Origin of the sequence: Sulfitobacter sp. G21635-S1, assembly GCF_027213915.1 — a bacterium.
Taxonomy (GTDB): Bacteria; Pseudomonadota; Alphaproteobacteria; order Rhodobacterales; family Rhodobacteraceae; genus Sulfitobacter.
On sequence record NZ_JAPWGV010000036.1, the window covers coordinates 1 to 46,170 of the forward strand.

Genomic DNA, 46,170 nt, shown 5'->3' on the forward strand with positions numbered 1-46,170 from the left:
CCGCGCCCACACAGAGCGAAGGGAAGCGAGCCGACTTGTGGGAAGGTCAGGCATCGAAAGCCGCCCAGGGCGGCTGCGGGGGCTGTCTGCCCCCGGCGCGCTTCGCGCGCTCCCCCGAGGATATTTCAAGAAGGTGATTGGCTGCAGGCGCGCACCTGGTCGGCCACGGACACCCGCAAAAGGCCGAGGCGAAGCCGAGGGAAGATCGTCACCCGAAGGGCCGAGACTCGCCCTCGTGACCGACATGCGGCCGCGGCGCGGGCTGGCTCAGCGAGACAGACCGCGCCGCACTCGGGCCGCACGAGGGCAGGGGGGCGAGGCTCGGGGAGCGCGCCGGTCTCGCCGGCGCGCGACTAGAGCCCGGTCCCGCGCAAAACGCGGGATTTGCCCAGCAATCACTCGATCCAGAGTTGATTTGGTCTGAATTGGAGGTAAAGAAGCACCACCGTACAGACCAAGAAAGCAAAAACATGAACCCGATTGACCAACACGTCGGCAAACGCATCCGTCAAAAGCGTTGGCTGAAAGGCATGTCGCAGCAGGATCTTGCCCTTCGCTGCAATGTGAAGTTCCAGCAAGTTCAGAAATATGAGACAGGCGCCAACCGAGTTAGCGCATCGAGGCTTTGGGAAATCGCTCAAGCCCTTGAAGTTGAAGTAGCCTATTTTTTTGAAGGCTTGGAAGTAGACGCCCGCGCGGAAACTGAAGCAGACATAAGCACTAGCCCGATGCTCGCCAAAGAAGCCGTTGACCTGGTGCGGACCTATTACGGCATCCCTGAAAAGAGCCGAATGCAGCTGCTCTCCCTGGCGAAAACCCTTGCCGCGTAGTGTGAGTTCTGGAGTTGCGCGAGCATTCCACCGAAGCACGACGACTAAAATCCAAATCAGCTCTCGATTGAGGCGCTTATTCGACGCTGTTACCCTCGAAGCAAGGTAGAATGGCGCCCCTCACCCGCACCCCATGGGCGCCAAACGCTTCAATGCACATAAGAGCAGCCGGGGTGCGGTGGCAAATTCCAGGAGACTTGGATGCAGGCACATCACCTCTCAGCTGCCTTGGCCGCTTTGCTCTCCTTTGCAGGCGCACCTGGCCTTTCATCGGCGGCCGAAACCCTTAGCTGTGATGTGGAACCGTTTGCGGGCAGCCGCCATATCCCAGCCAAAATAGCGCTTCACCTGCAACTGGATCAGAATCTTGCTACGGTCAGACGCGGCGGGGTCATGGAAACCTACGAGCAAGCTGTTCTGGCTGACGTAAAACAGAGAAGTGCAGATTCCTATGTTTTGGAGTGGGTTATCCAACAACCGGGCGGCCCTGAAAGCCAGGAGGCGACTGACGTTCAGTACCGCGCGGTGCTGAACACCCGGAACATGAAAATCTCTGTTTCGGCAACAGAACTCAGCGGTAACCAGCCTCAGCGGCGCGGCGCCGGTATCTGCACCAACGACGGCGGATAGCATCAGTATTCCCGCACAGGAACCGGTCGGCTATCGGTCAATTCTCTAAAACGCTGGAAGCAGGCAGTTGACGCCAAGCGGCCGCATGCGTAACTAATATCTAGTTATAAATGAAAGCTGATATGTCTGAATTTCCTGAAGAATGGCGTGAACTTGCACAACAGTACGAGGCGCTTGGAACGATTGAAAAAGCCGCAGAAGCCCTAGATCTTAGCTACTCGACGGCCAGGTGGCGGCTTGTCCGGATGGGCATAGAGATAAACCAAAAAGGACCGTCGAGCTGGCGTATGATCCTGACCGGCACCGAATGCCGGGAGGCTCGGATTGCAAAATCCATGTCCCAAGAAGATCTGGCAACTGCATCTGGCGTCACCGTGTCGACGATCTCCAACTTTGAAACTGGCCGCCGAACACCGCGGCCAAAAACACAAGAAAAGCTCGCATCCGCCTTAGGATTGAACGGCGGCAAGAGTGAGGATTTAGAGGAAAACGCAGGTAAATGACTGATTTGAAACTGCCTCTCGACCACAAATTTCCAGACTTGCCAAATGGCATGACACTGGCAGATGTTGCCTTAAAAGCTGCCGAGGCCTGCGCGAATGAAGCGAAACTTCACCAGATCGCGGCTGACACCGGCGAATTGCCTCCAGAACTGGGGCCGTCAGACGCATACCCTTGGAGCATTGAGGGGCAACGCAACTTGGCGCAGATGCATTTCGCTGAAGCCGTGGCATTGCAGGACTGGGCCATGTTGGTTCAGGCTCCAGCGGACAGCGGCTCAGCTGACGGGCTCGAATATTCCATGAACGGAAACGGAATACCGGCCGTCCTGAACAACATTTTGATTGAAGGCATGATTGCCATACGAGGCCTTTTGGAAGGACGGATGGGCGAGCCCAATCCCCGTGCCGCCCATGAATTATCTGAGGCAATGCACAACTTAAAGCCCAACCCGGTGACGCTCAAACTATCGGTACACGCACTCGAAGCATTTAAGAAAGACCATCCGGAAATTGCCAGGTCGTGGCTTCAGACAACATTCGCATGGGTGGATTCCCAAAAGTTGCCGAATGATGAGACCTGAGTTCGAGCGGTTTTCGAAGATCATTGCAGAGCATGGCGGCCTCCCGATCGACAACGATCAACTGGCGGCATCAGCGGTCAAAGATCTAGTGCTGGACATGGGTTTTGATCCCTATTGGGCATCAAAGATACTCCTTTCTGCGCTCGACATGGTGGGCCAAGAATTCGACCTCGATGCACAGACTCTTATCCAATCCAATGAAGGTACAAATTAATGAACGCGATCACTGAACAGGTCCTAACCGAGCGCATCCAGGAGCAAGAACAGACCATTGCTCACTTGAAGCAGAAGCTAAGGGATTACGAGGAATGCAGCGCGGACAGCGTAGTTCGGCGTCTCCGCCTCCATGGAACTATCCTCATTCATGTGGCTGGCGACTTGCCAAAGTACCAGGCCGCAGTTCGAGGCGAAGGTTTAGCCGGCGTCGGTGAAGATCTGATCAGCCAGACATGGGACCTGGAAAATGCACCCTTCCCAGATGATGTAAAAGCGGCAGTCAGAGAAGCTTGCAACAACGGTATGAGCCGGTGGTGACGGGAGTAGGAAGGTGAAGCTCTATGGCCAGGAAGTTCCAGCCCCCACGTATGAGCCGCTTGGAAAGCGGCTCAAAGAGGTGCGAAAACATCATAAACTTACTCAGCCGCAGGTCTCAGAACTTTTTTCTATTTCACGCTCTAGCTACCAAAATTATGAACGCGACGAACGCGACATGCCGATCTCTCTCGTGAAGAGTTTCATCCGACATTTTCGGCTAGATTCAGAGTGGTTTTTATTTGGTGACGCTGGACGCGATTTGACACCGGAAGAAGCTTTCCCTTTGAACAACCAAGCAAAGGAAAACGATGATACGTAGAATTTACTCAACAGCTACTTGTTACTTCGTGTTTGCCAGCCTCTGGTTTGCTGGCTTCACTGCGGCAGGATTGCTTGATGTTCCGCCTCTTCTTAAGCCATTGTTTGCCTCTCTCTGGCTTCTTCCGGCCGGGGGATTAATCAAGCTGGCCCAAGAGGCTAGCACTAGGACATGACCAATGCGAACCGCTGCGAGAACTGCATTGGTGCAGACCGGCCCGAACCTGGTTTCGATTTGGCTGATACTGGTGTCTGCGGGGCCTGCGGACGCATTGACGATGTTTGGGACGTGGCATACCTCGAAGAACTGCGCGTAGCTGGCAGGCCGATCTACGGAGCAGATGGCCTCACCCGCATTGAGCGCCCAATACGGTCGGACCACCTCATCAATCAGTGATCTCCGTAGTTACAAAGCAACAAGCTAGAGGCAGCTTCGGGCAAGTCGGCCTCAATGCCACCTTAAGAAAAATAGCTATAGACACATACGTACCTACTAGGTACATACGTACCCAGTAGGTACGTATGTACCCAATCAAAGGATGGCAAAATGGGGCTTTTCAATAAAGCTGGCGACATTGGAACTGCGGCACGCATGTTGCACGTAAGAAACTCGCTCGGATACGCACAATCTGTAATGGCTGCAAAATGCGATGTGTCGGATTCCACTTACAAGAACTACGAAAGAGCAAGGCGCGAACCTACTGTTTCATTCGCTCTTAAGTTTTGTGAAAATTTTGACGTGGACATTGCCTGGTTATTGCAAGGCAAAGGTGAACCAAAATCCGAGTATCGAGATGAGCGCTACCAAAAAAGCGCGTCTGAAGATTGATTCAGCTTGTTCCGATAATATGAGGCTGAAGTGCTAACTTCGGCCTCGTCGGCTGTCTGGAGCGGCCCATAAGGAGCCCGCACCTGGTTCGGGATGTTTGCAATCCGAGCGCCGGATAAGTGCAATCCGTTACAGATAAGTGCAAGCCGCTACAATTACTCCCTCAAGAACTCGATCCAAACGTGAACATCTTTCATCGGGATTTCTTCTCCATCGGTTAGAGACCTGTACCAACGTGCAACTATGGCACCGCGACGTTCACTATCAATCGTGATGCCCTGCCCCACTAGATACCGATCCAAAGAGATCTCAAACTCTTGCAAAGCCTTGATGTCATGCTCAATCCTTGCGGACTTGCTGCCTAAAAGGATCCAGGTGATGTCTGAATTGAACTTCTCTTGGAGAGTAACCAGAGCCTCGATTGGTAGACTACGATCACCTTTTTCATAGCTGTGATAGGCACGAAGCGAAACTCCAATCAATTGGGCCATGTCTGCCTGCGTCATGCCGATCTCGTTGCGGGTGACCTGCAGCCGAGCCCCAATCCCCGCATTAGGCGCCTTGTCTTTATTGTTCATTCACTCTGCCTTTTGCTTGCCCTAGCTGTTGTTGTTTCAGTGGTGCCCGCAACGGTGATCAAACGCAAAGAAGCCGCCGCCTCGTCAGCAGTTTCAAAAGGTCCATATGGCGCGCTGTCCTGTTGAGGCGTGTCACCCATGAGCCGCCAGTAAAATCCGCCAGTTTTCGAATCTTCCACCACCTGAAAGCGTTCCATTCCAGCTGTGTAATCAGAAACGACTTTAAACCTCTTAGCGGTCAATGCTGATCTACCGCCGGGAAAGGCGTTGTAAATCGTGCTGGGACTGATCCCGTGTTCTTTAGCAATGGCAGTGATACTTAGCTTTGTGCCGACTAGCTTTTGCTCGATCACATTGCGCATATCGGCGTCCATTGCCTTCGGTCGGCCACCACGACGGCCAGCAGCCTTCGCGGCCGCTAGGCCCGCTTTCGTTCGATGTGAAATCAGGTCGCGTTCGAACTGCGCGAACATCGCGCAAACCGAATAGAACATGCGGCCAAGAGGGGTTCGTGTGTCAATGTCCTCGCGCAAGGAACGCAGTGCGACACCCTTTTCATCCAGTTCTTGCGCGATGTTTAATAGATCACGCTGATTTCGGCCAAGGCGATCAAAGGCAGGAACTACCAGCTGATCCCCCGCAGTCAGCGTATCGAGGGCTGATTGCAACCCCTCCCGACGGGCATTCTTACCGCTCAACTGATCCGTGTAGATCTCATCACATCCAAGCGCCCGAAGCTGAGCGATCTGCTGCGCCAGGGACTGGTCAGCCTTCGACACACGAGCGTAGCCGACAATCTTGCCGCCAGCGGCGCATTCCTGCATTGCAAATCCTCCAAAAAACGGCTAAAGAAACAATAGTTGGACACTTCAGTTTTTGGAAGGGTTTTTGGACACACCAGTGGCAAAATTTCTGGCCTTCAGCTTGTCCCGTAGCCTAGTGTCCAAAATGATCGTTTTATGGAGAACCGGATAGTGAGCTTTTTTGAAGTTGAAACCACCGAGCACCTGGTTCGGGTCAACGCGGCGAACATCAGCCATTATTTTGCAGGCTCGAACGGCAAGGCTGTTATAGTGATGATGAACGGAAAGGAACTGCAGACGACACAGACCGTTCAAAGTGTTTCGGAACGGATCTCCAACCTAGCTAAGAAGGCAGAGATTGCATAATGGCACTTAGCTCACGATACGACGGCATCAGCTCGAAGCGGCTGCGTCATGGGTTCGCCATGCAGGAAGTTGAAAACTCACCGGCAACAGATGAGGAAATTGAGCTGTTCCGGCGCATGGAGAAAAAAGGCTGGTCTGGTGACCGCCAGGCCCGTTTCGTGGTCGGCAGCGTAAAGCGTCAGTATCGCCCGAAACTCAACCAGGCGACCAAGGCATAACGCTGCATGGCAGATGAGCGATATTGCTACCCGCCGGATTTTAGCGTTCTCAAAAACCGGCTGGGCATTCGCGATAGTGACGAGCTGGACAGGGCTGAGCGCATTATTGTGCTTGGCCGAACTCGGCAAGGCTCACCTACTGGCAATCTCGATGCCCAGCACATCAAGTCAATTCATAAGCACCTGTTCCAAGACGTGTACGATTGGGCAGGTCAGTACAGATCAGTCGAGATTGGTAAGGGCGGTCGCTGGTTTCACAACCACCGGTACATAGAGCAGGGCATGGCTGACGTTGAAAAAACGCTTCGGAGCGGCCGCTTCGGCCAAGGCATGACAGCTGACCAATATAGTGACTTCGCCTCTGAGGTCATTGCAAACCTCAACTATGTGCATCCATTTCGTGAGGGCAATGGCCGGACACAAACAGAGTTTTTGCGCCAGCTCAGCGAGAGGGCAGGGCACGAGCTGAACAGTGAAAAGATTCAACGTGACGTTTGGATAACGGCCTGCCATGTCTCGCATTCGGGTACGAATGATTTGCTGAAGGCCGCAATCACCTTTGCCATAGATCCGGACCGAACCCAGACCGGCGACAAGGCTCAAACTGCAATTCGCGAGTACCTAGAGACGGTCAAAACCGCAGTATCCGGCCTAAGGAACCCCCAGGAAAAACAAGCTGGCCTGGATCAGCTCACTAAGTTAGCCAAAACCTATGAAGTGATGATGGATCGAGACACTAAAGCCCAGTTCCTACCGGCCCCCCAACGGAACAAGGGCGACAATGGGCGGTCTCGCTAAAGGCCCAGCTCTAATGCGAAAGGATAGACAAATGGCTCACCAACAATGTTCGGAGTGTTTATGCACGGTTTGGATGGATGACAACCGGGAGACAGATTATCCTGATGCGACTGGCCTATGCAGTTCGTGCGCTAAAAAACTTGAGGAAGACGAGTACGACGATGACTAGGTGTAGCGGCTTGAGATCATCTGGGATTGGGCGCGAGATCATCGGCGTTTTAAGCTCAGATTATTTGAGACTCAAAATCGCCTCTGGCTCACAATAATTGCGACTGGGCGCAGATTATCTGAGACGGGCTCACGTCACTGAGACTGGGCATATCACACCGGGTTGGTGGTTCGAGACCAGCCGTTCGCGTCGTCAGGGCCGAACTGGCAGGATGCGGACAAGCCTGCCGTTGACGTTCTTGGAACGAACGACTGCAAACTGATGTATTGCAGATCTTTGCAAACAAGAATGCGAGTTAGAAAGATGCGGATGAAACCTCTGGCAATAAAGTGAATGTCACCGATCTCTTCAGGTCGAGCCTTTGATGCTTTGGGCGAAGCCCTGACTGTGGCCGGACGGTGATCTGACACACGGGGCCGGAGCGGTGAAACTGGGAGGGATCGCATTCTACGTGGAGACCGACGCGCAGTGGCATCAGAACCCGTGTCCAGATTGCGGCTGACCAATCAAACGGAAAGATGCCAGGCGCGCAAGAGCCGAGCGGAGGCGCGCCTGGCTCCTGCACAAGCGATCGCGATTTCGCCCGCGATCACCTCTACTGAACGAGCAAACCGGGCAGATAAAAGCGACAGCTATACGCATATCTGTATCTAAGAAAAGGCTATTCACCAAATCGTCAGGATGAGTCGTCCGGGCTATTCCTTGCCTCTGATATCTATCCCTGAAGCTAACATCACAGCGTAACAGCCTGAAAAAGCGAGCAACAATATACTTGCCAGAACGGCATGCCTTGTGAAACAATATTACCAGGAGCTCAAATGCGAGTTCCAGATATGGGCAAAAGGGCCCCTTGGTTTTCCAGTGCATCTGGAGACCAAGGGGCCCTTTTGCGTTTCCGGGCGTCACGTCCGGAAGACTAGGGAGGAAAAAAGAATGAAAAGAAGAGAGTTTCTGAACCGGGCTGGCGCATTCAGTGTGGCCGGCGTATCCGGCGGCTTGTCGGCCCCAGCTTTGTTGCTGGGGGCAAGGCCCGCGCATGCACTTGGCGATGACATCCCAGTTGGCCTATTGTTTTCGCTGACAGGAGCAGTCGCAGTTGTCGAACACACGCTGCACGATGCCGCACTGCTGGCAATTGAAGAGATCAATTCACAGGGTGGTATCCACGGGCGTATGCTGCGACCGATTATCGAGGATCCTGCCTCTGATCCCGCGACGTATGCTGACCGTGCGCGGCGGCTTATGATCCGAGACAAATGTGTCAGTGTGTTTGGCTCCTACACTTCGGCCAGCCGCCAGGCGGTGCTGCCGGTGGTTGAGCAACGTAACAATCTTTACTGGTATCCGACTCTATACGAAGGCCGGGAATGCTCCCGCAACATCATGTATGGCGGAGCCGTACCGAACCAGCAGCAGGACAATGTAATTTCCTGGGCCATCGAGAATTTCGGGCCGCGTTTCTACCTGATCGGCAACAACTACGTCTATCCGAAAGAAGAGAACAATTACTGCAAGAAGCTGTTGGCAGAACTTGGCGGCGAAGTGGTCCACGAAGAATATGTGCCGCTGGGGCATTCCGACTTCAGCTCTGCGATCAACCGGATTCGTTCTGAAAAGCCGGATGTGATCTTCGCTACGGTTGTGGGCGATTCAGATGTGGCCTTTGCACGCCAATACCACGCGGCCGAACTGAACCCGGATCAGATGCCGGTGATCAGCCTTACTCGTTCGGAAGTCGAAGTGAAGGCCATTGGCGGCGAAGCCGCTGCCGGACATTTTTCGTCTGCTCCGTACTTCATGCAACACGACACTCCGGAAAACGAACGGTTTGTAGAGGCATACAAAAGCCGCTACGGCGGCGATCAGGTAACTCACTTTGTTAGCGAGGCCGCCTATTTCCAAGTCCACCAGTTCAAGGCGGCGCTAGAAGCGGTCGACCCGCAAAATGTCACCACGGAAACTATCCGTGCTGCAGCTGTTGGGAAAAAGCTGTTGGCCCCGCAGGGAGAAGTCCTGATCGACGAAAATCTGCATACCCACCTGTGGCCGAAAGTGGCGCAATGGCAGGCCGATGGACAGGCCAATGTGCTCTTGAATACCGCGGATCGAGTAGCCCCAAAACCCTATGCGGCCTACGAGGGCCAGTCTTGCACCGGCGAAGGCTTGATCAAGGCTTAACTCAGCGCTCCTGGCGCCTGCGCCAGGAGACACTCGGACCGAAGAAATACTATCGGTCTGCCCAAATGGGGGAAAGAAGATGGACGTACTATTTAATCAGCTCTTCTCCGGATTGAGCATGGCCTCAATCCTGCTGATCATCGCACTTGGCCTAGCGATCATCTATGGATCTATGGGGGTCATTAATCTGGCGCATGGCGAATTTGTTATGCTGGGTGCCTACGCCGCTTGGGCGCTTCAAAACTTCTTGGGCTTCAGCATTCTGCTTGCTTTGCCATTCGTGTTCCTCGCTGTCGGTCTTGTGGGCTGGGTCATCGAACGGAGCATTGTGCAGCGGCTGTATGACCGCCCGCTGGATACCATTCTTGCCACTTGGGGCATTGGTATCATGCTGCAGCAGATCGTACGGATCACGCTTGGCTCAGAATCCCGCTTTGTCAAGGGTCCGGAGATGTTGCGTGGTAATATCGAAATCGGCCAGGTGGTGATGTCGAATTACCGCATTTTTGTCATTCTGTTCTCGCTTGCGGTGCTGATGGCAACGTGGGCGCTGCTTACCAAGACAGAGTTCGGAACAAAGCTGCGCGCCGTTATCCAGAACCGAAATATCTCTGAATGCTATGGGATCCAGGCTGAGAAGGTTTATTCGCTGACCTTTGCCTATGGCGCAGGTTTGGCAGGGATCGCCGGCGCGCTCATTACCCCGCTGTTCAGCACCATTCCCACAATGGGTACGGGGTTGGTCGTGGATGCCTTCCTTGTAGTGATCATCGGCGGGCTTGGCAGCCTGTTGGGCGCCGCTACGGCAGCCGTCCTGATAGGCGAAGCCACGGCGCTGTTCTCAATGATCATCAATGACACTTTGGGCCGCATTGCGGTGCTGGCTTGCATCATTCTGCTGATCCGGCTGCGTCCACGCGGCCTTTTCCCAGAAAACACCCGCAGCTGAGGAGCACGTTATGACTAAGAAACTGCAATATGATCTTGCTGCAACTGCATTGTTCGCCTGCGTCGTGTTCCTGGCTATCCCCGTTTTTCTGAACTTCGACGGCTACGAACTAAACACTTTCGCCCGCTATCTTAGCTTGGGTATCGTTTCCCTCGCGCTTGCCTTGTCCTGGGGCACAGCCGGCTTGCTGAACCTCGGCCAGGCGGCAACTTTCGGCATCGGTTCGTACGTGATGGCGATGCACTTGAAGCTGAAAGCCAGTTCAGGGCTGCCAGACTTCATGGGCTGGAACAATGTAGATGCGTTGCCTTGGTTTTGGGCTCCGTTCCATTCTCTTTCCTTCACGCTTCTGGCCGGGTTCCTAATCCCTGCCGCAGTAGGTGGATTAGTCGCTGTGTTTATGTTCCGAGCACGTATCTCGGGCGTGTTCGTTGCGGTCATCACCCTAGCTTTCTTGGTTGCCTTTCAACTGCTGGTGATTGAACAACAAGGTTATACTGGCGGCCAAAACGGGCTGACAGGCCTGGCTCCGCTGACACTATTGGGCTGGACCGTCGATACCTACAGCCTTGCATTCTACTATTTGATTGCTGGTTGTCTGATCACTGCGGTTGTTATCGGCCTCTATCTGGTACACAGCAAGTTCGGACTGGTCCTGCGCGCCATCCGGGAGGACGCCCAGCGTACGCGGTTCTTCGGCTACAATGTGGCCTCATTCGAGACCATGGTGTTCTGCATTTCAGCTGCGCTCGCTGGGTGGGCGGGGATGCTTTACACGCTGGTGTTGGAATTCGCCTCTCCCACCTACATGAGCGTCTCTTTCAGCTTGGCCATTGTGATCTGGTGCGCTGTTGGCGGACGTGACTCCATCGTTGCTGCAGCAATCGGCGCAATTGTCGTCAATGTCCTCGAGGGCCGTCTGTCTGATGTCTTTGTAGAAGGCTGGCATTTGATCCTAGGCGCGGCCTTTGTCCTCGTCGTGATTTTCATGCCCCGCGGTCTGCATGGATTGGTCACTGCAACATACCGGTGGCTCGCCAAACGTAGCAGTTTAGCCCCAGACAGCGCTGTGCTTCCCGACTTGAACAGTTCTGCAGATGTAAAAGGAGGGCACTAGAATGGCACTTTTGGAAATTACAGACCTGCACGTCGATTTTGGTGGGCTGCGAGCCGTGGATGGGTTCGACCTGGAAATCAGCTGCGGAGAAATCCTCTGCCTTCTGGGGCCAAATGGCGCCGGCAAATCCACCACATTGGACCTGATTTGCGGAAAAACACAGCCGACCGGAGGGTCAGTCAAATTCCAAGGTCGAGAAATCTCGACACTCTTGGAATTCGAACGCGCCAGACTAGGCATTGGCCGCAAATTCCAGGTGCCATCAGTTTTTAAAGAACTGACGGTAGACGAAAACCTGAAAATCGCCCGCTCAAAGCGCCACGGCCTGCTGCAAACATTGTGCAGCTTTGGCCAGGGGCACTGCCCGGAAATCGTACGAATCCTGGACCTGGTGGGGCTTGAGGCCAAACACAATGAAAAGGCCGGGAACCTCTCCCATGGCGAAACACAATGGCTGGAAATCGCCATGCTGATGGCTCAGGACAGTAAGCTTATCCTGATGGATGAGCCGACTGCTGGAATGACCATCCAGGAAACCGACAAAACCGCGGAGATATTTGAAACGCTACGGCGGGCACACGCACTGATCGTGGTCGAACATGACATGTCCTTTGTCCGCCAAGTTGCGGACCGGATCACTGTAATGGCCCAAGGCAGGAAACTTGCCGAGGGATCAATCACTGAGATCGAGAACAATGAAGATGTCAAAACCGCTTACCTAGGACACTGAGCCATGGATATTCTGCACGCTGCAAACCTGTACTCCTACTACGGAAAGAGCCCAGTAATTCAGGACTTGTCCTTCAAAATGAAAAAAGGTGAGTTTCTGTCCATCCTAGGCCGGAACGGAGTCGGAAAAACCACCCTTTTAAAGACCATCATGGGGCTGACTGACCGGGCCACTGGAGGCTTGCTGTTCGACGGCAGCGAGATTGTGGAGGCCAAGCCCTATGAACGGGCTAAACTTGGCATCGGCTATATCCCGCAGGGACGCGAGGTTATCCCACGCTTTACTGTGCGCGAAAACATCGTGATGGGAACGTATGCACGGGCTGATGGGAAGAGAAATATTCCTGAGTATCTGTTCGACATGTTCCCTATCCTGCGGGAATTCCTGAATCGTCGTGGCGGCGATCTTTCAGGAGGTCAGCAGCAACAGCTTGCAATCGCCCGCGCTTTGGCGATGGACCCAAAGATCCTGATCCTCGACGAGCCTACGGAAGGCATTCAGCCAAATATTGTGAAGCAAATTGAGGAAGCAATCGTCCACCTCAATCGGGAACGTGGGCTCAGCATCATCTTGGTTGAACAAAATATCCCCTTTGCCCGGGCGGCATCGGACCGGTTCATCGTGATGGACAAGGGCCGGATCGCAATGACCGGAGAGAAGAAAGACCTGACCGATGCGGTAGTCGAGGAACATCTGACCTTCTAGCGGAATGAAGAAATCCAGAGAGTTACACCAACAGGAGAAGAGGACCTAGTTATGAGACATGGTGATATTTCCAGCAGCGACAACACCGTCGGCGTAGCCGTCGTCAACTACAAAATGCCGCGCCTGCACACCAAAGCGCAGGTTTTGGAGAATGCGGAGAAAATCGCGGACATGATCGTCGGCATGAAACAAGGCCTGCCGGGCATGGACCTTGTGATTTTCCCTGAGTACAGCACCCAGGGCATTATGTACGACCCAGGCGAAATGATGGAAACGGCAGCCATCATTCCTGGTGAGGAAACTGAGATATTTGCCCGGGCCTGCCGCAAGGCGAATACGTGGGGCGTATTTTCTCTTACCGGTGAACGGCATGAAGAGCATCCCCGCAAGAATCCCTACAACACGCTCATCCTAATGAACAACAAGGGGGAAATTGTACAGAAGTACCGCAAGATTCTGCCTTGGTGTCCGATTGAGGGCTGGTGTCCTGGCGGCGAAACATTTGTTGCCGAAGGCCCAAAGGGGCTGAAGATCAGCCTGATAATCTGTGACGACGGCAACTACCCGGAGATTTGGCGTGACTGTGCGATGAAAGGCGCTGAGTTGATTGTTCGCTGCCAAGGCTACATGTACCCAGCCAAGGAGCAGCAGGTGATCATGGCTAAAGCCATGGCTTGGGCAAATAACTCCTATGTAGCGGTTGCCAATGCGGCTGGCTTCGATGGCGTCTACAGCTACTTCGGTCATTCCGCCATCATCGGCTTTGATGGGCGAACGCTCGGCCAATGTGGTGAGGAAGAGATGGGCATCCAGTATGCGCAGCTTTCGATCCCAGAAATCCGCGATGCACGGGCGAACGACCAGTCACAAAACCATCTCTTCAAACTACTGCACCGAGGGTACACTGGTGTGCATGCGGCGGGGGATGGAGACAAAGGTGTGGCTGACTGCCCCTTTGAGTTCTACCGCAACTGGGTAAATGACGCCGAAAAGACCCGCGAGGACGTCGAAAAACTCACTCGCTCGACGATCGGTGTCGCGCAATGCCCGGTCGGCAACCTTCCGACATCGGCTAAGGAAATGGAGGCAGACTAACGGGCAAAGGCGGCACAGCGTAGAGAAGCCCTCTCCCCCTTGCTACGTTGTGCCGCCGCATTCTGGAAGCAAGTTTGCCATCTGACCTAGAGGTTTCGCAATGCCATTTTTGACGGACATGATTCAAAGTACGCAAAGAGGTGAACTGACAAAGCGCGCCTTGGTGGACGAAAACTGTGCGCCTACAACCGCGGAGATTTCGCCGCAAGCAACCAACTTGTTGAATTCGAGATTTACTTTTGATTTGACCGCAATTGAGTTGGAGTTGCGACGACATATAGTAGGCCAGGACCAAGCTATTGCTTTACTTCTTCAGTATCTAAGAGTCATTCGCGCAGATATTGGCGATCCGCGGAAACCACTTGCCTCGATCCTGTTTTCCGGACCTACAGGCGTAGGGAAAACAGAAATGGTACGCGTACTTGCACGGGCGATGTATGGCGACGCGGATGCAGTCTGCCGCATCGACATGAACACGCTGGCACAAGACCATTACTCAGCTGCCTTTACCGGAGCCCCACCGGGTTATGTCGGGTCCAAAGAAGGTACGACGATCCTTGATCAAAGCAAGATAGAAGGAACCCGCAATCTTCCTGGCATCGTGTTGCTCGACGAACTGGAAAAAGCCAGCGACGAAGTCGTCTTGGCTTTGCTAAATGTTTTTGACAATGGGCTTCTGACAGTCGCCTCAGGCGAGCGTACGGTATCTTTTCGCAATGCAATCATTTTCATGACCAGCAACCTTGGCTCCAAAGAACTCATCAAGCTGCAGAAGCGTTTGAGACTACTCCCTGAGACCAGACTCGGCGCACAGGGGAGCAAACGGTCTGAAATTGTTCTCGATAGCCTTCTAGCTCGCTTTCCTCCAGAGTTTGTCAACCGGATCGACCACATCGAAACATTCAATGGGATTGACTCGAAGGTTGTCCCAGCGATCATCAAGGTGGAGGTTGATAAATTGAACCGGCGGTTACGCAGGCATGGTTGTCAGATCACCCTCAGCTTAGAGGTGGTCGAGTTTCTCTCTCGTCTGGGTTTTGACAATCGGTTTGGCGCACGCGGGCTTCGTCGCCTGCTTCGAAAGCATCTTGAGTTCCCGCTTGCGGAATTCTTGCTTGCTGAAACGAAGGCGGCCGGAGCTGCAATTGAAGATCTTCATATAGTTGCCAGAAAACAGGGCAAAGATGTGAGTTTCGAGCGGATGTAAGTGAGGTAATTTCAGTGACAGCTAAAGATACATGGAAAGTTGGAGTACTATTTTCCACATCTGGTGTGACATCGATCATAGAAAAGTCACAACTCAATGGCGCATTGCTTGCCATCGATGAAATTAACGAAAATGGGGGGGTGTTGGGCAAACCTATTGAGCCTGTGGCATATGACCCCGGATCGGTGGTAAAGCGATACGGTGAGTTAGCCGAAACTCTCATAGTGGAAGACAAAATCAGTGTAATCTTCGGATGCTACATGTCTTCAACGAGAAAAGAAGTTCTACCTATTGTGGAGCGCCGAAATGCCATGTTCTTTTATCCAACGTTATATGAGGGGTTCGAGTACTCCCCCAATGTAATGTACGGCGGAGCAACCCCCAATCAAAACAGTGTGCCGCTTGCAAAATACCTCATGGAAACTCATGGGAAGAGAATTTACTTTGTTGGGTCCGATTATATTTATCCACGCGAGTCAAATCGCGTGATGCGCAATGTAATTCGGCAGGGAGGCGGCGAAGTGGTAGGCGAAGAATACGTTCCGCTCAACGCTGGTGTTCCAAAGTTCAAAAACATCATTGAGAACATCCTGAAAGAGAAACCGGACGCTATTTTTTCGACGGTAGTCGGACAAGGCTGTATCAATTTTTACACTGCGTACTTCAAGGCGGGCGGACGAGGCCTAGATCGACCCATTGCTAGCCTAACGACGAACGAAGCTGAAATCGCTGAAATCGGGGCAGAGGCTTCCGTCGGTCATATCACCGCGGCTCCTTACTTCCGATCAATAATCTCAGAGGCCAATCAAAGATTCCTGGCGAGCTACAAGAAAAGGTTCGGTTCAACAATGGATGTGACAAGTTGTTGTGAGGCAGCCTATTCTCAGGTTCATCTGTTCGCACGGGCATTGCAAGATTGCGGAGAGATGGACACCGACGCGATCCGGGAAGCTTTGCTAGGTATGTCATTTCAAGCACCGCAAGGTGAGATCAAGGTCGATCCAGATAACAATCACACCTACCTTCAGTCCAGAATTGCGGTTGTGAACAACGCAGGTGAGTTTTCAATTCAAAGCAAGGTTCGCCATATGATCAAACCTGATCCCTACTTGGTGTACCCAGCAATTCATGACTGGAGCCTGCAAACTCAGAAAGTAATCGGAGGCTAGTCCGGCCGATGAGCAACTTCATACAAAACCTCCGCGAACTCAATGTAGCAGTTGTGCACCCTAGAGATAAAACGGCAGAAGAGCTTCTGCGGCAAATTCACAGAATTGGTTGTGGTTTTGAAGCGATTTGGCCAATTCCAAGCAGTATCTCCGAGAACATCGACGTTCTGTTCGTTGATGTGAACGAAACCAGTCCAACAGAAATAAAACCGCTGCTAAACAAGACAAAAGGCGAACCACCTGCTGTGATTGCCATCATTGGATATGAGAACCCTTCTGTACTGGACGGGCTTTTCGAAATTGGCGCCCATGCCGTTATCACAAAGCCCTTGCGTGCGACTGGGGTGATGAGTGCGATACTGATGGCGAGACGTTACTGGTCTGAGCGCAGGCGGTTTGTAAAGGATTTGGAAAAGCTCAAGTCACGTGTGGAAAACATTCAGAAGCTGAACGATGCAAAGTTCATCTTGATGCGGCATCGCGGAATCAACGACAAAGACGCCTATGCCATAATACGTAAACAAGCGATGGCGAAACGTGCGACGACGCTTGAGATTGCTCAATCAATCATTAACGCCGACGGAATTCTCAGCGACCTCGGAAATGATTGAATCTTCGACTACTCACTAAAATCAGAACACTATTGGGAGGAACCCAAAATGAACGCGTTGCACGCAGACGCTGTCTATCCGCCGTCCGACGAAACCGTTGCCCGGGCGCATGTGAATGCCGCCAAGTATCAGGAGATGTACGAGGCCTCGCTGTCCGATCCCGAAGGGTTCTGGGGTGAGCAAGGCAAACGCATCGACTGGATCAAGCCCTTCACCCAGGTGAAGGACGTGAACTACAACTTCGGCAATGTCTCGATCAACTGGTACGCCGACGGCACCCTTAACGTTTCCGCCAACTGTATCGACCGCCACCTGGCGGCCCGCGGCGATCAGACCGCCATCATCTGGGAACCGGATGATCCTGAGGAAGCCGCCCAGCACATCACCTACAAGGAGCTGCACCGCCGCACCTGCCGGATGGCCAACATTCTGGAATCCATGGGCGTGCGCAAAGGCGACCGGGTGGTGATCTACCTGCCGATGATCCCCGAGGCGGCCTATGCCATGCTGGCCTGCGCCCGCATCGGCGCCATCCATTCCATCGTGTTTGCCGGCTTCTCCCCCGACGCGCTGGCCGCCCGCATCAACGGCTGCGACGCCAAGGTGATCATCACCGCCGACGAGGCCCCGCGCGGCGGCCGCAAGACGCCGCTGAAGTCGAACGCCGACGCCGCCCTGCTTCACACCAAGGACACTGTGAAATGCCTGGTGGTCAAACGCACTGGCGGCCAGACCACCTGGGTTGACGGGCGGGACCACGACTATAACGAGATGGCACTGGAAGCCGATGACTACTGCGCACCGGCAGAGATGAACGCCGAGGATCCGCTGTTCATCCTCTACACCTCCGGCTCCACCGGCCAGCCGAAGGGCGTGGTGCACACATCCGGGGGTTATCTGACCTATGCCGCGATGACCCATGAGATCACCTTTGATTACCACGACGGCGACATCTACTGGTGCACCGCGGACGTGGGCTGGGTGACCGGCCACAGCTATATCGTTTACGGGCCGCTGGCCAATGGCGCCACCACGCTGATGTTCGAGGGCGTACCGACCTACCCCGATGCCTCGCGCTTCTGGCAGGTCTGCGAAAAGCACAAGGTGAACCAGTTCTACACCGCCCCCACCGCCCTGCGCGCGCTGATGGGCCAGGGCAATTCCTGGGTCGAGATATGCGATCTGAGTGACCTCAAGGTGCTGGGCACCGTGGGCGAGCCGATCAACCCCGAAGCCTGGAACTGGTACAACGAGGTGGTCGGCAAGGGCAAATGCCCGATCGTCGACACCTGGTGGCAGACCGAGACCGGCGGCCATCTGATGACCCCGCTGCCGGGTGCCCACGCAATGAAGCCGGGTGCAGCGATGAAACCCTTCTTTGGCATCCAGCCGGTGGTTCTGGACCCGCAGTCCGGTGCCGAGATCGAGGGCAACGGCGTCGAGGGCGTGCTGTGCATCAAGGACAGCTGGCCGGGCCAGATGCGCACCGTCTGGGGCGACCATGAGCGGTTCGAGAAGACTTATTTCTCGGACTACAAGGGCTATTACTTCACCGGCGACGGCTGCCGCCGCGACGAGGACGGCGATTACTGGATCACCGGCCGCGTCGACGACGTGATCAACGTCTCCGGACACCGCATGGGCACGGCTGAGGTCGAAAGCGCGCTGGTGGCCCACGCTGCCGTGGCCGAGGCCGCCGTGGTCGGCTACCCGCATGACATCAAGGGCCAGGGCATCTACTGCTATGTCACCCTGATGAACGACCGCGAGCCGTCGGACGAGCTGCTGAAGGAGCTGCGCACCTGGGTCCGCACCGAGATCGGCCCGATTGCCTCGCCGGATGTGATCCAATGGGCACCGGGCCTGCCGAAAACCCGCTCCGGCAAGATCATGCGCCGCATCCTGCGCAAGATCGCCGAGAACGACTTTGGCTCCCTCGGCGACACCTCGACACTCGCCGATCCGTCGGTGGTCGAGGACCTGATCGAAAACCGCGCGAACAAGGGATGATAGACACATGAATATGGCAGTACTCACCCGCCCCGCCGTTCTGATCCTGCTGGGGCCTCCGGGCGCCGGCAAGGGCACCCAGGCGCGGATGCTGGAGGAAAAATTCGGCTATGTGCAGCTCTCCACCGGCGACCTGCTGCGCGAGGCGGTTGCCGCCGGCACCGAGGCAGGCAAGGCCGCACAGGCAGTGATGGCGGCTGGCGGTCTGGTCTCGGATGAGATCGTCATCGACCTCCTGCGCGACCGCCTGGCCGAACCGGACTGCGCCAAGGGCGTGATCCTCGACGGCTTCCCCCGCACTACCGTGCAGGCCGAGGCGCTGGATGAACTGCTGGCGGAAACCCAACAGAAGATCAACGCCGCGATCAGCCTTGAGGTGGACGACGCCGCGATGGTCGAGCGCATCTCGGGCCGCTACACCTGCGGCGGCTGCGGCGAGGGCTACCACGACAGCTTCAAGCAGCCCGCCGAGGCCGGCAAATGCGACAAATGCGGCGGCACCGAAATGAAACGCCGCGCCGATGACAATGCGGAAACCGTTGCCAGCCGGCTGGAGGCCTATCACGCGCAGACCGCGCCGCTGATCGCCTACTACGGCAGCAAGGGCATTCTGCAGAAGATCGACGCAATGGGTGACATCTATATTGTAGCTCAGAGTCTGAAAATAATCGTGAAGCTGGTGCGGTCTTAACTGATGAAACTCAACGATTGGTTCGAGCATAAGGGCTGTGCGTGCCGTTATGCTCGAATTCGTTTCCTTTTCTTTGCAAAGGCAACCTTCTGCAGCATCGCCGCCACTCGTGCCTGATGCAGCATTCGGAATTATGGGCTCTCCTGAAACCTTCGCCGCGCTAGACGTGAATGGCCGCGGCTCGCAACGGGCACCGATCAGTGGAACGCTCACAAGGAAAACGCCCGTTATTCTGGCAGTGACGATGTGCTGAGGATTTCTGGCCTCGCTGCACCAGAAAACCCGATCCGGAAACCTATGACCGCATTGCCCCCGCAGGTCACCTTTCCTGCCATCGGTCTCGCGACCCTGATCTGAGTCTCAGCAATGGGCGCCCGTCTCAGATAATCTGCGCTCAGTCGCAAGCATTGTGAGCCAGAGCATAATTATGGTCTCAGACAATCTGAGCCGAAAACGGCGATGATCTCGCGCCCGACGATTTATGATCTCAAGCCGTTACAACTAGGAGCCTTACCTGTTCGACGCTCGCCAAACTGAAGGTAAGACGCTCGAACCGTTCCAGGTGCCGCGCCGCGCTGCCCTAGCAATCATGTATTCCATGAGGTAGCGCGCCTGAAACATGGATCCGTCATGTTCCGTTGGCACGGCCCAGCCAGAATAAATTGCGAACGCGCCTATGTCCGTCTCCATTGAAGGCCAGGCGTCGCCTACAAAGCACCGGGCTACGATCCGCTCATAGCTGCGCGCACCCTGATCATAGCAAGTGATCTCCTGATCCCCGATAAACTTTTCCACGAACGCACGAGCGAAGTAAGCCCAACCGACCCGAAGCTGCACAGATGGGGGTTATGAAGAACAATGGCGGAACATTCACTGGACCGCCAGTTCATCAACACCCAGAACGACCCGTCCCCAGGACGTGATCCGATAGACGTTTGACCCAGCATCTTCATCTGGATCTCGACCCCGTTCGATCAGACCATTTTCGAGAAGCATCCTAATAGATTCCGACACCCTTTCAGGCTGGATGCTAAACACCAAACCTCTGCCGTAAATGAAGCGCAGAACCTGCCGCTCGTGCTCTGTCACTCAACTTGCCTCCATCAGTGTCAATTGCTCGTTTCAACACTATGGTTAATGACGAGCATCCACCAAGACCCGTGAATACTGCTTGATCCAATTGGATCAAGGCCCCAGCATGTTCATCGTCCAGGTGCAGGCCTTATCCCTCCATACCTTTAAGCTGCTTTATCGCTGTTGGGTGACCAAGAGCCGCGGCCTTCTGTCGCCACAAAAAAGCATGAGCATCGGCACCGCGTTCGTCATGCAGTTCCGCAAGTGCTTGGGCCGCTTCTGGAACACCTTCTGCCGCAAGTGTTTCTAATTCCTGAGAGATTGTGAGGGATTTAGCTATCGGCTTGATCACGCACTCAAGAGCGACGCCGAGGGAGAAACCCAAGACGGCAAGGAAAATGATAAATCCAGAGGCATCCAATATGATGGCCTCATACATTGGCATGATGCAATGAGAGGGTTGATTAGTTTCAAGGCAGGCGCGCATTTCAGGAAAATCCGCGATCAGCACAACCGTCATATAGAAAACAAAAATAGCGGACACCAGCATCATAATACGATGGTGGCCCACGAAGCCTCCCCAGAAAAATCTAGTCCCACCGCCCATGCGAGAAATTGCCCGGGCTGCCAGTTTTACACGTAACCAAGTCATTGTGATCCTTTCCGGGTTAAGATTGGTTCGCCGCGCGCCAGACTGAGGGAAGAACACTTGAGCCGTTCCAAGTGCCGCGGCGCGCGAACCTAGCCATCATGTATTCCATGAGGTAGCGAGCCTGGTACATGGCCCCGGCATGTTCCGTTGGCACGGCCCAGCCAGAATAAATTGCAAACGCTCCTATGTCTGTCTGCATCCAAGGCCAGCTGCCGCCGACAAAACACCGGGCCACGATCCGCTCATAGCTGCGCGCGCCCTGATCGTAGCAAGTGACCTCCTGATCTCCGATAAACTCCTCTACGAATGCCCTGGCGAAGTAACCGCAGTTCAGCTCGCCCTCCTGGTCTGGAAACTGGATCGGCTGCCCCATTTCACAGCTATCCACACCAACCAGACGAAACCGCTCCGTCCCATTACCCAGAGTATCGCCGTCGATGATGTTCGGAACAAACGGGCCATAGCTCTGGCCTCCGGCCAGCGGCTCGACATTGGGCGCAATGAACAAAAGCCCTCCCAACAGCGCCAGACAGGCGCCGGTCGCCCGGATCGTCACTCCCCATTTGATCATTGCAGCCACTCCGCCTCGTAGTCCAAAAACAGCGTTCCGCTCTCGCTCAGCTCCACGCGCGGAACTGGTTCTTGTTCAATTCTTTGACCTGGTTTGACGGGGTGGCGATCCAAAACGTGGTTGTAATCTTGCGCGGCCGCGGTTGCCTCCTGCCGGATCCGCGCGCCGGATCTGTTGAGACAATTCAGATAGTCCTCAACCTCGGAAAAGTAGGTCCGGAACTCTTCGCGCATTTCTTCCGGCGAGAACCCACCGTCAGCCAGATACTCCGCATCTGGGCGAAAAGGCTCGATGCAGGTTTCCTGGGCACCGGCCGAACTCGCCCAAACAACCGCTAAGATCAGAGGAATCTTGTCCATCGCGTTCGTCCTTCTACACGTCGCGCCGCCGCGAAAGCCCGATCAGGCTCCCAACGAGGTTGAGTTTTTTGCGGCGGAACCGCTTAAGCATTGCCCGGAGCGCGCCGCCCGGGTTTCTCACTGGATGGGTAGGGTGATTGCGGTTTGCATCAATGATCAGAACGCAGACCGCTGCCTGTTCTGGTCCCATAGCGTGAGCTGCTGCCACCCAGGCACTGTGATTGATCCCAAGGTAAGGTTTCAGGTCTTGTACGGCTTCGATAATGTCCAACATACGAACCCTATCTCGTGCGCCCTGACGTGCCTGAATGTGCAGCTTCATGTCTTCGCTAGCGAGGTCAAAGAGCTTCTGAGGGCTCAAAGTCTCCAAGAATTTCGACTTGAACACCTCCGGCGAAACCACATGCTTGTTTTCTAAGCAATTCGACGGGCCGCTAGGCCCGGCGTCAGAAGAATTTATGTCCGAGGGCTTGCCCGAGGTCCATTTGTGGATGCTGGCATTACATTTTACAGAAGATTCTTTAGTGTTCTCTTGTAATAGGGACCGGAAGTTTTCTTCCGCCTGACAGGAAGAATCCTCGCAAGTTTCAATCAGACTGTCGATTTGTCCACAGAGCTTCCGGCACTCCGAAACATGGGCTTCCAGGTCGTCCAGAGCCATACTGCGAAGCTTTGAGCTATGGGGCCATTGCTCGAAGGCTTCAGTAGCGGCCCAAAAATCTGTGCTGCTGGCAAGCTCCGGTGACGCTGCCTCGATCTGTCGTTTCATATGCCGCAGATATGTGCTGCGCAGCTGAACCAGCTCACGCATCCGCGCCTGGTCAGCTTTGAGACGTTCCCTTAATTCGATCAGGTTCGGCACCAGGTCAATCAGGCGGGAAAAGACGATCCCGCATTGCCCGTAGAATGACCGGCTACCATTGGCCTTTACTCGCTTCTCGATCAGGCCATGTACGGCTTCAAGGGCGTATTCGTCATTCCTCAGTGCGCGCTCGGTCTTGCCCAACGCATATGCTGTGTCAGCCTGGGTGCCGAAATAGACAGGCTCAGCGGACTTCGACGTCCAGTCGCTAGGTCTGGTCCGCCTCATCATATGCCGCAGTGCCTTGAGACGCTTGGCGCCCAAGCCGATAGCCGGGGCAATATCGTCTAGTAGCTCTTCAACATGGCTCCGCTGCCACCCTTGCGGCAGAGCGGGGTAATACTGCTCGTTCATTCCTCTGTCCTCGATTTATTCTGCGAGGCTGAACCAGCAGGCAAAATTTCTCTGTTCGCAAAACTGCGTTTTTTGCTTGCCTGCTTTGTCGGAGGAATGGTAAAATCGTAGGTGACACTTGATCCTACATAAGAGTTGGCGCTCTATGTGGTTTACCAAACCCCCTCGTAAGGTCCGCCTTGCGGGGGTTTCTGGTTTTTAAGGGGGGTGGTTACTGCTCCTTTGATTCTTGTTGTTGGTTTGTGAATAAACTTAACAGATGATAGTGGGCCACCGCAAACTTTCGTGAGTGATGGCCGGCGGCCCACTATATAGGGTTTCAGTAGCGTACAAGCTCTGACCCTATGTTGCCTTCGTAATCCTTCCATTCGACGCCTACAGCCCGCACTCTGCCGCGCCCATCGGGACACCCCTTAACGCGGGGCATTACATAGGTTGGAACCGACTTGGCCGAATACCCGCTCCATGAAAACTCACCCTGCGGCCCGTAGGTACCGACACGGGTAGCGTCATGTTCGCCGCAGTAGTCCCGTTCTTTCCGAACGGTGAATTCAACGTGATACACGCGGATCGAGCGCACAAAGTTGAACTCCTGGCCCGAAATGTCGATGTCAGCCTGGTTCGCCTGGATGATCTGGGCCGCAATCTTTTCAGGGGAAGGGGTGCGCAAAGGTGGGAGAATCGAGGCGGCGTTTGAACTACGCATTGCCGCTTCAAAAACCCGTGAACGGAAACTCGGTTTAGCGGGTGAGGACGCTGAAGCCCCAAGAGGGCAGCGCCAAATTTGCAGCGGCGGCTCGACCGGCCAAGGCGTGATCCGGCGAATGAACTCGGCCCGTGCCGCGCTGCACTCAGGAGACGAAGGCCAGCCGCCTGCCAAGCATAGCAGAATGGCACAATCTATGGGTGCGCCTCCGGGACCCGCTTCGGCATCTTTGCCGCTTCCAGTCACAATCCCCGCTGCCAACAAACAGCCCATGACGAGATTTCTTGAGAAATTTCTAGGTGTCATACGATCCTCCTGGTACCGCAACCCCTACACGAAAATCGCGGGTTGAATAATTCTTAAAAGAGCGTTACCCGACAGGCTGACGCTAGGCCACCCACCAAGCCACTTTCACTTTTTGCTCACATGAACAGAATTTGCAACAGCGCACATGTTTGCCTATGACAAGCGGTAACAAAAATTGCTATGGTATGCGATTTTAAAAATTGCAATTGACATTGATTTACAAGGATGGGACAAAGGCTATGTTGAGGCCGCACTGAAACTCAGAGGACGGCCATGAACAACAGTAAGAGGGCAGAAGGCGTGATCTCGATTTATGATGTAGCTAAGCTACTGAAAGAGAACGCCAAGTTTCATTGCAGGTACGATTACTATGACCTTGGCCGTTCCAACTCTCCTAGATACACGTGCACGTACATCCGTGAAGATGGTTCCGAAGCAGTCCTTATCTCCGTTCGCTATGCAGGCGGTGGTGGGGTCAACAAGCGATTGTTCTCGCTTTGGCCGGGGCTGTATAAGCATCACCGGGAATACGGAGACGGAAGCGAAATCGTGGTCCATGAGGACAACACGATTTCAACCATCAAAGTTGACGGCAAGGGTCGTATCAAGGCTCTTACCGGCCCGCTTGCTTCCCCTCAATCGGATGAAGGCTCTAGCAGCTAGCGGACTTGCCGCAGCGTGCTTGCACTCACCCGCAGCAGCCGAGAAAATTCCGTCAGATAGATTTCGCGTTCTGGCAGAAAACTGTGCGCCGTCCGTGGCGCCGGAAATCATGGCGAAGATTGTTCGGGCCGAAAGCGGCTTCAACAGGTTCGCTATCGGCGTGAACGGGACAAACCGCCGGAGCTACAGCCCAAAATCCCAGGAGGAAGCCGCGCGGATCGCTCGCGAGCTTATTGCTCAAGGCCATTCTATCGACATGGGCTTGGGGCAGATCAACAACGCCAACCTGGGCTGGCTCAATCTTACTGTCGAGACCGTGTTTGACTCCTGCACCAATCTAACGGCTGCAGAGGCGGTTCTGCGGGATGGGTATGATCGCGCCCGCAAGCAGGGTTCCGATCCTCAAACGGCACTTCATCAGGCACTGTCCGCCTACAACACCGGCACTTTCACACGCGGCTTCACCAACGGTTACGTTGAACGCGTGATGGGTGGGGACGTTGAGGCGCCCAAAGTGAACCAAACTCGAACTGTCGAGGTCGCCGGACCAGCAGACGGCACGCCCGCCTGGGACGTGTTTACCTCCGGCTCGAAATCTTCCGCTCTCGTATTTAACTGAAAGGAAAGCTCCTATGAAATCCATCGCTTCACTGACAAACCGGATGGGCGCCCCCCTGAGCATCGCTCTGGTGCTTCTGCTCGGCTTCACAAGCCCGGCCGCCGCTGCAGGCTTTACCGACTTCCTGAACAACGTGGTCAACGAGTTCAATAGCGCCCGCCGCCCGCTGGCCCTGATCGCGGTTATGATCGTGGGTGCCCTGTACATGTTCAACGTGATCGACATGCGCCGGACCGGCCAAGTGATTGTCGGCGTGATCGTGATCTTCGCGGCCGGCGAAATCCTTGACCTGATCGTCGCGTAATCCCCATGGAAGAGGAACGGCTAAATCAAGACAAGCTGTACCTGGCGCTGACACGCCCAGCTATGGTTTTCGGTGTTCCGCTGGAAGCGGCATTTATCTCGGTGTTCGTCGGCGGGCTTGCCATGATCATTGGAGATTCAATCTTCTACCTGGTCCTGGCCGTTCCTCTCTTGGTGATCTCTCACTTCGTCGTGAAGCGTGACCAAAATGCTTTTCGGGTTCTGTTTCGGTTTTTCGATACAGGCGCAAAATGCCGAAACCGCTCCCATTGGGGCGGCTCGTCACCCTCCCCTCTAAGGCTCAAGCGTACTTACAAAATTGAGGAAATCGACTGATGGGCTTCAGCCGCGCATTGAAACGGGAAATTACGGCAACGGACTACCTACCGTTCGTGCGCCATGCCGATGAGCACACCATCATCACGACCAATCGTGGTGCATTCCAGATGCTCAAGATTGAAGGCGCATCGTTCCGCACCGCGGATACGAGCGGCATCAACTCGCTTCACGACGGGCTGAACCATTACATCCGCAATATTGCTGACGATAACGTCATTATTTACACACACATCATCCGCAGTGAGGATCCGAGCTATCCTGACGGCGATTTCTCCTCCGAATTTTCTGGTTGGCTCGACAACGCCTACCGCGAGCAGATCCAAGGGAAACGCCTTTACCGGAATGATATTTATCTCACCATCTATATGCAGCCGCGCGGCCTGGCCGGTTCGCGGTTTGCCACAGGCGTAAAGCGAGCCAGGAAGAGCCAGATCGAAGCGGATCAGGACATGCTTGAACAGCTCGAAGATAAAACGGCTGTTCTTGCCAAAAACCTTTCACGCTACGGTGCCCGTAGGCTTGGGCTGGTGAACAGCGAGCATGGCTTTGTCTGCTCGGAGCCGATGGGCGTATTGCGTCAGCTCATCACCGGCCGCTACGAGCTGACACCTCTGGTCAGAGGAAGCATTGGCTCCGCGATCTACACCGACAGAGTGATTTTTGGCCGCGAGGCTCTGGAAATCCGGCACCCGGCAGATTCCACCTTCGGCGCTATGTTTGGCATCAACGAATATCCCTCGACCACGCGCCCCACGATGTTGAGCGACCTTCTGACCGCGCCGTTTACATTTGCCCTATCGCAGTCCTTCCGATGTGTGGCGAAGTCCGAGGCGATCAAAACGATTAAGCTCAAAGAAGGCCGCATGCGGAATGCTGGCGATGATGCCGTATCTCAGGCAGACGAGCTGAGAACCGCACGTGATGATCTCATGTCGGGCAACTTCGTCATGGGCGAACACAATATGTCCCTGCTAATCTTCGGCAGTGACCTGAAGGCGCTACGGGCAAATGTGTCAGATGCGAGCAACCTCCTGCAGAACTCAGGAGCTGTTGTTGCACGCGAAGATCTAGGCATTGAAAGCGCGTTCTGGGCTCAGCTCCCGGGCAATCACTCCAAGCGGCTGCGCCCTGCCCTTATGACCAGCCGCAACTTTGCGGCCCTTTCTCCGCTTCACAACTACCCCACAGGGCATCGAGACGGAAACCATTGGGGCAAGGCTGTTGCCAAGCTGAAAACCAGTGCGGACAGCTCTTTCTATCTCAACCTGCATGTCGGGGACATAGGACACACTGCGGTCTACGGCCCGACCGGTTCGGGGAAAACGGTCGTCTTTAATTTTGTCATGTCTCAGTTTGAAAGACTTAAGGTAAAACGCATTCTTTTCGACAAAGACCGCGGCTGTGAAATCTTTGTACGCGCTGCCGGTGGCACATATCTTGCTCTCCATACTGGTGAATGCACCGGATGCGCTCCTTTCAAAGCGCTGGATCTGACGCCCGCCAATGCAGCTTTCCTTGTGGCGCTGACAAAAGCCATGCTTTCAGACCCTCAGCACCCGTTTACGGCAGACGACAACGCGCGGATTGAAGCGGCCATCAATGGCCTCGGAAATGTGCCGCAAGAACAGCGCTCTGTTTCCGTGCTGCGGGAACTGATCGGTTTTGGTTCCGGCGAAGCAGACGACATTGGCAACCGTCTGAGCAAATGGGCCGACGATGGGCGATTGGCCTGGGTATTCGACAATGATCGGGATGAAATCGGGTTTGAGGATACTCTTATCGGTTTTGATATTACCTCCTTCCTGGATGATCCCACGATCCGCAACCCTATGATGATGTACCTTATGCAGAGGGTGGAACAGCTGATCACCGGGCAGCGCATTGCCATTGTCATTGATGAGTTTTGGAAAGCCTTAGCTGACCCTTTTTTTGAAAGTTTCGTGAAAGACAAGCTGAAGGTGATCCGAAAACAAAACGGGATTGTTATCGCGGGAACGCAATCGACCTCCGATGTTCTTAATAGCTCCATTGCTCGGACTGTGATCGAACAGTGCGCTACGCAAATTTTCTTCGCTAACAAAAATGCAAAGGCTAGTGAGCTGACTCAGGATTTCGGGCTAACAAACCGTGAAGCACAAATAATCCGGAATGAGTTGTCCATCGGCCAGTTCCTGATCAAGCAAGGCGGAAACTCGGTGGTTTGCGAACTGGATCTGCGCGGCCAGGATGATGCCCTGGCGGTTCTTTCCGGGCGTACCGAAGAAACCCAGCTGATGAACAGCATCAGGGCACAATACCCTGACCCTGCTCAATGGCTTCCCATCTTCCACATTAAACGAAAGGACTTGTCATGAAGATCAAGGCTGTACTGCTGCTTTCCGTCCTGGCCTTCACTCAGCCCGCCTTTGCTGGCGGTGTGCCGGTTATCGACGCAACGGCCATCGCCAATGCGAAGCAAGAGTTCGCTCAAGAAATCGCCCAGATGGTCAAGGAACTGGAAGAGGCCAAACGCCTTTACGATTCAGTGAATGGCCTCACAGACATGGCTGATATTGCCGCTGCTCTGAACAACCCCCAGGTTCGGGAGCTGCTGGGTCCTGACGCGATGCAAATCGCAAGCTCTCTCGATATCGACCTGAACGAACTTGGCGACCTGTCTGGTGCTGCACAAGGCTTCTTGGATCACACTCGGGTGACTTCAGATGCAGTTTCTGCCGAAGATTTTTATCGCCAGGAACTCGACCGCATCGGTGCGCAATCGGCTCGTGATGCAGCGATCGGGGATCGCATTGTTCAGTCCGCCGATGATCGGTTGGCCGGCTTGGAACGCTTGCGGCAGGCAATTGGCGGGGCATCCACGCAAAAGGAAATCAACGCTCTGCAAACGCGGCTGCAAGTGGAATCCGCCATGCTCCAAAATGATACCAACCGGATACAAGGGCTGGCGATGTTGCAAGAGGCTCAAACCAAAGTCGAAGAGCAACGCAATCGGGAAATTAGAAATCAAAACCGCGAAGCGAGAAGCGACGCCATAAGGAATATGTTCAGTGACCAATAAAGCTCTAATCCTTCTAGCCGTTGTGTCTGCACCTTTGCTCAGCGCCTGCAAAGGTGAGGAGAACAAGACCGTCGAATTCTACATTCAACACCCCGACGAAAGAGCAACGATGCTGTCCAAATGTGAGATCACCGATGCGGCTCAACTTGAAGCAAACTGCAAAAACGCAGCAGAGGCGCAAAGGACTGAAAACCGGAAGTCCAGAAGTCAATCCATTCAGGAGCTATTTGGCTCTGCAGACTAGAGGTGCGTAATGATCCAGGGTCTATATGATAGCCTCATTGCGGCGTTCACACAGCAGACTGACGCTGTTGCTGCTGGTATGTCTGGCGCGCTTGCTGCGCCTCTTACTGCTGCAATGACCTTGTACTTGATACTGTATGGCATCGCCATCATGAAGGGCGTGATCCAAGAGCCTGTTCTGGATTTTGCCATTCGCGGGATCAAGTTGGCAATCATCTGGAGCCTGGTATCTTCTGCCGGTGATTACACCCAGTGGGTCAGCAGCACGATCAATCAAGGTATTCCGGAGTTTATCAACGGCATAACAGGCGGCGCCGGAACAATTCCTGGTGACTCTGTTATGAGGCAAGCTGATCTGTTTGCCTCTGAAGCGGCTGAACGTCACGCCTCTGAAGGTTGGACAGGCGCTCTTATCGGTGAGGTCGTTTATTACTTCATCATGGGGTATGCGTTGTTGTTTGCGGGCATTTCTCTTGCAGCGGCCCTGGCAACTACGTTCTTTCTGTCAATTTTAGCCGCCATTGGCCCTTTGTTTATATGCTTCGCATTGTTCGATGCCACTCGTGGCTGGTTCTTCTCTTGGCTGAGCCAAATTCTCAACTTCGCTCTTGTGAAGCTCTTGGTGATCGTTCTCGCGATTGTCATGACCGGACTGATTGCGAATATTGCGGCTCAAACAAACGGGGTTGATGCCACAGGAGCATACTTTGCTTTCCTCGTTGGTCTTACCTGCGGAATTATATTCTTCCTGCTGATCCCTTCCATGGCATCAGGTCTGTCGGCAGGGGCGCAAGCCTCGACTGGTATGCTTCAAAGAGCCGTCGAAAAGAGCTTGGGAAAACCATCTAGCGGCGGTGGCTCTGGCGGCTCTGGCGGCTCAAGCGGGAGCGCATCACGGCGATGATTTCAGTTCCTAAGCAATAGCAAATCAGCTCCTTCAACTCGTACAACAAGGTTCCTCTATGAAACAGATCGTCATTCTCGCCCTGCTTGGCGTGGCAGGGTGCGCAACAACTACGCCTTTGCCCACCGTACAAGGCTCAATCGTTCGCCCTCTCAATCCGACACAATGGGACTACCAGGAAGCGCTTCAGCGCAAACAGTCAGAGATTGGCGTCAAAGGAAATGGAGCGACCAATGATCCAGAGTGATAAAGAGCTTCAGGAGTATTTTAACCAGGCCCGCACCTTTGATCAGGACAGGCTTTCTGCTGCGCAGCGGTCAAAACTGTTGGCCTGGTCCGTAGCTGGGGTTTCCAGCTTAATCGCAATCGCCAGTGTCACGGCCGTCGCCTTCTTGGCCCCTCTGAAAACGGTTGAACCATTCGTGATCCGGGTCGATGAAGCCACAGGCGTTCCCGAAGTCATGACGGCGCTTACCGATGGCCGGGAAGTTTATGACGAGGCCATCGCCAAGTATTTCTTGGCGCTCTATGTCCGCACACGCGAAGGCTATTCCTATGCCGCGCGCAGCGTCATTTTTGACCATGTGCAGATTATGTCCGGCCCGGAAGAACAGACTGAATTTGCGGCCCACTACAACGCCTCGAACCCGGACAGCCCGCAATACATCTTCGGCAAAAAGACCAAGGCCGAAGTACAAATTCGTTCGGTTTCCTTCCTGGACGACGGGCTGGCTCAAGTTCGCTTTTACCGCGTCACCAAGAACGAGGACGAGGACCTGGAACGGCGCAGCCAATGGGTCGCGACCCTCACCTACACATTCGATGGTCAGGCTGAAATCAGCTCACAGGACCGCATGATCAACCCGCTCGGCTTTGTCGTCACCGACTACCGTGCAGATCCGGAGGTGGTGCAATGAAACGCTTTGTTCCTCTCGTCGCCGCCTGCCTATTGGCAGCTTCCCCTACCTTCGCGCTGGATGTTCCTAACCCCAGCACCTCGGACAGCCGGGTTCGGTCCGTCAACTACAATGAATGGGACGTGGTGCGTGTCGTCGGCACGGTTCGAACGGCCGTTCAAATCGTGTTCGCCCAATCCGAAGAAATCTTGGACGTCGGTGGCGGTGATACCGTCGCCTGGGAGTTCAAGCCGCGGGGTAACATCCTTTATCTGAAAGCCCGTGAGCCTCATCCGCCAACCAACCTTCAGATTGCAACCGTCCGTTCCGACGGCACCACTCGGACATACTCTTTCGAGCTGATCACCCGCGAAGGCGACATCATGGTGAACAACCGCGATGTGTATTTTCAGGTGCGTTTCCGCTATCCCCGCGATGAAGCTGAAGCCCGCCGGGAGGCGCGCGCAGCTGAACGGCAAGCAGCGCAGGAGCAAGCAGCGCGCTCTCGCCTGTCGGCCTCTGTGGCGCACTCAGGGACCAAAAACTGGCAATACCTCGCAGCTGGCTCGCGCAACCTGCAGCCGTCCACCGTCTATGACAACGGAGATATGACGGTTCTGACCTTCAAGCGCAGCAATCGTTTGCCGTCTGTCTACATGGTCGGAACCGATGGGGAAGAACGCCTGGCAAACACCACCGTTCACCGTAACGAGGTGATTGTGCATGGCGTTGCCCACGAAATCCGCCTCCGCCTGGGGCGGGAAGTCACTGCCATCTACAACATGGGCGTTGGCAAGGGGCACACAGCGATCAGCACCAGCACAACCAGTCACCGCGTAAATCGCGAAGTCATTGGAGGGAGCCAATAATGGCAATTGATCAAGACAGCCCCACCGATGGGCAGACCCTGGACGGTGAACGCGGCATCACCTCGATTGCTGACAGCAAAGCCAAGGCTGGCGGTTCAGACATGGGGAAAAAGCTCGGCGTGGCCGCGGGCATTGCTTTTCTCGGCGTTCTCGCATTTCTGCAATGGCCTTCCGCTGAGGAACAGCCGGTCGAAGAGGTGACGGAAAGCACCCGCCGTATTCGATCTGGCAGCCAGTTTCAGCCCGCAGATATTGCAGAACCGCAGCCTGAAACCCCGGCGCCAGCAACTCCCCAGGTCGAAGAAAAGCCTGTTGGCCCTATCGAGCGGATCAGAATCGAGGAACAGCAACTTCCGGCCGAACCATCCCAAGCCGAACTGTTGTTTGAAAGCTCAAAACGGGCTCCGCTGATGGCATTTGAAGGCACGGCCAGAAGCACCCCTCAAGTGAACGCGGACGGGGCGACTGGCGGCAGTTTGTTTGGAAGCGCTGATAACGGACAGGGCCAAGGTATTTCCGGCCTGGCGACGGAATTGCAGGCAACAAAGCTGAACAGCTCCATGGCAACCGTCCTGGAAAACCCTCACCTGACGATTACTCAAGGGACCATGATCCCTTGCGCGCTCGATACCGCCATGGATTCATCCCAACCTGGGATGGTCAGATGCACGGTCACAGACAACATCTATTCGACCACCGGCACCGTCATTCTTTTGGAAAAGGGGACGCGCATTGTCGGGCAGTATCGCGGGGGCCTGCAACGCGGGACAAAACGCCTCTTTGTTATCTGGACGCGGGCAGAAACACCTCATGGCGTGGTGGTCACTCTTGACTCGGCCGGAACTGACGGCCTCGGCCGCGCTGGATTCAACGGCGACATTGATACTCAGTTCTGGACGCGCTTCGGCGGCACCATTCTGTTGTCTGTGATCGACGATGCCTTGGCCGGCTATGCGGCCAGCCAAAGCAATGCTGACACCATTGAAAACACTACGGATGGCGTGAGCAGTCTTGCCCAGACTGAACTGCAAAGCACCATCAACGTCCCAATCATTCTGCGTAAGAACCAAGGTGAAGAGGTTGCTGTTATGGTGGCCCGAGACCTTGATTTTTCGAACGTATACCGCCTGAAAACGAGGTAGAACCATGCTCGATGGAAACACGCCCCGGCAAGCCCCAGCGGGGCTTGCTTCCTTCCTGGCTCCTATTCAACACCACCTCGACCGGCCAGATGTTATTGAGCTGTGCATCAACCGGCCCCAAGAGCTTTTCATAGAAACCTATGAGGGCTGGAAGGTCGAACAGATCGACGCGCTCACCTTCGCGCACCTGAACAGCTTTGCCACCACTGCGGCGACCTTCACCAAACAAACCATCAGCGCGACAAAACCTATCCTGTCCGGCACACTGCCCGGCGGGGAGCGGATCCAGATTGTCATTCCTCCGGCAGTTCCGGATGGCACTGTCAGCATCACGATCCGGAAGCCAGCTGAGCGCACGTTCACCCTGGACGACTACGAACAGTCGGGCATGTTCGATGAAATTCTGACCGAAACCAATTCGCTGTCCGAGGTCGACCAAAAGCTGCTTGAACTCCATGCCGCAAAATCCTGGAAAGAATTTCTGCGGTGCGCGGTGCTGAACAAGAAAAACATTCTGGTGTCCGGATCGACCGGCTCCGGCAAGACCACCTTCTCAAAAGCTCTGATCCCTGTAATTCCAGAGCACGAACGCATCATCACGATTGAGGACACTGTGGAGCTGGTCATTCCCCAGCCAAACAATGTGCGCTTGATCTATTCGAAGGACGGCCAGGGCCAGGCGAAGCTCTCCGCCCGTCAGCTTCTTGAAAGCTCCCTGCGGATGCGTCCTGATCGGATCTTCCTGCAGGAGCTGCGGGACGCTGAGGCGTTCTATTACCTACGCAATGTCAACACCGGACATTCCGGCTCGATCACCACCATTCACGCGGATTCGGCCATGCTGGCTTTTGAACAGCTCGCCTTGCTGGTGAAGGAAAGTGACGCGGGGCGCGATCTGAAGCGAGCTGAAATCAAGGAAATGCTTTTCCAGATGGTCGATGTGGTTGTGCAGGTAAAGCGCGGTAACGGCCGGTATCGCATCACGGAAATCTACTTTGACCCACGCCGGAAATTTGAAGGTGCAACGTCATGATACTTGAAAAATGGCCTGACCTATCGCCAGCGGCCAAGGGCTCATTCCTTGGCTTCTGCGCACTCCTTTCAATCGGTGGCGGCTTGGCTCTGTCTGGCTTCGTTCTCAGCCGAAGTTTGAACCTCTCGTTTGACCCGATTCAGGATCTCTTTCTATGGCCCAGAATTGCCCTCTCTGACTACTCGGGGGCCGAGGTGTCAAAATGGGTCAAACTCTCCGGCTACGCAGGACTGGCACCCGCCCTGTTCATTGTTCTGGCGTTCCTGATGAACAAGCCAAAACAGGATCTGCACGGCAAGGCTCGCTTTGCTGAGGATCGGGACATTAAGGCCGCGGGCTTGCGGTCCAAAAATGGGCTGATTGCCGGGTTCACCGGCCCCCTGCCCTCCCGGAACTACGGCAAACCCGTGGACAAGCTGGGCCGCCACATTGAGGAAGGTGGAGCTGTCAAGATTGCGGCCACCGGCCACCTGACCACAAAGAACCTGCTAACCTATGGCGGGCCTGAGCATATGTTTCTGTATGCCCCCACGCGCTCAGGTAAAGGTGTCGGTGTCGTGGTTCCAAACTTGCTGAACTGGCCCGGGTCGGCCGTGATCCTCGACATTAAAAAAGAGAACTGGACGCTGACGGCCGGGTTCCGCAAAAGCGGCGGCCAGGACGTTTATCTCTTCGATCCGCTAGAGCCTACTGGCAAAACCCACCGCTGGAACCCCCTGTCAACGGTTCGCCGCGGCGGTGACTTCCAGATTGAAGATCTGCAGCGGCTGGCCGATCTCTTCATTCCAGTGCAGTCAAAAGACCCGTTCTTTGATCGAGCTGCACAAACCGCGTTCGTCGGCGTCGGCGGTTATCTCGCAGAAACCCCGGAGCTCCCGTTCACCTTGGGCGAAATCTTCCGGCAGCTCACCTTGAGCGGCAATGTCGTTGAGACTTTCCGGAAGCGGATCGCGGACAGGAAGGCTGAAAACCGCCCCCTGTCGTGGCAGACAGAAGCCGCATTGACCGACTTTATCTCCAAGTCTGAAAACACCTTCGAGAGCGTCAAATCCACCATCACGGCCAACCTGGGCTTGTTCGCAAACCCCATGCTCGACCGGGCCACGTCGGAATCTGACTTCAATTTCGCGGACCTGAGAAAGCGGCGCATGTCGATCTACGTCGGCATCACCCCCAACAACCTCGGGCGCCTGGGACCACTGCTGAACCTGTTCTTTCAGTCCTGTGTTGACGCCAACATGCAGGAACTTCCGGAAAACAATCCGGAGCTGAAGCACAAAGTTCTGCTGTGCATGGACGAATTTGCCGCCGTTGGAGAACTGCCGTCCTTCAAGCGCGGCATCGGTTACTTCGCCGGCTACGGCCTGAAGGTTCTGACGATCATTCAGACGCCCGCTCAGCTTTCCGACATTTACGGCGCGGATGGCGCAGCGGCGTACATGGACAACGCGGGTGTCGAGGTCGTGTTCACGCCGAAAAGCCTGAAGGAAGCGCGCAATCTGTCTGAACGGTTCGGCACCTTGGCTATGGAAAGCAAAAGCGAATCCAAGTCGAAGCACCTGGCGCACAGCAAAGGCACCACAGTCAGCACCAGCGAGCAAAAACGCTCCCTGATGATGCCCCAGGAGCTGCTGGCAATGGATCAGTCCAAAGCCCTTGTGATCATCGCGGGACAACCGCCTGTCATGGCGAACAAGCTGCGCTTCTATGCCGAAGAAGTTTTCTTGGAGCGCTCTAAGATTGCTCCGCCCGACATACCGTCGATCGCTCCAAACCCGCTCGATGACAAGGTTTCGCGGGTCGAAGCGGAAAACAAGGAGCTGCGCAAAGAACAGGCCGAAACCCGCGAAGAACTTGCAGCGCTGCGGGAAGAAATGGCTCGGATCACAGTCCTGGCAGCGCACCGCGACGAGAATGTTGCGAACGGCCAGCCAGCCAGCGTTGAAATGACCACCGAGGAAATTGAAGACCCCGGCAAGATCATGCCGGAACGGCTGAAACTGGATCATTCGAGCGCGAGGGAAAAGCTCGCTGCGCTCAAGAAATCCGGAAAGCTAGCATCGCCAGAAGGGACCAAGGAGCTGCTTTCGTCGCTTGGCGTCGATCTCCCCAGCCCCGAAGTTGCATAGATTGAGAGGTAATTATGGCTGAGACACAGAACCAGGTTAATCAGGGCTTTGAGCTGTCCTATGCCCTTTCCGACGAAAAGGCCCGCTATTCGACGGCCGCCGAAGCCGGGAAAGCTTTTGCGGAGGCTAACGGGGAGCTTGCGCCCATGGTGGTAGAGGCCAGCGATAAAGGCGCGCGCACCTTGGCAAGCAGTCGCCGCAACGGCGATGAGCATTCCAAACTGGCTCCGTCCCTCGAAATGGTGAAAGCCGACAATGGGAGCGAAACTGACCTGCAGTTCTGGAAAGCATATCACGACCGGATCGCGGAGAAGGACATAACCGCCCATGGCCAGGCACGGGAAGGTAGTGATCAAAAATCACAGGCTGAGACGCCGGATTTGTTTGACGATGCCCCTGTTACCCTGAAAGAGCCTCAGGAACCGCGACCGGCCAAAGAGCAAATCAGAGAAAGCAGCGAGCCGGGAAAAGAGGCTCCGCCTGCAATGACGCCGGTTCTCGACAATGCTCCTGAAGGAACCGCGGAGCCAGCGGCACCGCAACCGGCAAAAACGGACGATGAACGCTTTGCGATGCCAAAGAGCTTTGAAGAGCGGTTCATTCTGACACGCGAGACCAACCGGCAAGAGTTGTTCCACTCCTATGACGACAAACGGCCAGCGATTTCGGATCGCGGCGACAGCCTGCACACCAAAAACGCGGACCGCAGCACGGCCATGGATATGATCGAGCTGGCTGCGCATCGAGGCTGGGCGTCCATGAAGGTGAAAGGTCCGGAAGAGTTCCGCCGGGAAATGTGGATTGAGGGAACCGCACAGGGCATCGAGGTCAAAGGCTACAGGCCAAATGACAAAGACCGGGCCGAAGCCGAACGCCGGGCTGAGTTGATTGGCGAACGTGTCATTGAACGCACAGACAATGGCAAATCCTCTCCCGGCCGACAATCCGATGCGACCGCCCAGGCTGAGCCCCAGACAAAAGGCCAGTCAAACGTCATTCAGATGATCGACTACAAAAAGGGCTTAGAGGGGAAAATCACAGACACCGGCACAGCACCTTACCGGGACCGGGAAGGTGCATCCCCTACGCCATATGTGTCCCTAGAGCTGGCGGACGGCCGCTCTCACAAGCTTTGGGGTGTTGGCCTTCCTGATATGCTCGACAAGCACCAGCTCAAGGTCGGAGATAAGGCTACAATCTACGACGACGGACAAAAGGCCGTCACGGTCACGGAACGCGACGCCAAGACCGGTGAGGAACGCCAGAAAGACACCTTCAGGCGGGAATGGGGCGCTCGCGATATTGAACGCCAGGAGCAAGTCAGAAACCGCGTTGAACCCGTCCAGAAGCGAGACGAGCCAGTAATTGAGAGTGCCGGTTCACATGAAATCAAAAAGGAGGCTGCCAACATGGCGAAGAATCCGGACGCTGAAAGCGGAACCAAGCACCAGCAAGAGCAGCAGCGGCATTCTGACCGCCTGGAGGAACGGCTGAATCAGAAAGAAGCTGCCCGCGATCCGCAGCTGCGCGGAGCTGCAAGCACACTGGCTCTGATCGAAGCGGAAATGCGGGCTGCTGGGGTATCGGACAAAGACCGGGCAACCGTCCGGGAAATGGCGTCCCACGAACTTGCAAACGGGATCCGCGCTGGCCGTCAGTACGATGTTCAGCGGCTTCCGAATGTGAGTGCGAAACAGCAAGCCGCTGTGAAAGCTCTCACCTCGGGGGACGTCTCAAAAATCATTGAGCAAGCTCGGGTAAGAGGCCCGGCCAGCCCGGATACATCTAGCAAACGCGCGGGCCAGTCCCAGGAACAGCCGCGAGAAAGAACCCAGCAACAGGACCGCAGCCGGGAACGGTAATTTTCAAAAAGGAAGGTAGAAAATGAGGAACAAAATCTTGGGATTTGGGCTTGCCGCCTTGACCGCAGCTTGCTCTGTCAACGAGCCAAAGGCAGCGCCGAACATCACCACCGCGACGGTTTCCGGCCAGGCATATGATGTTTTCCATGATCCCTATGACCCGGATCACGCCATTATCTTCGGCAAACGGCCACTCAACCCGTTTTCCTTACCCAAAGAGGAAATCATTGCAGCCGCAACGCCCTGCGTTCTGGATCGCAATTCCATCATTGCGCTGAAAGCAACGGATATGAAGCACCCTACCCGGCCGGAACTGGAAAACTTGGGATGGGTGCCCGTAGACTGCTCAGCTTCCTCAACGTAGATCCTGACGCCTCAGCCTAGCGTTCTCTTGACGGCCCGCGCGACTGCTCGGGCCGTTTTTCGTCCTCGTCTCGCTCTCTCACGCGACCTCGACCTTCGGGCTGTTTCTGACCGGCCCCAGAAATCTTCTCGGAGCGCTCCACAGGCGCGCTGAGCGCCATAGCGCCCCGTTCCGTGGTAACGTCCGTCAATCGCCCAGAGAACGCGGCTACGGCCCGCCCTAGCGCCCTGTCCTCGGGATCGTGCGATTCAGCTAGCAAGGCCGCCGCCGCGCTGTACGTTCTCATGACCCGGTTCCGACGCTCGACAATGGCCCCGTCCCAAGGACGGCTTGGCATACGGCCACCGTTCTCCTGAAGATCACGCCGCACCTCTCGCTGCTTCGCCTTGTCCACATACGGGGTCTTTCCCCGCTGGCGCATCTTGTAGACCGGCGTTCGCTCCCCCTTCCGGGTGACACCGCGGGCATGGCGCGGCGTAGACTCGGCCTCTATACCGCGCTGCCGCAGTTTCTCCGCGAAAACATCCCGCAGGTGCTGAAGATCAGCTTTGCGAAGGTTCAGTTTAACCCCGTCGTTGCCGACAGTCCGGACCGTCAAATGAACATGCGGGTGTTTGGTATCTGTGTGCAGAGCCATCGCATAGTCATGGCGTCCTCCGAACTCTTTTTCGGCCAAGGCCCTTACAGCGTCCTTTACAGCCGTCGCGTTCGTGTTTCCCGGCATCGAAAAGACGATGCTGGTCGTGATCCTTGTGCGGTCGGTTGCATCGCCATTGCCCCTATCCTCGTCATGACGCTTCATCCAGTCATGATACAAGGCGGCAGTTGCAGCCTTCCCCGTAAGGATCGCACCGTCACTCGTTTCAATGTCGAGCTTCCCGTTCCTGCTGATGTAGTCGAGATGCGCGCGTACCCTGATACCCTCGGTGCGACGGTTCACGACAATGGTATTACCGCTTTTGTCCACCTTCGCAGGCTTTGACACCTTCACCATGACTTCCGGCGTTTTATTGACGACACGCGCAAGACGGGCCTTATCAGCGGCGCTAATTGTCGTAGCCTGCCTGGCTGTCCCTTGTTCGGGATGTTCTTTGCCTTTGGGGCTGGGCTTTCCCCCCGTCGAAAAATACCCGGACGCAGGCGACTTGACGGAACCGGAACGCGCGGGGGGCGCCCAGCAATCTTGAAACCCAAGCTCTGTCTTGAAATTACTCATGGGTCAAATCGTCCCCAAGCTGAAATTTCAGTCGGCCAGCAGCATATTGCCTCAACAGGTCCCGAAGGCTTGCGACCGAGTTTCGCAGCTCCTGCAGCTCATTGCGCGTAGGGGCGTAGTTGCTGCCGGTAAAAACGCCTCGGTTCATAGCCGTTGCTATCTGGTTCAGGTTCGTTGCAGCACCGCGAAGCTGACGAAACCCCCAGCGGATATGTCGCCTTTCCCCCTGAACAGGCTGGGGCGCGGACAAGGCACGGGCTGTCAAAATTCGGGCTGCCCAGGTTGAGGGCGGAACCCCCTGTCCCTTGGCCTCTCGCTCGATCTGCGCACGAACGCTCGCTTCCAGCCGCACGGTCAGCTTGCCCTCCCTGCGCACCTGGCTCGGCTTGCTGCTGGGAACCTCAGCGTCCCCGGAAACAGTCTCAACCAATTGTCTAAGAAACTCCGAAGGGGTCAAACCGTGCTCGGCAGCAACCGCTTCAAAGCGGGCTTTGCTGTCGGGTGACACACGGCTTTTGACGACTTCGGATTTCTGAGGCATGATAATTTGTGTCCCAATGCTGGCGCTTAGCCTATCCTGCATTAGTCTCCCCTTCAACCGTTTGTGTTGTCCGGGACAACATTTTGGGATTCTCGCCCTTTGCGCTTCGCGCCCGCATTCAAGAATGCGGCGGGGCTGTCTGCCCCGGACCCCGAGGATATTTTGCGAAGGTGACGGGCTGAGAAACCGCCCTATCTGAAACCGTGATCTGTGCAGGACGCGCGGATCCCCGCACCCTCGATGCCAGAGCTTTCCAGACCGCTCCCGGACGGGGCGAGGGGCGGGCCTTGCAGGCGGCGAGCTGACCGCGCCCACACAAAGCGAAGGGAAGCGAGCCGACTTGTGGGAAGGTCAGGCATCGAAAGCCGCCCAGGGCGGCTGCGGGGGCTGTCTGCCCCCGGCGCGCTTCGCGCGCTCCCCCGAGGATATTTCAAGAAGGTGATTGGCTGCAGGCGCGCACCTGGTCGGCCGCGGACACCCGCAAAAGAAAAGGGGCGGCTATTTCTAGCGCGCCCCCATCATCATTCAGCAGCCAGGTCAGTTGAACAGGGTAAGTGTTCGTCCCTCTGGGGTCAGCTTGAACAGAGCGCTATCGAACAAGTAGGAAATCCCGCTCCACGCAAAATAGCTGGCAACCATGATAGCGGACGCAGCGACGCGCGCCCAAATCGGCGCGTCGGCATCAATCTGTTCGTTCCCTGTGCCGGTGAAAATCACGACGACACTCACAACGGCCGCCCCTAGCGAAATGAACATGAAAACGCGCACGACGAACTGAAACGGTCGCCGGATCAACAAGAGGGCATTCCAAGTCATAAATCGTAGAGCGGCCATTTTTCTCACCTCAAAGCTCGATCACCTCAAACAGCACAATATCTGTCAGAGCTACCTCTTCAATACGTTCACCGTTTTCAAAGCTCACCATCAGGGCTTTGTTCGACTTCGCCTTTCGGTCGGTCAAGATCCGGCCAATCTGATCGCCTTGCTGGCACAGGATTGCAACCTGGCCGTTTGACGACCGCTTTCCGCCCTGAGCATCGCTCTGCGGATTTCCACCGGACAGGGCAGACAGCCCAGCTGCGAGGTTGGGCTTTTTGTCCTCGGCAGGAGCTTCCTGAGGCGGCGCATCTGACGGCGGCACCCCCTGCCCCGCCTCGACCTCCGCTCGCAAGCCGGCCACTGTGACGCGATTGATTTCTTCCGGCGGAGTTTCAGAAACAAATCTGCGAGCTGCCTGCTCGTCCTTCTTCCATAGTGAATTAAGGTCAGAAAGAGCGCGCACAGGCACGTTGTTTCTTGCAAGTTCCTGAAGTTCATCAGGCATCGCGATAACGCCAAAAAATTGCGATACCTGCGCCTGCCCCCAACCAAGATCCGCCGCAATCTGGGAGCGTTTCTTCCCGTCTTTACGCATTTGCTCCACAGCCAAGGCGATTTCCATCGTGGTCAGATCATCCCGCTGAATGTTCTCAGTCAGCTGGATCGCGCGCAGGTCCGCGGTCGCCTCACGAATGAGGACTGGAACGCTGCTCAGTCCGGCCATCCTGGCTGCGCGCCAGCGCCGTTCGCCCATGATAATAATGTACCGCCCGTCCTGGTTCTTTGGCTGGACAGTGATGGGTTGCAAAACACCACGAATAGCAATGTTTGCGCTGAGGGACGCCAGCTTGTCCGGATCGAAATGGCGGCGCGGCTGCTCGGGGTCGGGTTCGATCAGCTCAATGTCAATTGTCAGGGGTTCGCCGCCGCCGACGGGCTTCTGGCTTTGCAGCCCTTCCAGTTTGCCCGCCGCCCTTAGCTTATCCAGCGTGCTTGTCATGTTCCTTGCCATATCACTTCCCCTCGCCAAGCTTATCGTACAGCCAGTCAAAAAATTGGCCGAACTCTTCTTGGGCATCCTTGCCGCTTTTTGTTTTCACTTCGGCCAGCGGAACGCCCTCTTCCTGCGCCACGACATAGGCAGTGCGGTTGCGAATTGCATATGGGACACAGAGGTCTCCTACAGCTTCCGCCACTTGGACCATGGCGTCTCGCTCAATCTGTTTCACGGCATCAAAGCGCGAAGGCAGGATGCCCAGGAGCTGCAGTTTCGGGTTCACGCCCTGCGCGGCGTACAACGCCTCAAGAACACCCTCGATGCCATCAACTGAGTATTTTTTCAGCTCTATCGGAACCAGCAGATAGTCGGCCGCAATGAGCGCACCATAAACCGCCTCGCCAAAATTTGGAGGAGTATCCACCACGCAGAAATCTGCACCGCTACTGCCAACCAGTCCGGCCTGCACATTTGCCATCACGTCATCAGCGTTTTGCGATTGCAAGTCCTTGTGGCCGGTTACGACGCCAATCTCTCCGCTCTCCAGATCAGCTTTCACGCCCTCGCCGCGTGTCACCAGGTCAAGCGCATTGCCAAGCGTCTTCGCCCCTTCGAAGGAAGCCGAGAAATTCCTTTGGCTATCGAGGTCCACACCCAAAACGGAATGTCCGCGCTCCGAAAGGGAATAGACGATCTGGCTGGCGATGGTGGTCTTGCCCACGCCACCCTTATTGTTCGCTACGACTATCGTTTTCATTATCTTCTGCTCCTGCCTCATCAGGGTTGATTCCATATGCTCTCAGCGCTGCATCTACGATTTCGTACATGAAGATATTTTCGCGATGCGCTTTCTCTTTGAGGGCTTCGTGCATGTCGTCATACATCCTCATGCCCACTGTTGTTGTTCTCCGCTTAGCCATGCTCTCTCCCGAAAATTTATAGCTATATAGCTAGCTACATAGCGGGCGGAACTCAAGAAAATGTTGTCCGGGACAACACCTTGCGCAACCCTGGATTGAAATTGTTGTCCGGGACAACATTTTCCCCGCATTTTCGACGTCAGTAAGCACGGGTCAGAACCTCCAAAGCCCCCGAAGGTTGACCAAGAGGCTTGCACGAAACCTCCTGTTTTCGGATTGCTGCAAGGTCGAAACTGCTCAAGAACTCCTGGGCTCCCACGGCACATTCCGCGCGGCTACCGACAACCGCAGTAAATTTTGCAGGCTCCGCATCTGCCGCCGCCCCAATCACCGTCACCACTAGCAAGAATTTCAAACCCGCCTCCGCTACATATGATTTAATATTAGTTTGCATGTCAAAAGTGATCAATCCAAAAAACGATACTCTAAGAAGTTTTTGGACAAAAATCACTTTCAGTTTGAACTCTGATTTCGGGCCGCGCAAGCGGCCCCCGGCGCGAATGCGCCAGTCCGGCCGGGTCAGGGCTTAAGCCCTGATCTGGCGGGACACCAAAAGGCAAAAAGAAACCCCGCCGAAGCGGGGCAAGTTGGTTTCTTCACCACAAAGAAAATTCTGACTAGCTGACTCGGCAGGGCCTAGCCACTGGTGGCTCGGACACAAGGTCAGAACTCCGCGCCACCTGGATCATTGTTTGCAAAGGATCAGCCGCGCCGAAACCTTATGATTTTGGTGTGAACCTTTGCCGTAGAAAAAGTGTCGTTTGGCAGGACTTCCAATTCCTCGGCGTCGTCATGGCTGAAGGTTATGGGAACCAAGGCCACCAGCGTTGCAGGTTCATCGTGCCCGCCCTGGCCCAGAAGAGAAAGAGCCGCGGCGATGTGCTTCCGGACGTCTCGAAAAGGCGGGTTCATTATGATGCGAGGAAACTCGGCCCGGCCTTTCACGTCGCCCGCATACTCCAGAAAGCAGCGGTTGATTGTCGGTGCGATGCCGTAAAGCGATGCGGCAAGTTTGGTGTGCCGCTCGATCAGCGTCAGCTCCTGGGAACTATGCCCCGAAGCGATGAGGGCGCGCGCCAGCTGGCCGGTTCCTGCGCTTGGCTCAAGCGTCAGATAATCCCCCATAGGGCCGAGGTATTCCACCATCCGGCGCGCTACGTCGTCGGGTGTAACGTGGCATTCGGTCACTTTGTCCACGGTGATCACCTCGGGGGCCTTGATCTTCGCCAGGGCTTCGGGTTCCCGTCGCGCCCTGACCGGAATGGTCAGGGGCTTTTGCGGGCGGGTGTAAATGCTCGGGCGGTTCACTGTGCCGCCTCCATATCTGCGAAGCTGGCGGGGGCCTCGTGCTGCTTCTGGTCAGTGATCAGGATTGCAGCCCAGCCAGCCGAATAACGCGGCCCCTCGTGTTTCGGGTTTGGAGCAATCCGAACCCGGAAGTTGCCGCAAATCGAAAGGCGGGTTCCACGCTGCTCGCTGTGGATTTTTGCATATTCCGCCTTGGTCAGCTCGACCTGAGGTAAAATCATCTCCTCACGGCGATAAGGGTTCACCACAGAAATCTTCCCGCTGGCGGCCTTAATATTCAGGATCGGCGGCTTTGCCGGTTTCTTGGCCGGGGGGACGTAGCCGCAAGATTGCATCAGGTCACGCCATTCATCGCCGGACAGCTCAACGCTTGTGCCTTGCGCGATGTGAGCGGGCAGGGGGGCCTTGCATTCGACGGTGAAGAGATCGCTATCCACTTTAGCTCCCTTCGGTTTGTCGGCCCCATGCTCGCGAACGAACATTTGCAGGAGCGTCGGAGTAATCTCACCCTCAAATCGCGGTACCTCCCCCAGCATTTCCCGCTCATAGGAAAGGCGGTTGAGGGTGTGGGAGATCCAGCGCGCCAGGTTGTCGCTTTCGATGATCGAGCGCGCCCCAGCCATGGCCTTTTCCCGTGCCTCTTGCGGGGTCATGTCGCCGCGCTCCACCGCCGAATAAAGGTTGAATGAATACATTTCACTGCGGCCCAGGGCCATGCGGATCAGGTTATCCGTTGTCAGCTTTTCCCAGTTTTCAAGGGCCTTGTGCGCGCCGTTCAAGCGGCGCTGAAAGTCGCGCAGTTCAGCCAAAAGTGTTTTAATACGACGCGCCCGCACCTTGGGGTCGTTTTTCATGTTGGCGAAGCGCTCGACGCCCTCCGCGCGATAGTGCCAGTAACCGATTGCCTTGTGCGCCCTGACTGCTTTGTCCATGGCGTTGTGCATCCGCTCTTGCGTCTTGCGGGCCTTGCGCTCGGAATGATGCCCCACAAGGATAGGCTGGCCGAATTCGAAGGCACGGGAAAGCTCGTCAGCAGCGCGGGAATAGGCGGAGGACTCGGCCGCGCGTTTGTCTGCAAGGGCGTCCAGCCGGGCGGCTTTCGCCTGCGCGCGCTCGGCAACGGTCATTTCTTCCGGTTCGATCTCGCCTGCCAGTTCAAGGGCCAGATCCTCACGCTTGCAGGACCACTTGGGAGCGACGAAAAGCTCCTGTTTCGGCGCCCATTTGAAACCGGCGTCCTTTACCCGCTGAAAGGTTTCATCATCCAGCCGGGCGGACGGGTAAAGGCGGATTTTATTGTCTTCGGGCGAATAGGTTGCTGTGATCATTGTTGTTTTCCTCTTGTGGTGAAAGGTGGGCCGTTGCGGCCTCTCCCTATGACTTGATATTAGTTGCGTAGTTATCCCTAAGCAACGGATATATTTGCATTTTCCGAGGATTGT

Annotated in this window: 56 protein-coding genes; 39 read left to right on the forward strand and 17 right to left on the reverse strand. The window is 55.4% G+C overall.

The window, feature by feature from the left end; translation table 11 throughout:
• Nucleotides 1-470: 470 nt before the first annotated feature.
• The 9 genes from O4H53_RS24345 to O4H53_RS24385 all read left to right on the forward strand — a co-directional run bounded on the left by O4H53_RS24345 (nt 471) and on the right by O4H53_RS24385 (nt 4,225).
• On the forward strand, nt 471-830 hold the full coding sequence (locus O4H53_RS24345; RefSeq protein WP_269367567.1) for a helix-turn-helix domain-containing protein: 360 nt from the start codon (nt 471-473) through the stop codon (nt 828-830).
• Nucleotides 831-1,031: 201 nt separating this feature from the next.
• Nucleotides 1,032-1,460 (forward strand): hypothetical protein, encoded by a 429-nt coding sequence (locus O4H53_RS24350; protein ID WP_269367568.1) that lies wholly within the window; start codon nt 1,032-1,034, stop codon nt 1,458-1,460.
• Between the two features lie 110 nt (nt 1,461-1,570).
• Nucleotides 1,571-1,963 carry a helix-turn-helix domain-containing protein gene (locus tag O4H53_RS24355; RefSeq protein WP_269367569.1) on the forward strand — a complete coding sequence of 131 codons (393 nt, stop codon included), beginning with the start codon at nt 1,571-1,573 and terminating at the stop codon, nt 1,961-1,963.
• On the forward strand, nt 1,960-2,544 hold the full coding sequence (locus O4H53_RS24360; protein ID WP_269367570.1) for a hypothetical protein: 585 nt from the start codon (nt 1,960-1,962) through the stop codon (nt 2,542-2,544). The genes O4H53_RS24355 and O4H53_RS24360 overlap by 4 nt, the downstream gene beginning before the upstream one ends.
• On the forward strand, nt 2,534-2,758 hold the full coding sequence (locus tag O4H53_RS24365) for a hypothetical protein (protein ID WP_269367571.1): 225 nt from the start codon (nt 2,534-2,536) through the stop codon (nt 2,756-2,758). Before O4H53_RS24360 ends, O4H53_RS24365 begins: the two co-directional genes overlap by 11 nt.
• Nucleotides 2,758-3,078: a hypothetical protein gene (locus tag O4H53_RS24370; protein ID WP_269367572.1), complete on the forward strand. Its 321-nt coding sequence runs from the start codon at nt 2,758-2,760 to the stop codon at nt 3,076-3,078. The genes O4H53_RS24365 and O4H53_RS24370 overlap by 1 nt, the downstream gene beginning before the upstream one ends.
• 13 nt (nt 3,079-3,091) lie before the next feature.
• Nucleotides 3,092-3,397 (forward strand): helix-turn-helix domain-containing protein, encoded by a 306-nt coding sequence (locus tag O4H53_RS24375; protein WP_269367573.1) that lies wholly within the window; start codon nt 3,092-3,094, stop codon nt 3,395-3,397.
• Nucleotides 3,398-3,568: 171 nt separating this feature from the next.
• Nucleotides 3,569-3,793 (forward strand): hypothetical protein, encoded by a 225-nt coding sequence (locus O4H53_RS24380; RefSeq protein ID WP_269367574.1) that lies wholly within the window; start codon nt 3,569-3,571, stop codon nt 3,791-3,793.
• 150 nt (nt 3,794-3,943) lie between these two features.
• Nucleotides 3,944-4,225, forward strand: a complete 282-nt coding sequence (locus O4H53_RS24385) for a helix-turn-helix domain-containing protein (RefSeq protein WP_269367575.1) — start codon at nt 3,944-3,946, stop codon at nt 4,223-4,225.
• A gap of 155 nt (nt 4,226-4,380) precedes the next feature.
• Here the strand turns inward: O4H53_RS24385 and O4H53_RS24390 are convergent, their stop codons facing one another.
• Complete coding sequence (locus O4H53_RS24390) at nt 4,381-4,803, reverse strand: helix-turn-helix domain-containing protein (protein ID WP_269367576.1); 423 nt, start codon at nt 4,801-4,803, stop codon at nt 4,381-4,383.
• On the reverse strand, nt 4,800-5,627 hold the full coding sequence (locus O4H53_RS24395) for a recombinase family protein (RefSeq protein WP_269367577.1): 828 nt from the start codon (nt 5,625-5,627) through the stop codon (nt 4,800-4,802). The genes O4H53_RS24390 and O4H53_RS24395 overlap by 4 nt, the downstream gene beginning before the upstream one ends.
• Before the next feature lie 150 nt (nt 5,628-5,777).
• On the opposite strand from O4H53_RS24395, the gene O4H53_RS24400 reads away from it, so the two are divergent.
• From O4H53_RS24400 to O4H53_RS24465, 14 genes are all read left to right on the forward strand, one after another.
• Complete coding sequence (locus tag O4H53_RS24400; protein ID WP_269367578.1) at nt 5,778-5,972, forward strand: hypothetical protein; 195 nt, start codon at nt 5,778-5,780, stop codon at nt 5,970-5,972.
• Complete coding sequence (locus O4H53_RS24405; protein ID WP_269367579.1) at nt 5,972-6,190, forward strand: hypothetical protein; 219 nt, start codon at nt 5,972-5,974, stop codon at nt 6,188-6,190. Before O4H53_RS24400 ends, O4H53_RS24405 begins: the two co-directional genes overlap by 1 nt.
• 6 nt (nt 6,191-6,196) lie before the next feature.
• Nucleotides 6,197-6,988, forward strand: coding sequence for a Fic/DOC family protein (locus tag O4H53_RS24410; protein ID WP_269367580.1), 792 nt, complete (start codon nt 6,197-6,199; stop codon nt 6,986-6,988).
• Nucleotides 6,989-8,090: 1,102 nt separating this feature from the next.
• Complete coding sequence (locus O4H53_RS24415; RefSeq protein ID WP_269367581.1) at nt 8,091-9,335, forward strand: transporter substrate-binding domain-containing protein; 1,245 nt, start codon at nt 8,091-8,093, stop codon at nt 9,333-9,335.
• A 79-nt stretch (nt 9,336-9,414) separates the two neighbouring features.
• Nucleotides 9,415-10,284, forward strand: coding sequence for an urea ABC transporter permease subunit UrtB (urtB, locus tag O4H53_RS24420; RefSeq protein WP_269367582.1), 870 nt, complete (start codon nt 9,415-9,417; stop codon nt 10,282-10,284).
• A 10-nt stretch (nt 10,285-10,294) separates the two neighbouring features.
• Nucleotides 10,295-11,401 carry an urea ABC transporter permease subunit UrtC gene (gene urtC / locus O4H53_RS24425; RefSeq protein WP_269367583.1) on the forward strand — a complete coding sequence of 369 codons (1,107 nt, stop codon included), beginning with the start codon at nt 10,295-10,297 and terminating at the stop codon, nt 11,399-11,401.
• A gap of 1 nt (nt 11,402) precedes the next feature.
• Nucleotides 11,403-12,131 (forward strand): urea ABC transporter ATP-binding protein UrtD, encoded by a 729-nt coding sequence (gene urtD / locus O4H53_RS24430; protein WP_269367584.1) that lies wholly within the window; start codon nt 11,403-11,405, stop codon nt 12,129-12,131.
• A gap of 3 nt (nt 12,132-12,134) precedes the next feature.
• A complete protein-coding gene (urtE, locus tag O4H53_RS24435; RefSeq protein WP_269367585.1) occupies nt 12,135-12,836 on the forward strand; it encodes an urea ABC transporter ATP-binding subunit UrtE in 702 nt (233 codons plus the stop codon).
• Nucleotides 12,837-12,887: 51 nt separating this feature from the next.
• Complete coding sequence (locus O4H53_RS24440; RefSeq protein ID WP_269367586.1) at nt 12,888-13,931, forward strand: aliphatic amidase; 1,044 nt, start codon at nt 12,888-12,890, stop codon at nt 13,929-13,931.
• 100 nt (nt 13,932-14,031) lie between these two features.
• Nucleotides 14,032-15,138 carry an AAA family ATPase gene (locus O4H53_RS24445; RefSeq protein ID WP_269367587.1) on the forward strand — a complete coding sequence of 369 codons (1,107 nt, stop codon included), beginning with the start codon at nt 14,032-14,034 and terminating at the stop codon, nt 15,136-15,138.
• A 14-nt stretch (nt 15,139-15,152) separates the two neighbouring features.
• Complete coding sequence (locus tag O4H53_RS24450) at nt 15,153-16,307, forward strand: transporter substrate-binding domain-containing protein (protein ID WP_269367588.1); 1,155 nt, start codon at nt 15,153-15,155, stop codon at nt 16,305-16,307.
• An 8-nt stretch (nt 16,308-16,315) separates the two neighbouring features.
• Nucleotides 16,316-16,918 carry an ANTAR domain-containing response regulator gene (locus O4H53_RS24455; RefSeq protein WP_269367589.1) on the forward strand — a complete coding sequence of 201 codons (603 nt, stop codon included), beginning with the start codon at nt 16,316-16,318 and terminating at the stop codon, nt 16,916-16,918.
• Nucleotides 16,919-16,966: 48 nt separating this feature from the next.
• Nucleotides 16,967-18,928 (forward strand): acetate--CoA ligase, encoded by a 1,962-nt coding sequence (acs, locus tag O4H53_RS24460; protein WP_269367590.1) that lies wholly within the window; start codon nt 16,967-16,969, stop codon nt 18,926-18,928.
• A 7-nt stretch (nt 18,929-18,935) separates the two neighbouring features.
• Nucleotides 18,936-19,619 (forward strand): adenylate kinase, encoded by a 684-nt coding sequence (locus O4H53_RS24465; protein ID WP_269367591.1) that lies wholly within the window; start codon nt 18,936-18,938, stop codon nt 19,617-19,619.
• Between the two features lie 870 nt (nt 19,620-20,489).
• On the opposite strand, the gene O4H53_RS24470 is transcribed toward O4H53_RS24465, so the two are convergent.
• The 6 genes from O4H53_RS24470 to O4H53_RS24495 all read right to left on the reverse strand — a co-directional run bounded on the left by O4H53_RS24470 (nt 20,490) and on the right by O4H53_RS24495 (nt 24,503).
• Nucleotides 20,490-20,708 (reverse strand): hypothetical protein, encoded by a 219-nt coding sequence (locus O4H53_RS24470; protein WP_269367592.1) that lies wholly within the window; start codon nt 20,706-20,708, stop codon nt 20,490-20,492.
• A 133-nt stretch (nt 20,709-20,841) separates the two neighbouring features.
• Nucleotides 20,842-21,345, reverse strand: a complete 504-nt coding sequence (locus tag O4H53_RS24475) for a hypothetical protein (protein WP_269367593.1) — start codon at nt 21,343-21,345, stop codon at nt 20,842-20,844.
• A gap of 16 nt (nt 21,346-21,361) precedes the next feature.
• Complete coding sequence (locus O4H53_RS24480; RefSeq protein ID WP_269367594.1) at nt 21,362-21,916, reverse strand: thermonuclease family protein; 555 nt, start codon at nt 21,914-21,916, stop codon at nt 21,362-21,364.
• Nucleotides 21,913-22,275 carry a hypothetical protein gene (locus tag O4H53_RS24485; RefSeq protein ID WP_269367595.1) on the reverse strand — a complete coding sequence of 121 codons (363 nt, stop codon included), beginning with the start codon at nt 22,273-22,275 and terminating at the stop codon, nt 21,913-21,915. Before O4H53_RS24485 ends, O4H53_RS24480 begins: the two co-directional genes overlap by 4 nt.
• Nucleotides 22,276-22,288: 13 nt before the next feature.
• On the reverse strand, nt 22,289-23,491 hold the full coding sequence (repC, locus tag O4H53_RS24490; RefSeq protein ID WP_269367596.1) for a replication initiation protein RepC: 1,203 nt from the start codon (nt 23,489-23,491) through the stop codon (nt 22,289-22,291).
• A gap of 319 nt (nt 23,492-23,810) precedes the next feature.
• Nucleotides 23,811-24,503, reverse strand: a complete 693-nt coding sequence (locus O4H53_RS24495) for a hypothetical protein (RefSeq protein WP_269367597.1) — start codon at nt 24,501-24,503, stop codon at nt 23,811-23,813.
• A 273-nt stretch (nt 24,504-24,776) separates the two neighbouring features.
• Between O4H53_RS24495 and O4H53_RS24500 the strand changes: the two genes are divergently transcribed.
• The 16 genes from O4H53_RS24500 to O4H53_RS24575 are packed head-to-tail and all read left to right on the forward strand — an operon-like array spanning nt 24,777 to nt 38,927.
• Complete coding sequence (locus tag O4H53_RS24500; protein ID WP_269367598.1) at nt 24,777-25,166, forward strand: hypothetical protein; 390 nt, start codon at nt 24,777-24,779, stop codon at nt 25,164-25,166.
• Nucleotides 25,147-25,785: a lytic transglycosylase domain-containing protein gene (locus O4H53_RS24505; RefSeq protein WP_443069639.1), complete on the forward strand. Its 639-nt coding sequence runs from the start codon at nt 25,147-25,149 to the stop codon at nt 25,783-25,785. Before O4H53_RS24500 ends, O4H53_RS24505 begins: the two co-directional genes overlap by 20 nt.
• Nucleotides 25,786-25,798: 13 nt before the next feature.
• Complete coding sequence (locus O4H53_RS24510; RefSeq protein ID WP_259966423.1) at nt 25,799-26,089, forward strand: TrbC/VirB2 family protein; 291 nt, start codon at nt 25,799-25,801, stop codon at nt 26,087-26,089.
• Between the two features lie 5 nt (nt 26,090-26,094).
• Nucleotides 26,095-26,424 (forward strand): type IV secretion system protein VirB3, encoded by a 330-nt coding sequence (locus O4H53_RS24515; RefSeq protein ID WP_129373426.1) that lies wholly within the window; start codon nt 26,095-26,097, stop codon nt 26,422-26,424.
• Entirely contained in the window at nt 26,424-28,781 is a 2,358-nt protein-coding gene (locus O4H53_RS24520) for a VirB4 family type IV secretion/conjugal transfer ATPase (RefSeq protein WP_269367600.1), read from the forward strand. Before O4H53_RS24515 ends, O4H53_RS24520 begins: the two co-directional genes overlap by 1 nt.
• A complete protein-coding gene (locus tag O4H53_RS24525) occupies nt 28,778-29,485 on the forward strand; it encodes a type IV secretion system protein (protein ID WP_269367601.1) in 708 nt (235 codons plus the stop codon). The genes O4H53_RS24520 and O4H53_RS24525 overlap by 4 nt, the downstream gene beginning before the upstream one ends.
• The gene (locus O4H53_RS24530) at nt 29,475-29,729 is read left to right on the forward strand and encodes an EexN family lipoprotein (protein WP_129373423.1); all 255 of its coding nucleotides are present in this window, start codon (nt 29,475-29,477) and stop codon (nt 29,727-29,729) included. Before O4H53_RS24525 ends, O4H53_RS24530 begins: the two co-directional genes overlap by 11 nt.
• A 9-nt stretch (nt 29,730-29,738) precedes the next feature.
• Entirely contained in the window at nt 29,739-30,632 is an 894-nt protein-coding gene (locus O4H53_RS24535; protein WP_269367602.1) for a type IV secretion system protein, read from the forward strand.
• A 58-nt stretch (nt 30,633-30,690) separates the two neighbouring features.
• Entirely contained in the window at nt 30,691-30,879 is a 189-nt protein-coding gene (locus O4H53_RS24540) for a hypothetical protein (RefSeq protein ID WP_129373478.1), read from the forward strand.
• Nucleotides 30,866-31,549 (forward strand): virB8 family protein, encoded by a 684-nt coding sequence (locus tag O4H53_RS24545; protein WP_269367603.1) that lies wholly within the window; start codon nt 30,866-30,868, stop codon nt 31,547-31,549. The genes O4H53_RS24540 and O4H53_RS24545 overlap by 14 nt, the downstream gene beginning before the upstream one ends.
• Nucleotides 31,546-32,397, forward strand: a complete 852-nt coding sequence (gene virB9 / locus O4H53_RS24550; protein ID WP_259966431.1) for a P-type conjugative transfer protein VirB9 — start codon at nt 31,546-31,548, stop codon at nt 32,395-32,397. The genes O4H53_RS24545 and virB9 overlap by 4 nt, the downstream gene beginning before the upstream one ends.
• Nucleotides 32,397-33,539: a type IV secretion system protein VirB10 gene (gene virB10 / locus O4H53_RS24555; protein ID WP_269367604.1), complete on the forward strand. Its 1,143-nt coding sequence runs from the start codon at nt 32,397-32,399 to the stop codon at nt 33,537-33,539. The genes virB9 and virB10 overlap by 1 nt, the downstream gene beginning before the upstream one ends.
• 4 nt (nt 33,540-33,543) lie before the next feature.
• Nucleotides 33,544-34,572 (forward strand): P-type DNA transfer ATPase VirB11, encoded by a 1,029-nt coding sequence (gene virB11, locus O4H53_RS24560; RefSeq protein WP_259966433.1) that lies wholly within the window; start codon nt 33,544-33,546, stop codon nt 34,570-34,572.
• Nucleotides 34,569-36,701, forward strand: coding sequence for a type IV secretory system conjugative DNA transfer family protein (locus tag O4H53_RS24565; RefSeq protein WP_269367605.1), 2,133 nt, complete (start codon nt 34,569-34,571; stop codon nt 36,699-36,701). Before virB11 ends, O4H53_RS24565 begins: the two co-directional genes overlap by 4 nt.
• A gap of 14 nt (nt 36,702-36,715) precedes the next feature.
• Nucleotides 36,716-38,563, forward strand: coding sequence for an LPD7 domain-containing protein (locus O4H53_RS24570; protein WP_269367606.1), 1,848 nt, complete (start codon nt 36,716-36,718; stop codon nt 38,561-38,563).
• Between the two features lie 22 nt (nt 38,564-38,585).
• Nucleotides 38,586-38,927: a hypothetical protein gene (locus tag O4H53_RS24575; RefSeq protein ID WP_269367607.1), complete on the forward strand. Its 342-nt coding sequence runs from the start codon at nt 38,586-38,588 to the stop codon at nt 38,925-38,927.
• A gap of 16 nt (nt 38,928-38,943) precedes the next feature.
• On the opposite strand, the gene O4H53_RS24580 is transcribed toward O4H53_RS24575, so the two are convergent.
• The 9 genes from O4H53_RS24580 to O4H53_RS24620 all read right to left on the reverse strand — a co-directional run bounded on the left by O4H53_RS24580 (nt 38,944) and on the right by O4H53_RS24620 (nt 46,056).
• Complete coding sequence (locus O4H53_RS24580; RefSeq protein ID WP_269367608.1) at nt 38,944-40,143, reverse strand: relaxase/mobilization nuclease domain-containing protein; 1,200 nt, start codon at nt 40,141-40,143, stop codon at nt 38,944-38,946.
• Nucleotides 40,136-40,684: a plasmid mobilization relaxosome protein MobC gene (gene mobC, locus O4H53_RS24585; RefSeq protein WP_269367609.1), complete on the reverse strand. Its 549-nt coding sequence runs from the start codon at nt 40,682-40,684 to the stop codon at nt 40,136-40,138. Before mobC ends, O4H53_RS24580 begins: the two co-directional genes overlap by 8 nt.
• Before the next feature lie 537 nt (nt 40,685-41,221).
• Nucleotides 41,222-41,518 (reverse strand): hypothetical protein, encoded by a 297-nt coding sequence (locus O4H53_RS24590; RefSeq protein ID WP_269367610.1) that lies wholly within the window; start codon nt 41,516-41,518, stop codon nt 41,222-41,224.
• Between the two features lie 10 nt (nt 41,519-41,528).
• Nucleotides 41,529-42,503, reverse strand: coding sequence for a ParB/RepB/Spo0J family partition protein (locus O4H53_RS24595; protein ID WP_269367611.1), 975 nt, complete (start codon nt 42,501-42,503; stop codon nt 41,529-41,531).
• 13 nt (nt 42,504-42,516) lie between these two features.
• Nucleotides 42,517-43,257, reverse strand: a complete 741-nt coding sequence (locus O4H53_RS24600) for a ParA family protein (RefSeq protein ID WP_269367612.1) — start codon at nt 43,255-43,257, stop codon at nt 42,517-42,519.
• A complete protein-coding gene (locus tag O4H53_RS24605) occupies nt 43,229-43,384 on the reverse strand; it encodes a hypothetical protein (protein WP_269367613.1) in 156 nt (51 codons plus the stop codon). The genes O4H53_RS24600 and O4H53_RS24605 overlap by 29 nt, the downstream gene beginning before the upstream one ends.
• A gap of 175 nt (nt 43,385-43,559) precedes the next feature.
• Nucleotides 43,560-43,904, reverse strand: a complete 345-nt coding sequence (locus tag O4H53_RS24610) for a hypothetical protein (protein WP_269367614.1) — start codon at nt 43,902-43,904, stop codon at nt 43,560-43,562.
• Nucleotides 43,905-44,122: 218 nt separating this feature from the next.
• The gene (locus O4H53_RS24615; protein ID WP_269367615.1) at nt 44,123-44,728 is read right to left on the reverse strand and encodes a hypothetical protein; all 606 of its coding nucleotides are present in this window, start codon (nt 44,726-44,728) and stop codon (nt 44,123-44,125) included.
• On the reverse strand, nt 44,725-46,056 hold the full coding sequence (locus O4H53_RS24620; protein WP_269367616.1) for a DUF3560 domain-containing protein: 1,332 nt from the start codon (nt 46,054-46,056) through the stop codon (nt 44,725-44,727). The genes O4H53_RS24615 and O4H53_RS24620 overlap by 4 nt, the downstream gene beginning before the upstream one ends.
• Nucleotides 46,057-46,170: the final 114 nt, after the last annotated feature.

Coding starts and splice junctions, on each gene's coding strand:
- O4H53_RS24345 (WP_269367567.1), top strand. CDS start 471: ATGAACCCGATTGACCAACACGTCGGCAAACGCATCCGTCAAAAGCGT.
- O4H53_RS24350 (WP_269367568.1), top strand. CDS start 1,032: ATGCAGGCACATCACCTCTCAGCTGCCTTGGCCGCTTTGCTCTCCTTT.
- O4H53_RS24355 (WP_269367569.1), top strand. CDS start 1,571: ATGAAAGCTGATATGTCTGAATTTCCTGAAGAATGGCGTGAACTTGCA.
- O4H53_RS24360 (WP_269367570.1), top strand. CDS start 1,960: ATGACTGATTTGAAACTGCCTCTCGACCACAAATTTCCAGACTTGCCA.
- O4H53_RS24365 (WP_269367571.1), top strand. CDS start 2,534: ATGAGACCTGAGTTCGAGCGGTTTTCGAAGATCATTGCAGAGCATGGC.
- O4H53_RS24370 (WP_269367572.1), top strand. CDS start 2,758: ATGAACGCGATCACTGAACAGGTCCTAACCGAGCGCATCCAGGAGCAA.
- O4H53_RS24380 (WP_269367574.1), top strand. CDS start 3,569: ATGACCAATGCGAACCGCTGCGAGAACTGCATTGGTGCAGACCGGCCC.
- O4H53_RS24385 (WP_269367575.1), top strand. CDS start 3,944: ATGGGGCTTTTCAATAAAGCTGGCGACATTGGAACTGCGGCACGCATG.
- O4H53_RS24390 (WP_269367576.1), bottom strand. CDS start 4,803: ATGAACAATAAAGACAAGGCGCCTAATGCGGGGATTGGGGCTCGGCTG.
- O4H53_RS24395 (WP_269367577.1), bottom strand. CDS start 5,627: ATGCAGGAATGCGCCGCTGGCGGCAAGATTGTCGGCTACGCTCGTGTG.
- O4H53_RS24405 (WP_269367579.1), top strand. CDS start 5,972: ATGGCACTTAGCTCACGATACGACGGCATCAGCTCGAAGCGGCTGCGT.
- O4H53_RS24410 (WP_269367580.1), top strand. CDS start 6,197: ATGGCAGATGAGCGATATTGCTACCCGCCGGATTTTAGCGTTCTCAAA.
- O4H53_RS24415 (WP_269367581.1), top strand. CDS start 8,091: ATGAAAAGAAGAGAGTTTCTGAACCGGGCTGGCGCATTCAGTGTGGCC.
- urtB (WP_269367582.1), top strand. CDS start 9,415: ATGGACGTACTATTTAATCAGCTCTTCTCCGGATTGAGCATGGCCTCA.
- urtC (WP_269367583.1), top strand. CDS start 10,295: ATGACTAAGAAACTGCAATATGATCTTGCTGCAACTGCATTGTTCGCC.
- urtD (WP_269367584.1), top strand. CDS start 11,403: ATGGCACTTTTGGAAATTACAGACCTGCACGTCGATTTTGGTGGGCTG.
- urtE (WP_269367585.1), top strand. CDS start 12,135: ATGGATATTCTGCACGCTGCAAACCTGTACTCCTACTACGGAAAGAGC.
- O4H53_RS24440 (WP_269367586.1), top strand. CDS start 12,888: ATGAGACATGGTGATATTTCCAGCAGCGACAACACCGTCGGCGTAGCC.
- O4H53_RS24445 (WP_269367587.1), top strand. CDS start 14,032: ATGCCATTTTTGACGGACATGATTCAAAGTACGCAAAGAGGTGAACTG.
- O4H53_RS24455 (WP_269367589.1), top strand. CDS start 16,316: ATGAGCAACTTCATACAAAACCTCCGCGAACTCAATGTAGCAGTTGTG.
- acs (WP_269367590.1), top strand. CDS start 16,967: ATGAACGCGTTGCACGCAGACGCTGTCTATCCGCCGTCCGACGAAACC.
- O4H53_RS24465 (WP_269367591.1), top strand. CDS start 18,936: ATGAATATGGCAGTACTCACCCGCCCCGCCGTTCTGATCCTGCTGGGG.
- O4H53_RS24475 (WP_269367593.1), bottom strand. CDS start 21,345: ATGACTTGGTTACGTGTAAAACTGGCAGCCCGGGCAATTTCTCGCATG.
- O4H53_RS24480 (WP_269367594.1), bottom strand. CDS start 21,916: ATGATCAAATGGGGAGTGACGATCCGGGCGACCGGCGCCTGTCTGGCG.
- O4H53_RS24485 (WP_269367595.1), bottom strand. CDS start 22,275: ATGGACAAGATTCCTCTGATCTTAGCGGTTGTTTGGGCGAGTTCGGCC.
- repC (WP_269367596.1), bottom strand. CDS start 23,491: ATGAACGAGCAGTATTACCCCGCTCTGCCGCAAGGGTGGCAGCGGAGC.
- O4H53_RS24495 (WP_269367597.1), bottom strand. CDS start 24,503: ATGACACCTAGAAATTTCTCAAGAAATCTCGTCATGGGCTGTTTGTTG.
- O4H53_RS24500 (WP_269367598.1), top strand. CDS start 24,777: ATGAACAACAGTAAGAGGGCAGAAGGCGTGATCTCGATTTATGATGTA.
- O4H53_RS24505 (WP_443069639.1), top strand. CDS start 25,147: ATGAAGGCTCTAGCAGCTAGCGGACTTGCCGCAGCGTGCTTGCACTCA.
- O4H53_RS24510 (WP_259966423.1), top strand. CDS start 25,799: ATGAAATCCATCGCTTCACTGACAAACCGGATGGGCGCCCCCCTGAGC.
- O4H53_RS24515 (WP_129373426.1), top strand. CDS start 26,095: ATGGAAGAGGAACGGCTAAATCAAGACAAGCTGTACCTGGCGCTGACA.
- O4H53_RS24520 (WP_269367600.1), top strand. CDS start 26,424: ATGGGCTTCAGCCGCGCATTGAAACGGGAAATTACGGCAACGGACTAC.
- O4H53_RS24525 (WP_269367601.1), top strand. CDS start 28,778: ATGAAGATCAAGGCTGTACTGCTGCTTTCCGTCCTGGCCTTCACTCAG.
- O4H53_RS24535 (WP_269367602.1), top strand. CDS start 29,739: ATGATCCAGGGTCTATATGATAGCCTCATTGCGGCGTTCACACAGCAG.
- O4H53_RS24540 (WP_129373478.1), top strand. CDS start 30,691: ATGAAACAGATCGTCATTCTCGCCCTGCTTGGCGTGGCAGGGTGCGCA.
- O4H53_RS24545 (WP_269367603.1), top strand. CDS start 30,866: ATGATCCAGAGTGATAAAGAGCTTCAGGAGTATTTTAACCAGGCCCGC.
- virB9 (WP_259966431.1), top strand. CDS start 31,546: ATGAAACGCTTTGTTCCTCTCGTCGCCGCCTGCCTATTGGCAGCTTCC.
- virB10 (WP_269367604.1), top strand. CDS start 32,397: ATGGCAATTGATCAAGACAGCCCCACCGATGGGCAGACCCTGGACGGT.
- virB11 (WP_259966433.1), top strand. CDS start 33,544: ATGCTCGATGGAAACACGCCCCGGCAAGCCCCAGCGGGGCTTGCTTCC.
- O4H53_RS24565 (WP_269367605.1), top strand. CDS start 34,569: ATGATACTTGAAAAATGGCCTGACCTATCGCCAGCGGCCAAGGGCTCA.
- O4H53_RS24570 (WP_269367606.1), top strand. CDS start 36,716: ATGGCTGAGACACAGAACCAGGTTAATCAGGGCTTTGAGCTGTCCTAT.
- O4H53_RS24575 (WP_269367607.1), top strand. CDS start 38,586: ATGAGGAACAAAATCTTGGGATTTGGGCTTGCCGCCTTGACCGCAGCT.
- O4H53_RS24580 (WP_269367608.1), bottom strand. CDS start 40,143: ATGAGTAATTTCAAGACAGAGCTTGGGTTTCAAGATTGCTGGGCGCCC.
- mobC (WP_269367609.1), bottom strand. CDS start 40,684: ATGCCTCAGAAATCCGAAGTCGTCAAAAGCCGTGTGTCACCCGACAGC.
- O4H53_RS24590 (WP_269367610.1), bottom strand. CDS start 41,518: ATGGCCGCTCTACGATTTATGACTTGGAATGCCCTCTTGTTGATCCGG.
- O4H53_RS24595 (WP_269367611.1), bottom strand. CDS start 42,503: ATGACAAGCACGCTGGATAAGCTAAGGGCGGCGGGCAAACTGGAAGGG.
- O4H53_RS24600 (WP_269367612.1), bottom strand. CDS start 43,257: ATGAAAACGATAGTCGTAGCGAACAATAAGGGTGGCGTGGGCAAGACC.
- O4H53_RS24605 (WP_269367613.1), bottom strand. CDS start 43,384: ATGTATGACGACATGCACGAAGCCCTCAAAGAGAAAGCGCATCGCGAA.
- O4H53_RS24620 (WP_269367616.1), bottom strand. CDS start 46,056: ATGATCACAGCAACCTATTCGCCCGAAGACAATAAAATCCGCCTTTAC.